Source organism: Acidocella sp. (assembly GCF_027352905.1).
Lineage (GTDB): Bacteria > Pseudomonadota > Alphaproteobacteria > Acetobacterales > Acetobacteraceae > Acidocella.
In genome coordinates this window covers 1-56,247 of record NZ_DAIEIF010000028.1, presented here as the reverse complement: position 1 = coordinate 56,247, position 56,247 = coordinate 1, and the positions used below count along the sequence as shown (strand labels likewise).

Genomic DNA, 56,247 nt, shown 5'->3' with positions numbered 1-56,247 from the left:
TGGGCGGACGGATGGCGGTGACGAGAAAGCCCTCCGCCTCCAGAGCGCGCGAGGCGGCGAGCGCCGCCGCGGCCTCGCCCAGCACCAGCGGCACGATGGGGCTTTGCGCCAGGGGCAGCCCCGCCGCCACGGTGAAGGCGCGCGCCTTGGCCAGCGGCAGGGCGGCATAGGCCGGGTCGCGCTCGATGACATCCAGCGCGGCGATGGCGGCGGCGGCCACACCCGGCGGCAGGCCGGTGGAATAGACGAAACTGCGCGCCCGGTTGCGCAACAGCTCGACCACCGGGGCGGAGGCGCAGACATAACCGCCATAGCCGCCCACCGCCTTGGAGAGCGTGCCCATTTGCAGGGGGACGCGGGGATGGGCCGTGCCATGCCCGTCATTGAGCACGCCGATGCCATGGGCGTCGTCCGAGAGCAGCCAGGCTTCATGCGCCTCCGCCACATCGGCCAGGGCGTCGAGGGGAGCGAGATCGCCATCCATGGAGAACACGCCATCCGTGGCGATCATCGCCCGGCCCCGCGGCGGGCGCCGCGCCGCCAGCAGGGAGGCGGCCTGCGCCACGTCGTTATGGCGGAAGACCTCCACCCGCGCGCCGGAGAGGCGCGCGCCGGCCCATAGGCAGGAATGGGCGAGCTCATCCAGGAGAATGAGATCGCCCTCCCCCATCAGCGCCGGGATGAGCCCGGCATTGGCGAGATAACCGGAGCCGAACAGGCAGCACGCCGCGCTGCCCTTGAGCCGGGCCAGCCGCGCCTCCAGCTCCGCCAGCAGCGGATGATTGCCGGTGATGAGCCGCGAGGCCCCCGCGCCGACGCCATGCCGGCGCGTCGCCTCCAGCGCCGCAGCGATGACGGCGGGATGCCGGGAGAGGTTGAGATAATCGTTGCAGGAGAAAGAGAGCAGGCGCTGGCCGTTCCGCTCCACCCACGCCCCCTCACCCCGCGTTGTTTCCACCAACTGGCGGCGCAGGCTGCCGGCCTCCAGGCGGGCGAGCTTGGCTTGGGCGAATTGATCGAGCGAGCGCAAATGATCTTCTCGGCGTCAACGTGGCGGGCGGGGACATGGCTGGAGCGGCATCCCATCAAATGGACTCATTTGATAGAGAAAGTTGCTGGTCCAGATCATCGTCAGAGCGTTTCCATGAACCGAAGGGAATGAGAACGCTCTAACGGATATCGCCCGGCGCCGGAAGCCCGGACCCGGCAAAAAAAGACCCGCCAGCCCATGGCCAGCGGGTCAAGTCAACAGGGAGGCTTCACGTCTGGGAGACGTGGGACCGAAGTCCCATCCAGTTCTCTCGAACCGGATATGTTGTATATAGGACACATCCCCGGATTTTTTAAGTGTTAAAATCTTAATGTAGTTGATTTTCTGTAACTCTTTGTTCCAGAGGCCGGAAAAAATCGAGGAAATCAGCCATTTCATGGCCTTATCCCGTTGCGTTCAGCAATGGAATTCACCAAAAAGTCACGGAAGACGGAGATGCGTTTGGAGTTTCGCAACTCTTCCGGGTAGACGAAATACATATCCACCGTGGGTTTTTTGACATCGGGCAGCACCGGGACCAGCCCGGCCGTGTCGGTGAGCAGGTAATCGGGCACCGTGCCGATGCCCAGGCCGCTGCGGATGCAGGTCAGCATCGCCTGGAGGGAGTTCACCTCCAGCATGCCCCGCCGCGCCGTGCCATCCTTGCGGCCGAGCTCGCCCAGCCAGTTGACATCCGGCACTGGCGGCTTGCGGTCGCCGAAGAGGATGAGCTTGTGATTGTCCAGATCATCCGGCGTCTGCGGCAGGCCATGAGCCTGCGCATACTCCTCCGAGGCCCAGATCTGCATGCGGATCTCCGCGAGGTGGCGCTGCACGAGATCGGGCTGGCGGGGCGGATGCATGCGGATGGCGACATCCGCCTCACGCATCGCGAGGTCGAGATCGGTATCGTCCAACAGCAGCGAGATTGAAACCTCGGGATATTGGTTGAGGAAGGTTTTCAGCCGGGGCGCCAGCCAGACCACGCCGAAACTATGGGTGGTGGTCACCTTGAGGCGGCCGGCGGGTTTTTCCTTGCTTTCGGCGAGCATCGCCTCGGTCATCGCCAGCTTGGCGAAAACGTCGCGCACCGTGCGGTAGAGCGTCTCGCCCTGCTCGGTGAGGATCAGCCCGCGCGCGTGGCGGTGGAAGAGCGGCACGCCAAGCGCCTCCTCCAGCGCGGAGATCTGCCGCGAGACGGCGGATTGGCTGAGATTGAGCACATCCCCCGCATGGGTGAAGCTGCCCGCCTCGGCCACCGCGTGGAAGACCCGAAGCTTGTCCCAATCCATTTTTTGTCCGGCCATGATTTATGCAGCCTCGTTGACGTGCAGGGGAAGATGATCGAGGAATTTTTCCGCCTCGAGCGCGGCCATGCAGCCCGTGCCCGCGGCGGTGACGGCCTGGCGGAAAACCTTGTCCTGCACGTCGCCGGCGGCGAAGACGCCCGGCACGGAGGTTTCGGTCGTCCCCGGCCGGGTGACGACATAGCCCTCCGCGTCCATTTGCAGCTGGCCGGTGAAGAGGGCGGTGCTGGGAGAATGGCCGATGGCGATGAACACGCCCTGCGCCGCCATGTCCCGCGTCTCGCCGGTGACGGTGTGCTTGAGGCGCAGCCCGGTGACCGCCTCCGGCGTGCCGCCGCCCAGAATATCCTCGACCGTGTGATCCCAGACGATCGAGATTTTTGGATTCTCGAACAGGCGCTGCTGGAGGATGCGCTCGGCGCGCAGCGTATCCCGCCGGTGAATGAGGGTGACGTGGCGGGCATGATGGGTGAGGTAGAGCGCCTCCTCCACCGCCGTGTTGCCGCCGCCGATCACCGCCACCTCCTTGCCGCGGAAGAAAAACCCGTCGCAAGTGGCGCAGGCCGAGACGCCGGCGCCCATGAATTTGCGCTCCGAGGGCAGGCCGAGCCAGCGCGCCTGCGCGCCGGTGGCGATGATGACGCTCTCCGCCGCGAAAACCAGCCCGCCATCCGTGCGGGCCTTGAAGGGCCGGGCGGAGAAATCCACGCCCGTGACCAGATCGTAGATGATCTCGGTGCCGACATGCTCGGCCTGTTTGGCCATCTGCTCCATCAGCCAGGGACCCTGGATGGGAGCGGCGAAACCGGGATAATTCTCGACATCCGTGGTGATGGTGAGCTGGCCGCCCGGTTGCAGCCCGGCGATGAGCACCGGGGCGAGATTGGCCCGGGCGGCATAGATGGCCGCGGTGTAGCCCGCCGGGCCCGCGCCGATGATCAACACCCGGGTTTTTCTCGTCTCAGCCATCGAAATTTCGTCTCATCATTATGCCGAGATTACATATCTGTTCATCCCGCACCTATACAAGACTCCCTTGTATCAAGACTCCCCTGCCGGGCCTTTGGCACGGTTTCGCCGCTCCCATATCCCGCCTATGGCTTATCCTGTCTCCGATCATTGCGACGGCAAACGCTTCTTCAACCCCGAACCGCCCCGCCACCCGGAGATGAGCCCGCGTGGCGGGCTGATGCGGATGCTGAAAATGCTAAGGGAGCGGCGGTCCGGGCGCTCCGCCTGGGCGCGCTGGCCCGCCCGGGTGGAAAACCGCCCCTACCCGCCGCCCGACCCGGCCCGCCCCTCGGTCACCTGGATCGGCCATAACACGTTTCTGCTCCGCCTCGGCGGGCTCAACGTGCTCACCGACCCGATTTTTTCCGAGCGCTGCTCGCCGGTGCGCTTCGCGGGGCCGGCGCGGGTACGCGCGCCGGGACTCGCCATCGCGGCGCTGCCGCCGGTCGATCTCATCCTGCTCTCCCATAATCATTACGACCATATGGATTTGCCCTCGCTCAAACGGCTGCGCCAGCGCTTCCCGGCGGCCCGGCTCATCACCACCCTGGGCAATGCCGGGTTTCTCACCCGCCAGGGCCTGGCCGGCGCGGTGGAGCTGGATTGGTGGGAGAGCGTGACCCTGCATGGCGCCCATGTCACCGCTACCCCGGCCCGGCATTTCTCGGCGCGCACGCTGTGGGACCGCAACGAGACGCTCTGGGCCGGGTTCATGCTCAACTGGCATGGCCGCAGGATTTATTACGCAGGCGACACGGGTTACACGAAATTCTTCAGCGAGATCCGCCACCGGCTGGGCGCGCCAGATCTCGCCTTGCTGCCCATCGGCGCGTATCAGCCGCGCGAGGTGATGGCCACCGTGCATACCGACCCCGCCGAGGCGGTGCGGGCCTTCCAGGATCTGCACGCCGGGCGGGCCATCGGCATGCATTTCGGCACGTTTCAGCTCACCCAGGAGGCGATCGACGCGCCGGAGCGGGAGCTGGCCCAGGCGCGGGAGCGGGCGGGGCTGGCGCCGGAGGCGTTCTTCACGCTGGATGTGGGCGAGAGCGCGCCTTTGTGAGCGCCGGCGCGGCGGTTTTGCCCGGATAGGTGCACCATGCCGCCCCGGGGCAGCGCCAGCATTCCGGCTGGCGCGCCTTGCAGACATAGCGGCCATGCAGAATGAGCCAGAGATGGGCGGGCTTGAGCATGTCCCGGGGGATGCGGCGGAGCAGCGCCTCCTCCACCGCGCGCGGGGTGGGGCCGGGGGCGATGCCGGTGCGGTTGCCGAGGCGGAAGATATGAGTGTCCACCGCCATGGTGGCCTGGCCGAAAATCTCGTTCAGCACCACATTTGCCGTCTTGCGGCCGACACCGGGCAGCGCCTCCAGCGCGGCGCGGCTATCCGGCACCTCGCCGCCATGGCGCTCCACCAGCAGGCGGGAGAGCGCCGCCACGTTGCGCGCCTTGGCCTGCCAGAGGCCGATGCTCTTGATCAGCGCGCCGATGCCCTCCGCGCCCAAAGCCGCCATCGCCCTGGCGTCCGGCGCCGCCGCGAAGAGGGCGGGGGTGACCTTGTTCACCGCCCGGTCCGTGGTCTGGGCCGAGAGCACCACGGCGACGAGCAGCTGAAACGGCGTGGCGTAATCCAGCTCGGTGCGCGGGGTCTCGTTGCCGGCGGCGATGGCGCGCAGGAAGGCGGGGATATCCGCCTTGCGCATGGGCGGCGAGGCGGCGGGGGTCGCCGGTTCGCGGCTCATTTGGTGCCGAAGAGCCGGTCTCCCGCATCGCCGAGGCCGGGCAGGATATAGGCGTTCTCATCCAGCTGGCGGTCGAGCGCGGCGGTGAAGACCGGCACGTCCGGATGCGCGGCGTTGAAGGCGGCCACCCCTTCCGGCGCGGCCAGCAGGCAGACGAATTTGATCTGCCTCGCCCCCGCCTGCTTGAGCCGGGTGACGGCGGCGGCGGCGGAATGGCCAGTGGCGAGCATTGGGTCCACGACCACGCAGAGCCGCTCCTCCAGCGCCTCCGGCACCTTGAAGTAATATTCCACCGGCTCATGCGTCACCGGGTCGCGGTACATGCCGATATGCCCGACCCGCGCCGCGGGCACGAGGTCGAGCATGCCGTCGAGAATCCCCGCCCCGGCGCGCAGGATGGAGACGAAGCAGAGCTTCTTGCCCTGCACCTGCACCGCCTCCATCTCCTCCATCGGGGTTTCGATCATCACCGGCTCCAGCGGCAGGTCGCGCAGCACCTCATAGGCGAGGAGCAGCGAAATCTCGCGCGCCAGGCGGCGGAATCCGCCGGTGGTGGTCTCCTTCTTGCGCAGCAGGGTCAGCTTGTGTTGCACCAGCGGGTGGTCGATGACGGTGAGCATGGAAGTTCAGTCTCCGGCTTTGGGCAGGCGGATGACGAAACGGGCGCCGATGACGCGCCCCGCCTCGTCCCGGCGGTTCTCGGCCGAGATCCGGCCCTGATGCGCCTCGACGATCTGGCGCGAGATGGAGAGGCCGAGGCCGGAATGGCTGCCGAATTGCTCGCTCTCCGGCCGCTCGGAATAAAAACGGTCGAAGATGGACTCGAGCTTGGCCTCGGGAATGCCCGGCCCCTCATCCTCCACCGCGAGCTCGATGACGCCGCCCGTCTCCCGCCCGCGCAGGGTGATCCTGCCGCCCGGCGGGCTGAAGGAGATGGCGTTGCCGATGAGGTTGCGCAGCACCTGCACCAGCCGCGTCTCCGAGCCGCGCACCAGCAGGCCGGAGGCGGGGGCCTCCACAACCACAAAGGGGCCGCCCTCCTTGCGGGTCGCGTCGTGGATCTCGGCCAGGGTGGCCAGCATCCGCGCCATGTCCACGACCTCGTAGCGGCTGCGGGACAGCTCCGAATCGAGCCGCGAACTATCCGAGATGTCGGTGATCAGCCGGTCCAGCCGGGCGACGTCCTGGGTGACGATGGCGAGCAGGCGCGAGGCGCGGGCCGGATCCTCCACCCGCGAGAGGGTCTCGACCGCCGAGCGGATGGAGGAAAGCGGGTTCTTGATCTCATGCGCGACATCGGCGGCGAATTTCTCGATCGCGTCCATGCGCGACCAGAGCGCCTGGGCGGTGCCCTCCAGCGTGCGGGCGAGGGTGCCGATCTCGTCATTGCGGCCGGTGATGGCGGCGGGCAGGGCCTGCGCCCCCGCCCGGCCGGCGCGCATGCGCTCCGCCGCCGCCGCCAGGCGCGAGAGCGGGCTGGCGATGGTGCGGGCGAGGTAGAAGGAGACGATGACGGTGAGGGCCAGGGCAAGGGCGAAGAGGATGAGGATGGAGACGCGCACCGCCAGCACCGCCGCGTCCACCTCCGAGGCCTCGCGCGTCAGCAGCACCGTGCCGAGCACCTGCTGGCCCCGCTGGATCGGCTCCGCCACGGTGATGAGCAGCACGCCATGGGGGTCGCGGCGGATCAGAGGCGGGATTTCCTGGCCGCTTTGCGGGGTGGAGGTGAGCTGGAGGACGGTGCGGGCATCGGGTTGCCAGCCCAGCGTGTCCGGCCCCTCCCCCGCCCCTGAGCCGGCCGGGGCGGGCTGGCTTCTGCCGACCACCGAGCCGAAGAGGTGGTCGTAGATGAAGCTGACGATGCGCGGGAACAGGCCGGGGCTGGGCGGGGCCGCCAAAGGCTGGGTGACGATGGCCCCGCCCGGGCCGGGATGGACGCGTGAATTGGCGATGAGCTCGCCATCCTGGCCGTAGATCATCGCCTGGGCGTTGGGGGTGGGCTCGGTGAGGGAATAGAGCAAGGGCTGCGCCAGATCGGCATCCAGCGAGGGCTGGCCGTTATTCTCCTGCACCGCCGTCTCCGCGATGGCGCCGGCATAGATCCGCGCCTGCTCGCGCAGGGCCGACACCTCCGCCGCCACCAGCCCCTGCTGGTACTGGTCCAGATAGAGCAGGGCGGCGAAGATCAGCACCAGCGGCAGCAGGTTGACGAGGAGAATGTCGCGCAGCAGGCGCGACAGGCGCGGTTTACGGGCCAGATTCAGGCGTCCTTATAGCGGTAGCCGATGCCGTAGAGGGTCTCGATCTGGTCGAACTCGCTATCCACATTGCGGAATTTCTTGCGCAGGCGCTTGACGTGGCTGTCTATGGTGCGGTCGTCCACATAGACGTTCTCGCCATAGGCGGCGTCGATGAGCTGGTCGCGCGATTTCACCATCCCCGGGCGCTGGGCCAGCGCCTTCACCAGCAGGAACTCGGTGACGGTGAGCTGGATGTCCTTGCCCTTCCAGAGGCATTGATGCCGGGTCTCGTCCAGCGTCAGATCCCCCCGGGTGAGCACGGCGGCCGGAGCGGCGCCCGAGGCCTCGGCCCGGCTGGCCTCATTGCGGCGCAGCAGCGCCCGGATGCGCTCCAGCAAAAGGCGCTGGCTGAAAGGCTTGGTGATATAGTCGTCCGCGCCGAGGCGCAGGCCCATCAGCTCGTCCAGCTCGTCATCCTTGGAGGTGAGGAAGATCACCGGCATGGCGGAGCGCGCCCTCAGCTTCTGCAGCAGCTCCATCCCGTCCATGCGCGGCATCTTGATGTCCAGCACCGCGAGATCGGCGGGCTTGGCGAGCAGCCCCTGCAGGGCGGATTCGCCATCCGTATAGGTGCGGACGGCGAACCCCTCAGCCTCCAGCGTCATCTGCACCGAGGTGAGAATGTTGCGGTCGTCATCGACCAGGGCGATCGTCTGTTTCATCGGGGCGGACCCAGTCCTTCACGCGGTTCGTGGCCTTGTGCCGCCAGGGAGTGACCGGATTATGGCGGCAAATCAAGAGCCCGGCGAGAATTTGGCCCAAGCGGCGCGCGCGGCGATTGAAAGACCCCCCAGCCGGTGCGTATTAATGTTTCATATCGACGTGATAGAAGAGGACTCGCCCCGCCAATGACCGAAAAACCCGCGCTCCGCGACGCCGCTCCGCTCAAGGGGACGGGGGTGCGCCTCGCCGCCGCCTTGCACGCCAATCTCTCCGCCCCGGCCCTGGTGAAGCACGCCCTGCGCCGGGAGGAGGGCCGGCTCTCCGCGGATGGCGCGCTCATCGTCCGCACCGGCGTGCATACCGGCCGCTCGGTCGCGGATAAATTCGTGGCCGACGAGCCGGAGACCACGGCCGAGATATGGTGGGGCAAGGTCAACCAGAAACTGCCGCGCGAGAAATTCCAGACCCTGAAGACGCGGGTGCAGGCCTATCTGCAAGGGCGGGAATTGTTCACCCAGGATCTATATGCCGGGGCGGAGCCCGCCCACCGCATCCGGGTGCGGCTGGTCACCACCGGGGCGTGGCACGCCCTCTTCGCGCGCAACATGTTCATCCGCCCGGCGGAGGAGGATCTCGCCGGGTTCGAGCCGGATTACGTCATTCTCCACGCGCCGGATTTCGAGGCCGATCCGCAGATCGACGGGGTGAGGTCGAGCACCGCCATCGCCCTCTCCTTCGCGGAAAAGCTGATCGTCATCGCCGGCACGGAATATGCGGGCGAGATCAAGAAATCCATCTTCACCGTGATGAACTGGCTGCTGCCGCCCGAGAACGTGCTGCCCATGCATTGCTCGGCCAATATCGGCCAGGCGGGGGATACCGCCCTGTTCTTCGGCCTCTCCGGCACCGGCAAGACCACCCTCTCCTCCGACCCGGCGCGGCGGCTCATCGGCGATGACGAGCATGGCTGGGGCGCGGAGAGCGTGTTCAATTTCGAGGGCGGCTGCTACGCCAAGGTCATCGACCTCAGCGAGGCGAACGAGCCGGAGATCTGGGCGGCGACCCACCGCTTCGGCACGGTGCTGGAGAACGTGGTGGCGGACCCGCGCGGCGTGCTCGACCTCTCCGACGGCACCTATACCGAGAACACCCGCGCCTGCTACCCGGTCGAATACATCCCCAATGTCGAGCTTTCCGGCCGGGGCGGGCAGCCGCGCAACATCGTCATGCTCACCGCCGACGCCTTCGGCGTGCTGCCCCCCATCGCGCGCCTGACCCCGGCGCAGGCGATGTACCATTTCCTCTCCGGCTATACCGCCCGCGTGGCGGGGACGGAGAAGGGGCTGGGCAGCGAGCCGCAGGCGACCTTCTCCACCTGCTTCGGCTCGCCCTTTCTGCCCCGCCACCCGCAGGTTTACGGCAAGCTGCTGCAAAAGCTCATCCGCGAGCATGGCGCCAATTGCTGGCTGGTGAATACCGGCTGGACCGGCGGCGCCTATGGGGTGGGGCGGCGCATGTCCATCACCCATACCAGGGCGCTGCTGCGCGCCGCCTTCTCCGGCGAGCTGGACAAGGCGGAGTACCGCACCGACCCGTTCTTCGGCCTCGCCATCCCCACCCGGGTGAGCGGCGTGCCGGACGAGGTGCTGGACCCCCGCGCCGCCTGGCCCGACAAGGCGGCCTATGACGAGGCGGCCAGGGGGCTGGTGGGGCGGTTCATCGAGAATTTCGAGACCTTCGCCGAGCATGTGGATGACGAGGTGAAGGCCGCGGCGATCAAGGCCGCGGCGTAAAGACAAGCGACCTGGGAGGGGAAAATGGACCGGCATATGATCATGGCGGGCGGGCACCAGCTCGCCGCCTTTACGTGGGGGCGCGTGGAGGGCGGCGCGCCGGTGGTGGTGATGATGCATGGCGGGCTGGATTGCACCAGCACCTGGAAGGACCTGCCCGAGAGCATCGCCGCCACGACCGGGCTGGCCGTGCTCTCCTATGACCGCTGGGGCTATGGCGGCTCGGAGGCGTTCACCGGACAGCGCGAACGCTCCTACCGCATGGAGGAATCCGGCCCGGTGCTGGGCGAGGTGCTGGCCCATTTCGGCATTGGCGAGGCGGTGATGTTCGGCCATAGCGATGGCGGGGCCATGGCCGTTCTCGCCGCCGCCGCCCATCCGGAGACGGTGCGGTGCGTGTGCGCCTGCTCGCCCACCGTGGCGGTGGATTTGCCGATGATCCGGGCGATGGCCGGGGCGCGGGACGCCTTCGAGCATCGCGGGCTGCGCGAAAAACTGATGCGCCACCATGGCGACAAGACCGATGCGATGTTCTGGGCCTGGTACAACCCCTGGGCCGAGGAAGCCGCCGCCCAATGGTCGATGGCGGCGCAGGTGGCGGAGGTGGGCTGCCCGGTGGCGGCGCTGTTCGGCCAGGATGACGATTATGGCTGGCGCGCCAGCGCCGGGCTGCTGGTGGGCAATGGCCGCATGCGGCTGGAGGTGACGGCGCTGCCCGGGGTGGGGCACGACCCGCAGCACCGGGCGCGCCCAGACGTGCTGGAGGGGCTGAAACGGGTGCTGCGCGCGGGCGGCATAGGCTGAACCGCGGCCCCGCGTGGCGCCCGGGTTAAACCCCGGAAGCCGCTAAGGGCAAGCGCCGCGCCCCGATCAGAAACTCGACATTTCCCTCCGGGCCCTTGATGGGACTCGGCGTGAGGCCCAGCACCTCCCAGCCGGGCTGGGCCGCGAACCAATCCGCGATGCGCGCGCAGACCTGCTCATGCACCGCCGCGTCGCGCACCACCCCGCCCCTGCCCACCTGCTCCGGCCCGGCCTCGAATTGCGGCTTGATCAGCGCCAGCGCGAAGGCTCCCGGCGCGCAGAGCACGAGCCCGGCGGGCAGCACCGTGCGCAGGCCGATGAAGCTGGCATCGCATACCAGCGCGCCGATGGGCTCCGGGATCAGCTCCGGGGTGAGATGGCGGGCATTGGTCTTTTCCAGCACCGCCACGCGCGGGTCGGCGCGCAGCTTCCAGGCCAGCTGACCATGGCCGACATCCACCGCATAGACCCGCGCCGCGCCGTGGCTCAGCAGCACATCGGTAAAGCCGCCAGTGGAGGCGCCGATATCCAGCGCCACCCGCCCGGCGGGGTCGAGGCCGAAATGGGCGAGGCCGTGGGCCAGCTTGAGGCCGCCGCGCGAGACCCAGGGGTGCTCCTGGCCCTTCACCGTCAGCGGCGCGTCTTCCGCCACCGGCTGGCCCGCCTTGGCCACCCGCGCCGTGCCGGAATAGACCAGCCCGGCCATGATGAGCGCCTGCGCCTTGGCGCGGGATTCGGCCAGGCCGCGCGCCACCAGCGCCTGATCCGCGCGCTGGCGGGGCATCAGCGCCTCTCTCCCGGCAGGGTTTTGAATTTATAGGGGCTGGCATTGGTGGTCTCCGGGCTCACCGCCAGCCGGTGGGCGATGGGCGGGAAGGCGCGAGAGCGGCATTCCTGGCGCTCGCACAGGCGGCAGGAAAGGCCGATGCCGACCGCCGCGCGCTCCAGGTCCAGCCCGTCGCCATAGACGATCTCGCGGGCGTGGGAGACGTCGCAGCCCATGGCGATGACATGGACGGGCGCGGGCTCGCCCCAGCGGGCCGGGCGGCCGGTGATGGCGCGGGCGAAGCAGAGAAAGGTCTCGGTGGCGGAAAGCTGGGCCACCTGCACGCGGATGAGCCCTGGCGTGGCGAAGGCGGCATGGGGCACCCAGCGCGGGCAGGTGCCGCCATAGCGCATGAAGGGGAAGCCGGCGGCGGAGAAACGCTTGCTGACATTGCCCGCCGGATCGACACGGAGAAAGAAGAAGGGCAGGCCCCGCGCCCCCGGCCGCTGCATGGAGGAGAGGCGCTGGCAGGCTTGCTCATAGGAGACGCCGAAGCGCGCCGCCAGCGCCTCCACATCGTAGCGCAGCTCGCGCGCGGCGTTGAGATAGGGCTCGTAGGGCATCATCAGCGCCGCGGCGATGTAATTGAGCAGGCCGATGCGCAGCAATTCCCCGGCATCCTGGGTGGTGGGCTCGGCGCGCTTGACGATGGCCTCCACCGGGGCGCGCGCCTCCAGCAAGGCGAGCTGGAAGGCCATCTGGAAACCGCGGCTCTCGCGCGGCAGATCCTCGGAGAGGGTGAGGAGGCGGTTGGCGGCGTCGAACACCCTGAGCGCGCCCGGCAAGGGCCGCACCGCCACCACCAGCCCGTGCTGGCGGCGCAAACGCTCGGCCAAGGCGTGGCTGGAGCCGAAAGAGGCGACGTCCAGGGTTCTGCCGATCTCCTCGGCCGCCGTCTCCAGCGCGGGGAAATGGTTTTCATGGGCGTGGAAAAAATCCCGCACCTCCTCGTTGGGGCCGAGAATCCGCCGCCCCGAGGGCAGGGTGATGCCGCCCGAGCCCTCCTCCCGCGCCGCCGCCAGCGCCCGGTGCAGGGCCAGAACCGCGCGCGCCGCGCCCGGCGCGGCGGCCAAGGACTGGATCTCGCTTTCCGGCACCGGGTCCAGGGCCAGTTGCGGGTCGGAGAACACCTCCCGCAGCGAGACCTCGAACTCGCGCTCCTGCGTGCCGGACAGGGCGGCGAGATCGACCTTGAGCGCCTCCGTCAGCTTGAACAGCAGGGAGGCGGTGACGTTGCGCTGGTCGTGCTCGACGAGATTGAGATAAGACGTTGAAATGCCCAGCTTCTGGGCGAAGCCTTGCTGGGTGAAGCCCTGTTCCATGCGCAGCCGCCGGACGGTCTTGCCGATCATGATTTTTGACATGTTTTACAAATCGCAAAAATCTTCCGTAAAGTCACCCACAGATTTCGCCGGGCTTCGCGGTTTCGCGCTGGATTATCGGGGGCGATGTAAATAATTTCACTTCAGTCCTTCACGGCGCGGCCTTCTCCCCATGCCAACCCCGCCGTCTCGTGGAGGACCCGGTTTTTATTCCCATAGGAGTGTCACCATGCGCATCCAGACGACCCCGAATTTCTCCCCTGACGGCCTGGGCGGGAATGGCGCGGCCGTGCGTGACGCCGGCTTCGGCTCCCGCGCGCCCCAGCCCTCCTCAACGCGCCATCGGGTAGAGCCCGCCTATGACCGCCAGCCGGCGGAGAATGACCACGATGACGGGCTGGTTCATGGCCATTTCTGGGCCATGTCCTCCACCGTCCGCTAACAATAAGCGCCAAGTTTAGGGAGGTGCCAGCCCCGGAGCCATGCTCCGGGGCTTTTGGCGCGCCCTAAGAGCGGCTTGGCAAAGCCCGTGCTTGGGTGCGAAACTTGGCCCATGTCCGCGCGGCCTTTCATCCTCACTCCGGATCTGCTTCTGCGCGCCTACCGGCTGGGCCTGTTTCCCATGGCGGAATCGCGCGAGAGCAGCACGCTGCACTGGCTGGACCCGGACATGCGCGGCGTGCTGCCGCTCAACGGCTTCCATATCCCCCGCCGCCTGATGCGCACGCTGCGCGCCGGGCGCTTCACCGTGACGGCGGATGAGGATTTCACCGCCACCATCACCGGCTGCGCCGCCGCGCGGGAAGGCCGGCCGGAGACCTGGATCAACCGCGAGATCGAACGGCTCTTCATCGACCTGCACCGGATGGGGTTCGCCCATAGCGTGGAAAGCTGGCTGGGGGGCGAGCTGGTGGGCGGGCTGTACGGCGTGGCGCTGGGCGGCGCGTTTTTCGGCGAGAGCATGTTCTCCACCGTCGCCGACGCCTCCAAGGTGGCGCTGGCGCATCTAGTGGCGCGGCTGCGCCTGGGCGGCTATACTCTGCTGGACACGCAATTCATCACCGGCCATCTCCTCCGGTTCGGCGCGCGGGAGGTGCCGCGCGGCACCTACCACACCATGCTGGCGGAAGCGCTGGAAGAGCCGGCGCGCTTTCCCGCCGCGCCGGACCCGGCGGCGCTGATGCGTGAATTCGAGACCATGCGAAAAGAGGTTCCATGAAACGCCCGCTTCTCCCCGCCCTGGCCATGCTGGCCGCCCTCACTCCCGCCCTGGCCGCTGCCGCGCCAGCCTTTCTGCCGACGCGCGATGTCTCGGTGGATTACAGCGTGGCGAGCCCAGGCCAGCCGCCGCAAACCTACCGGCTGAGCTATGCCGCGGCCAGCCAGCAAGCGCGGCTGGATAGCGTCACCGGCCTTTACGTTCTCGCCAACCTGCCCCAGGGGCAGGCCCAGGTGGTGGTGCCCGCCCTGCACGCCATCGTCCAGGCGCCGGATTTCTCCAGCCTCACCACCCAGCTCTACCAGGCGGATAACGCCAGCTTCACCCCCATCGGCACCGGGCATTACGCCGGGTTGGACTGCCGGGACTACAAGGTGACGGACAAGAACGGCACCGCCCGGGCCTGCATCACGCCGGATGGGGTGATCCTGCACTTCGCCGGGCAGAACGCGCATGGCGGCGCGGACATCACCGCCACCTCGGTGAGCTACGGCCCGGTGGCGGCGGATGAATTCACCCCGCCCGCCAATTTCATGCCGCTCAACCTGCCGCCCGGCGCCCTGGCCGCTTTGCTGCGCCAGCAATGAGGCGGGTCAGCCGCTATCCGGCGCCCAGCGGAGCAGCCGGCGCAGCAGCCCATCCACCAGCGCCCAGAGCAGAATGGTGAGAGCGGCCAGCAGCGCCAGCGCCGCGAACATCAGATCGGTCTGCATCCGGGCATTGGCGTTCAGCATCACATAGCCCAGCCCGGCCGAGGCCCCCGCCCACTCGCCGATGATGGCGCCGATGGGCGCCGCCGCCGCCGCGATGCGCAGCCCCGCCCCAAAGGCGGGCAGCGCCGCCATCAGCCGGACATGGAGAAGCTGGGCGAGGCTGGAGGCGCCCATGGTGCGGGCAAGGTCGAGCCAGCCCGGCTCGGTGCGGCGCAGCCCGTCGTAAAACGCGGCGGTGACGGGGAAGAAGATGATGAGCATGGTCATCAGCACCTTGGAGGCGAGGCCGAAGCCCAGCCACAGCACCAGGAGCGGCGCCAGGGCGAATACCGGCACGGCCTGGCTCAGCAGCAGCAGCGGCAGCACCCAGCGCTGCAAGCCGCGGGAATAGACCATGACCAGGGCGAGCAGCGCCCCGGCGAGCGTGCCCAGCGCCAGGCCCAGCGCGATTTCCACCAGCGTGACGAGCATGTTGGCCCAGAGAAACCCCCAGCGCGTGACCAGCGTGGCCGCCACCGCACCCGGACCGGGAAGCAGGAAAGCGGGAATCCCGGCGAAGCGGGCAAGCAGCCACCAGGCCAGGACCAGCCCCGCCAGCGTGTAGAGCGGGCGAAGGATGCGGCTCACGCCCCGCCCCCGGCGAGCAGAGCGCGCATCAACTCGGCCTGGGCGTGCAGCAGCGCCTCGTCATCCACGGCGCGGGGCGGCGCGCCCGGCACGGAGATGAGCGGGCCGAGCCGCGCGGGCTGGCCCGCCATCACGTGCAGGCCATGGGCGAGGCGGCAGGCCTCCAGCGGGTCATGGGTGATGAGCAGCACGGTCCGCCCCGCCAGCAGCCGGGCCGCGAGCTCCTGCATGCGGGCGCGGGTGATCGCGTCCAGGGCCGAGAAGGGCTCATCCATCAGCACGATGGGCCGGTCCTCATACAAGGTCCGCGCCAGGGCGGCGCGCTGGCGCATGCCGCCGGAGAGTTCGCGCGGGAGGGCTCGCGCCCGGCCCGCGAGCCCCACCGCCTCCAGCAAGGCCAGGGCGCGGGGCGTATCCGGCCTCTCACCCCGCAGGCGGCTGCCCAGCGTGACGTTTCCCACGACGCGAAGCCAGGGGTAGAGGAGATCCTGCTGGCCCATCCAGGCGATGCGCTGGCGCAGGGGCAGCCCGTCCGAGGCGGCGACCCGCCCGGCCTCCGGCGCGGCCAGCCCGGCGATGACCCGCAGCAGGCTGGTCTTGCCCACCCCGCTGGCGCCAAGCAGGGCGGTGCAACGCCCCGCCGCCACCCGCAAATCCAGCCCCGCGAAGAGCGGCCGCCCCTGGTAGCCAAGGGTGAGGCCCTCCAGCTCCAGCCCCGGCGGCGGGTTAATCGGGCTTCGGCGCCGCGGCGGGCTGTGCCGCCGCCACCGGCGTGTTCTCCGCCTCCCAGCCGCCGCCCAGCGCCTTGTACAGCGTGATTTCGTTCTGCTGCTGGGCCAATCGCAATGCCACCAGGTTGAGCCGCGCGTTAAGCAGGGCGTTCTGCGCGATCAGCACGTTGAGATAATTGTCGATGCCCGTGTTGAAGCGCATCGAGGCCAGTTGATAATAGCGTTGATCCGCCGCCACCAGATCCTGCTGCGCCTGGAGCTGGGCGGAATAGGTCGTCCGCCCGGCCAGCGCGTCCGAAACATCGTGAAAGGCCGATTGGATCGTCTGCTCGTAATTGGCGATCTGCACCCGCTTCTCGATCTTGGCGAGGTCGAGATTGGCGAGATTGGCGCCGCCGGTGAAAATCGGCAGGGTGATCTGCGGCTCGAACATCCAGGAGCCCTGCCCGCCATCGAACAGGCTGCTGAGGCTGTTGCTGGCCACGCCGCCATTGGCGGTGAGGGAGATGGAGGGGAAGAAGGCCGCCCGCGCCGCGCCGATATTGGCATTGGCGGCGAGGAGCTGGTGCTCGGCGGCGCGGATATCCGGCCGGCGGGTGAGCAGATCCGAGGGCAGGCCGGCGGGCACCTCCGGCAAAGGCGGCTCGTTGGACAGCCCGGCCACCTGCTGCATCTGTTGGACCAAGGCGGGCGGCAGCGGCGCCCCCGCCAGCAGCACGATCTCATCCATATCCTGCGCCACCATCCGCTGATATTGCGAGATATAGGCGCGGGCGGTGTCGTAATTGACCTGTGACTGCGCCACGTCCAGCGCCGTGCCGGTGCCGTGCTGGGCCTCGAGCTGGGTGAGCTGGAGGCTTTTCAGGTTGGTGGCGGCCGTGTTCTCGGCGATTTGCAGGGATTCGCGATCCGCGAGCCAGGTGTCGTACTCCGCCGCCACCTGGGCGACGAGCGCGATCTGCACGCTGAGGGCCGTCTCGGCATCGCTCAGATAGGTCTGGCGCGCGGCCTCGGCCTGGGAGCGGATCTTGCCGAAGAGATCGAGCTCCCAGGAGACAGCCTCCGCGCCAAGGCTGTATTCATGCAGCGTGACGCCCTGACCGGAGCCAGCCGGATTGCTGGTGCTGGCGTCGGCGGGAATGCCTTCCTCCAGCGCGGTGCCCACCCCTTGCAGCGTCGGGAACAAGCTGGCGCGGCTCACCCGGTACTGGGCCTCGGCGGATTGGACGTTGAGGGCCGAGATGCGCAGATTGCGGTTATTGGCGAGGCTGAAGGCGATGAGCTGCTGCAGCGCCGGATCGGCGAAAAACACCTTCCAGCCCATATCGGCCGCGGCGGGGCCAGCGCCGCCCGCCACCGGATATTGGTTCTCCACCGGCAGGCCCGGCCGGTGATAGTCCGGTATGAACATGCAGCCGGACAACAGGACCAGGGAGAGAACGAGGGAGAGACAGGCCGCCAGGCTCGATTTACGCATGGCTGTTCCCCTGCCCGGCGGCGGCTTCCTCCGCCAGTTTTTCCGAGCGGCGTTTGACCTTGGCCAAGGTGAGCACCGTGACGAAGAAGACCGGCACGAACAGGGTGACCAGCACGGTGGCGGTGACCATGCCGCCCACCACGGCGGTGCCAATGGCCTGGCGCGCCCCCGCCCCCGCCCCGGAGGCCACCGCCAGCGGCAAGGTGCCGAGCACGAAGGCGATGGAGGTCATCAAAATCGGCCGCAGACGCTCCCGCCCGGCATGCATCGCCGCATCTATCAGGCTCTCGCCTTGTTCGTAGAAATTGCGCGCGAATTCGACGATGAGAATGGCGTTCTTGACCGAGAGGCCCATGGTGGTGAGCAGGCCGATCTGGAAATAGACGTCGTTGTCGATCCCGCGGAGCAAATTGGCGGTGACCGCGCCGATGATGCCGAGCGGCACCACCAGCATCACGGCCGCCGGGATGGACCAGCTTTCATAAAGGGCGGCCAGGCAGAGCAGGATGAAGATGATGGAGATGGTATAAAGCGCTCCGGTCTGCGATCCGGCCTTCTCCTGCTCATAGGAAAGCCCGGTCCATTCCATGGTGACGCCCTTGGGCAGCTTGGAGACGAGTTTCTGCACCTCGGTCATCGCCTGGCCGCTGCTCACGCCGGGGGCGGGCTGACCCAATAATTCATAGGATCTGATGCCGTTATAAATTTCCACGGATTGCGGCCCCACGGTCCAATGCCCCGAGGTGAAGGCGCTGAAGGGCACCAGCTGGTTCTGGTTGTTGCGCACATACCATTTCTCCAGATCGCTCGGCTGCATGCGGGCATCCGGCTGGCCCTGGAGATAGACATCCTTCACGCGCCCATCACGGAAGAACTGATTGACATACATCGAGGCCAGCGCCCCCTGGATCGTCGTGTTGACGTCATTGATGGCAAGCCCGAGCGCGGAGGCTTTCTCGCGATCCACATCGAGAGCATATTGCGGCGTCTCGCCCAGACCGTTCGGCCGCACCGCCACGAGCATCTTATCCGCTCCGGCGAGTTTGAGGAATTGATTGCGGGCGGCATAGAAATCGGCGTCGCTGAGATTGCCGGTGTTCATCAGCTCCATGTCGAAGCCCGTGGCGTTGCCGAGTTCCAGCACCGGCGGCGGCTGGACGATGAAGACCTGGCCGCCGCGATTGCCCAGAAAATGGCTGTTGGCCCGCCCCGCGATGGCGGCGACGCTCTGCGAGGCCTTGGTCCGCTCGTCCCAGGGGGTGGTGAGCAGGACGAGAAAGCCCTGATTCTGGGCCTGACCGGCAAAGCTGAAGCCGGTGACGGTGAACATCGATTTCAGGTTCTTGCCTTCGGCTTGCTCGAGATATTGCCGCACCTGGGCGTTCATCGCCTCGGTCTCCTCGGCCGTGGCGCCAGGCGGCAGGCTCACCTGCCCGAGCAGCAATCCCTGATCCTCATCGGGCAGAAAGCCTTTTGGCAGGCGCGTGAACAGGAACACCATGAGGATGGTGATGCAGACCAGCGCCACCATACTCAGCCGCCGCCGCTTCGTCATCCGCGCGACGCCATGCAGGTAATGATTGCGGGTCGCCTCGAAATTGCGGTTGAACCAGCCGGTGAAGCCGCGCGTGCCCGCCCCCGGCTTTTGCGGCCGCAGCAATGATCCGCAGAGCGAGGGGGTGAAGGTGAGCGCGGTGAGCACCGAAAGCGCCATGGCGGAGATGATGGTGACGGAGAACTGGCGGTAGATGACGCCGGTGGAGCCGCTGAAAAAGGCCATCGGCATGTACACGGCCGCCAGCACCATGGCGATGCCGACCAGAGCGCCCGAGATCTCGCCCATGGATTGCCGGGCGGCCTCCTTGGGCGGCAGGTTTTTGGTGTGCATGAGCCGGTCGACGTTTTCCACCACGACGATGGCGTCATCCACCAGCAACCCGACCGCGAGCACCATGGCCAGCATGGTCAGCGTGTTGATCGAATAGCCCATGAAGGCCAGCACCGCGAAGGTGCCGAGCAGGACGATCGGCACGGCGATGGTCGGCACGAGCGTGGCGCGGAAATTCTGCAGAAAGAGCAGCATCACCAGGAAGACGAGGGCGATCGCCTACAGCAGGGTGATCGCCACCTCTTTGAGGGAGAGGACGATATAAGGCTGGGTGTCGTAGGGATAGACGAGCTCCAGCCCTGGCGGGAGACGCTGCGCCAGGGTGTTCAGCTCCGTCTTCACCGCCTTCTCGGTGGTGAGCTGGTTGGCGCCGGGGCTGAGCTTGAGGCCCATGCCGCTCGCCGGCATGCCGTTATAGAGAGAGCTGATGGCGTAGCTCTGCGGCCCCAACTCCACCTTCGCGACATCGCGCAGCCGTACCTGGGCGCCGCTGGTCTGGACCTTGAGCAAAATGTTCTGAAACTGCTCGGGATCGCTGAATTCCGACGGGCCGTTGATCAGCGCGTCCAGGCGCTGGCCCTTCACCGAGGGCAAGCCGCCCAGCTCGCCGGAGGGAACCTGGATATTCTGAGCCTCGATGGCGCTGGCGATATCGGTGACGGTCAGCTTGTATTTATAGAGCTTGTCCGGGTCGAGCCAGATGCGCATCGCGTATTCGGAGCCGAACAGCGTGTAATCGCCCACGCCCGGCACGCGGGTGATCGGCGCCTCGATATTCGAGGCGATGTAATCCGCGATATCGCCGCGCGTCATCCGCCCATCCTTGGAGACGAGAGCGAAGAAGAGCATGTAGTTCTTCTCCGCCTTCTGCACCGTCACACCCGTCTGGGTGACCTCGGTCGGCAGCGTGCTCTCAGCCACGGCGAGCTTGTTCTGCACCTGCACCTGGGCGATGTTGGGGTCCGTGCCTTGCTTGAAGGTGAGCAGGATGGACACCGCGCCGGTGGATTGCGCCGTCGCGTTCATGTATTCCAGCCCGTCCAGCCCGGTCATCTGCTGCAGGATCGGGCGGATGACCGTATTGGCGACCGTCGTGGCCGAGGCTCCCGCATAGTTGGCGGTGATGCTGACGGAGGGCGGGGCGATGCTGGGGTATTGCGCGATGGGCAATTGCAGCATCTCGATGCCGCCCGCCATCATGACGATCAGCGCCATCACCCAGGCAAAAATCGGCCTATCTATGAAAAAGCGTGACATGGCGGGCTTCCTGCTTGCGGCTCAGGCGGCGGGATTGGCAGCGAATTGGGCGGTCTCGTCCACGGGCGTCACGGCCTTGCCGACGGTCGCGTTCTGCTGCCCGTCCACCACCACCCGGTCCCCATCCTTCAAACCGCTCGTCGCCAGCCAATAATTGCCGACATTCTGCCCGGTCTGGATCACCACTTGCGAGACGACGTTCTGCGCGTTGACGAGCAGCACCACCGGATCCCCATGGGTGTTGCGGGAAACGGCCTGCTGCGGGACGAGGATGGCCGCCTTGTCGGTGCCTTCATCCAGCTTGGCATGAACATACATGCCCGGCAGAAGCAGATGCTGGGGGTTGGGAAAGAGCGCCCGCACCAGCACCGTGCCGGTGGTTTGATCCACATTGACCTCGGCGAATTGCATCCGCCCGTCCAGCGGATAGGTGCTGCCATCCTCCAGCGTCAGCGTCACCTTGGCCGAGCCATCCGGGGCGAGCACGAGCCGCCCGGCCGCCGCCTCCTGTTTCAGCCGCAGCCAGTCGGTCGTCGATTCGTTGACATCGACATAGATGGGATCGAGCGTGGTGACGGTGGCGAGCGGCGTGGTTTGATAGGCGGTGACCAGCGCGCCGGGGGTGACCGATGAAGCGCCGATGGTGCCGGAAATGGGCGAGTAGACCTTGGTGTATTGCAAATTGATGCGCGCGGATTCGATCTGCGCCTTGGCGGAGGCGATCTCCGCCTCATCCTCGCCGACCGCGGCCACCGCGTTATCGTAATCCTGCTGGCTGACCGCCTGCGCCGCCGCCAGGGGTTTGTAGCGGGTCGCCTGCGCCCGGTCGGCGGTTAATTGGGCCTGGTAGCGCTTGAGGGTCGCCACCGCGTTGTCATAGGTCGCCTGATAGGGGGCGGGGTCGATCTGGTAGAGTTGCTGCCCGGCCTCCACGTCGCCACCCTCGATGAACAGGCGCTTGAGGATCACGCCGCTCACCTGCGGGATGATCTGGGCGATCATCACGGAGCTGGTCCGCCCCGGCAGATCGGTGGTGCGTTGCACCGCCTGCGGGTGGAGGGTGACCACGCCCACCTGCGGCGGCGGCGGCGGCGGGGCGGGCTTCTTTCCGCACCCCGCCAACATCAGGCCGAAAATCAACAGGGACGCCGCCGCCGGCAGCCGCGCGCGCGGACGGGAAGACATGTTCGCAGGCATATTCACCTCAGACCCGAAGCCTCATGGAAAAGCAGCAGAGAGACGCCAGGCCGTGGCCACAAACAAGGCGCCAGACAAACGAAATAAGCCCCGTTACATTTACAGTACTTCCTGGTACTGGTAATATGGCCTTCATGGCGCTGTCAAGCCGAGCGTCCAGGGCAACAGACATACCGGGGGTCGAAACTCAAATGAATTCCACGGTTCCTGCGAGGATGGGCGATGCCGGGCGCTGCCGGGGACGGCCGAAAACCAGGCCGGACGCGGCCCAGCGGCGCGCCATCGTCGAAATGGCCTGCCAGCTTTTCCTCGAAAAGGGTTATGGCGCCACCACCACCGACGAGATCGCCGCCGCCTGCAAGATCTCCAAGCAGACCCTCTACCGCCTGTTTCCTGGCAAGCCCGGGCTGTTCAAGGAAGTCATCGCCGCGACGCGGGCCAAATGGCTGAATTTTCCGGTGGACGAGACGCTGCCGCTGGACGCGGCGCTGGAGCGGATGTTCCAGGCCTCGCTGGATGAGGAGGCGGACCGCGTCCGGCTCGGGCTGCTGCATCTGGTGGTGGCCGAGGGCGGACATTTTCCGGAATTGCGGGAGGCGGTGCGGCTATGCGGGGCGGAGGTTTCGCGCGCGGAGCTCGCGGGCTGGCTCGCCCGGCAAAGCGCGAGGGGGCGGCTCAAGCCCTGCGACCCGCGCCGCGCCGCCAATATCCTGATGGACATGGTTTATGGCGCCATCATCGTCAAAAGCACGGGCGAGGTGGAATACCCCGCCGGCGCCGAGCGGGTGGAGCATATCCACGCCTGCATCCAGATGTTTCTGCATGGGCTCGCCGTCCCGCCTCAAGGCCAGGTTCCGGTGAACTCCTCCTCCGCATAGGCTTTGTAATCGGCGAGGATCTCCGCCGCGTCATCCGTGAAAAGCTGCGAGACGATGCCGTAGGTGAGTTTGGGCACCGCGAATTTCATGCCCGAGAGGGCGGAGGCGGAAAGTCCCAGGCTGGCCAGCGCGGCGTAGTTGAAATTGAACAAGCCGTGCAGCCGCGCCGCCGCCGCCGGGCTGCGGGGGGTGAAGGCGAAATCCGGCTGGAGATAGGGATGGTCATCCACCAGCGGATTCGGCTTGGGCGGCTGGTATTTGTCCCGCCAGCAGGCAATGTCCCCGGCCAGAAGGGCGAGTTCCGGGCGCAGCCGGGCATCGGTGAGCAGCCCGGTGGACAGCACGAGGAAATCGAAGACGTAACCCCCTTTCGGCGTCGTCACCTCCACCCCGGCGGGCGTCTCGCGCACCGCGAGCCAGGGTTCGCCGGGGTGAAAGGTAAAGCCGGGATAGGCGGCGGCGCGGCTGAAGGTGTCATTGGTGGGGGGCTGGTTGAAGGAGAGGAAATGGGAGATGCCGTCATAGCGCTGGGCGTCCGAAAGATCCGAGAAATGGCCAAGGAACCCGGCCGACTCCATGATGCGGATGGGATTGACGCGCGGCAGCGCCGCGCGGCGGATGAACACATCCACCGCCGCCGCCCCCGCGCCCAGCGCGTATTGGGCGTTGTCGAAGGCCGAGGCCCCGCCGCCGAGAATGCCGATTTTACGTCCCGCCAGGGCGGCGTAATCCACCGCCTCGGCGGTGTGGGCGTAGCGCGATTTCGGCAGGGCCTTGATGAAATCCGGGGTATGCCACTCCCCCCCGCCCTGGATGCCGGTGGCCAGCACCACCTTGCGGGCGAGGAAAAACCCGCTCTCCGGCGCGCCCGGCCCCGCCGCCCGCACCCGGAACAGCCCGCGCCGCACCGGCTCGATCAGGGTGGCGCGGGTCTCGTTGCGCACCGGCAGGCCGAGCGTCTTGCGGTACCAGACGAGGTAGCGCATCCACTCGCCGCGCGGGATCTTGCCCAGGGCCTTCCAGCCTTCCGGGCCGTATTGCGCCTCCCACCAGGCGCGGAAGGTGAGCGAGGGGATGCCGAGATCGACGCTGGTGAGATGCTTGGGCGTGCGTAGCGTCACCATGCGGGCATAAGTGACCCAGGGGCCCTCCTGGCCGGGCGGGTTCTCGTCGATGACCAGGATGTTTTCCACCTTCTCGCGCAGCAGCGCGAAGGCGCAGGCGAGACCGCTCTGCCCGCCGCCGATGATCAGCACGTCATGCACATGGCCTTCCGGGCTGGTATGCGGGCGGACCCAGGGCCGGGCCGGGTAGTCGAGGCATTCGAGATCGTGCCGCACCCGCGCCGAGAGCGCCGCCAGCGCCGAAGCGAGCGGCTGATTGGCACGTGGCTGATTGGCATGATCCATGTCCGGCAACCCCAGTTTCATGAAGGTTCAAAACCAAGCCTAACCGCGCGGCGCATTGCCGGCAATCGCTTTATCCGGCTAGATTTTAGGCATGCCGGACGCTCCGCCCGCCAGCTTGGGCGAAATTGCCCTTTCCCGATGCGACCTGTTCAAACGGCCGCCTTACAGCGAGGAGCCGCGGGCGCTCACCCGCCGCTTTCTCACCCAGGCCCATCGCGCCGCTTTGGCGGCGCTGCAAGGCTGGATGGAGGCGGCGGGCATGGCGGTGCGGCTGGACCCGGCGGCCACGCTGATCGGCCGTTATGAGGGCACGCAGCCCGGACGGACGCTGCTGATCGGCTCGCATATCGATTCGGTGCGCGATGGCGGCGCCTATGACGGCGCGCTCGGCGTGATGCTGGGGCTGGGCGTGGTGGAGGAGCTGGCGCGGCAGGGCCGCCGCCTGCCCTTCGCCATCGAGGTGCTGGCCTTCGGGGATGAGGAGGGGTCGCGCTTCCATGCCTCCATGACCGGCAGCCGCTATCTCGCCGGCACGCTCGCCGCCGATCCCGCCGGCCTCGTGGATGAGGCGGGGGTGACGATGGCGGCGGCGCTGCGCGGCTTCGGGCTGGACCCGGCGGCGCTGCAAGCCGCGCCGGCGCGGAAGGATGTGTTTCTTTATCTCGAGCCGCATATCGAGCAGGGGCCGGTGCTGGAGGCGGAGGGCCTGCCGGTTGGAATCGTCACCGGCATCGCCGCGCAGACGCGCCTCGCCGTCCGCCTGGCGGGCATGGCCAACCATGCGGGCACCACGCCCATGCCTCTGCGCCGGGACGCCTTGGCCGCGGCGGCGGAAGCGGTGCTGCTGGTGGAGCGCATCGCCGCCGCCGCGGGGATCACCGGCACGGTGGGCGCGCTCACCGTCGAGCCGGGCATGGGCAATGTGATTCCTGGACATTGCCAATTCTCCGTGGATCTGCGCGCGCCGCTGGCCGAGGCGCGGGACCGGGCGGAGGCGGAGTTCCGCGCCGGGCTGGCGGAATTATGCGCGCGGCGGGGAATCGCCCAGGAGGTCAGGCTGGTGCAGCGCCTCGCCCCCTGCCTGTGCGATGCCGCCGCGCAGAGCCTGCTGGCGGAGGCCATCGCCGGGCTGGGGCTGCACCCCTTCCGCCTCGCCTCCGGCGCCGGGCATGACGCGATGAGCCTGGCGGCGCTCTGCCCCGTGGCGATGCTGTTCATCCGCTGCCGCGCCGGGGTGAGTCACAACCCCGCCGAATCCGTGAGCGCCGCGGATGCGGAAATGGCCGCGCGGGTGATGCTGGATTTCCTCGGCCGCCTGGAGCGGCGGTGAATGGAACCGCTTCAGCCGGCCAGGAGATCCGCCAAGGCCAGCGCCACCACTTGCGTCGCCCGGTTGAGGTCGGCGAGGGGCAGGCGCTCATCGGCGCGGTGGGCATTGGCCTCCTCCAGGCTGCGCGGCCCGGCGCCGTAAAGCACGGTGGGAATGCCGGCGGCGGCGTAATGGCGGGCATCGGTGTAAAGCGGCACGCCGGCGGTGCCGATGCGCTCGCCGAACACCTCGCTGGCGCGGCGGGCGAGTGCCGCCGCCAGCCTCTCCGCGCCGGGCAAAGGGGTGAGCGGCTGGGCGAAAAGAACCTGGCGGATTTCCGCGCGCGCCCCCGCCACCATGGAAGCGGCGCGGGTGATGAGTTCGCGCAGCCCCTCCTCCACCGCCGCCGGGTCCTCCTCCGGGGTGAGGCGCCGGTCCAGCCGCAGCGTCACCTTGTCTGGCACCACGTTGGTGTTGATGCCGCCCGCGATGAGCCCGACCGTGAGGCCGGGCGCGCCAATGCCGGGAAAGCGCGAGACATGGGTGCCAAGACGCGCCCGCTCCGCGTAAAGCGCGCTCAGCACGATGGCCGCGGCTTCCAGCGCGTCGATCCCGGTTTCCGGCCGGGCGGCATGGGCGGAGCGGCCCAGCAGCGTCACCTCCAGATGCAGGCAGCCATTATGGGCGGTGACCACGCTATAGGAGAAGCCGGGGGCGATGGCGTAATCCGGCTTGGTCAGCCCTTGCGCCAGCAGCCAGGCGGGACCGATCGCCCCGCCCGTCTCCTCGTCGTGAGTGACATGAATCTCGACCGTGCCGCGCAGGGGCAGCCGGCTCTCGCGCAAGGCGCGCAGGGCAAAGGCGTAGGTGGAGATGTCGCATTTCGAAACCGCCGCGCCGCGCCCATACATCCAGCCCTCGCGGATTTCCGCGCCATAGGGGTCGGCGGTCCAGCCCTCGCCGGGGGGAACCACATCGCCATGGGCGCTGAGGGCGATGGTGGGGCCGGGGCCGAAGCCGTGGCGGATGATGAGATTGACGCAGCTGACCATGCCATGCATGCGCACGAGCGGCTCCGGCACGCTATGCCGCTCGACCTTGAAGCCGAGCTCCTCCAGCAGGTCCGCCGCCAGCCGGGCATGGGGAGCGCAATCGCCCGGAGGATTGTCGGAGGGCTGGCGCACCAGCCGGGCGAGAAACTCCGCCTGGGTGGCGGCGTGGGCATCCACGAGTTCAACGAGGTGGGTCATCTCCTCTCCAGGCTAGCCGCTTTTCGGTGAGGCCGGAAGAACCGTTGCGCGGCGGCGCGGCGCGGGCCAGTATGAGGCCGCGCTCTGGTTGAATGCATGGAGTCCGGCTTGATTACTGAAGCGGCCCCGTTTCTTAGCCTGTTCGAGCATTCCCCCTGGGTGGTGGAGCGCGCCTTCGCCGCCGCGCCGTTTCCGGACAAGGCGGCGCTGCACGCGGCGCTGATGCGGGTGGTGGAGGACGCCACCCCGGCGGAGCAGCTGGCGCTGATCCGCGCCCACCCGGAACTTGGCGCCGGGCAAGCGCCGCTCACCGCCGCCTCCGCCAGCGAACAGGAGGGCGCCGGGCTACGCGCGCTGAGCCCGGAAGAGCATGACCGCTTCATGGCGCTGAACACCGCCTATAGGGAGAAATTCGGCTTCCCCTTCATCATCTGCGTCCGCCGGCAGAAGAACAAGGCGGCGATTCTGGACAGCTTCGCGCGGCGGCTGCAAAACGAACCGGAGGCGGAAAAATCCCAGGCGCTGCGGGAGATCGCCGGGATCGTCTGGCTACGTTTGGAGGATATGGCGCCATGAGGGGGATCACCACCCATGTGCTGGATATCGTGAAGGGCGGCGGCGCGGCGGGAATGGAGGTGGAGCTGCGCGCGCCGGGCGGGCAGCATCTCACCGCTACGTTGGATGCGGGCGGCCGCGCCACGCTGGCGGAGACGCTGGTGGCGGGGGTGTATGAATTGCGCTTCCACGCGGCGGCCTACCGGCGGGCGGCGGAGTTCTACGACATCATCCCCGTGCGCATCCTGGTGCATGAGCCGGAGCGGCACTATCATGTTCCGTTGATTCTGAGCGCGTATGGCTACACCACCTATCGCGGCGGCTAACACCCCCGCCTATCCTCGCGACCTTGCCGGCTATGCCGGGCGGCCGCCGGTGATCTCCTGGCCGGGCGGGGCGCGGCTCGCGCTCAGCTTCGTGCTCAATTACGAGGAAGGGGCGGAGAATTCCATTCTGCATGGCGATAGCGGGGCGGAGACGTTCCTCTCCGAGATCGTGAATGCCGCGCCGGTGTCCGGACTGCGCCACCATTCCATGGAAAGCCTCTACGATTACGGCGCGCGGGCGGGGTTCTGGCGGGTACGGGCGCTATTCGCGGAACGGGGGCTGCCGCTCACCGTTTTCGGCGTGGCGATGGCGATGCAGCGCAACCCGGCGGCGGTGGAGGCGATGTTGAATTCGGGCTGGGAGATCGCCAGCCATGGCTATCGCTGGGTCAATTACCAATACGTGCCGGAGGCGGTGGAGCGCGAGCATATGCAGCGCGCCATCGAGATCATCACCACCCTCACCGGGCAAAGACCGCTCGGCTGGTACACCGGCCGCACCAGCCCCAACACCGCCCGGCTGGTGGCGGAGGATGGCGGGTTTCTCTACGATTCCGATTCATATGCGGATGATCTGCCGTATTACGATCCCAGCTGGGGCCGCCCGCAGCTCATTCTGCCCTATACGCTCGACACCAATGACATGCGCTTTACCGCCGTGCAGGGATTCAATACCGGCGGGCATTTCTTCCGCTATGTGCGCGACGCGATCGAGGCGTTGCGGGCGGAGGGTGCCGCGTGCCCGAAACTGCTCTCTGTCGGACTGCATTGCCGGATCATCGGCCGCCCGGCACGTATCGGCGCGCTGCGCCGGCTGCTGGACCACGTGGCGGGGCTGCCGGATGTCTGGGTGGCGCGGCGCATCGACATCGCCCGCGCCTGGATGCGACAAATGCCACCGCCGGCGAAATAAAAGCCGGAACGAGATTGACCTCGATGGCCGGATGACGATAGGCTTGAGCAAGCCAAAAACTCAAGGGAGCGGTGAAACGCCGAATGATGAGATGATTCCAGCCCCGGAAACATGGAGCACCAAGGCTCGAATTCGAGTGGACGTGACGCCATGCGCTTCCAGACGCTGACCACGGCCGAGGCCGAGGCCGCCTCCGCGAGCGCATTGCTGTGCGGGGAGGTGTCTCCCGAGGTAAAATCGCCGCCGGACGGGCCGACCGTCAATTATGTGCTGGAAATTCGTCCGGCCTTCGATACGCTGCACCATGCGGGCGCGCAGATCGCGGCGTGGTTCATCCTAGCCGAGACGGGCGGAGAGGCGGAGGGGCCGGATCACCCCCTGCTCGCCGCGGCGCGCAGATCTTTCGCGGAGGCCGCGGAAACGATCCGTTCCGTGCGCGCCACGCCGCGGGCCGCCCATCATCACCATCATCTCCGGCGCGCGGAAGCCGCGATCGAAGCGGTTCTCGGCAAGCTGAGCGATGCGCGGCAGTGCCGCGACCCGGCCCGGCGCGATCTGGCGCTGGCACAACTCAAATCCGGCTGGCGGGAGATGCACCATGCCGCCGCCGCGCTGCCCGGTTTCGAGATGGTGCAATTCTCCGGCGCTTGTTGCGCCGTGCACCGCAACGCCCTGGCGCGTGACAATTGACGGTTGGGAATACCGGGGCAGGTTTTTGAACGATCTAAGAAATTCGCAAACAAAACAAAGTGAGGAAATAGGCGCATGACCGATTATTCGATATGGGTTCTGGAATATTCCCAAATCACCCAGATGCCGCGCAGCGCTGTGGTGTATGGCGCCCATAACAAGGGCACATCCAAACTGCCCTATTGCTATGTCCTGCTGAAAGGAAAAGGCCGCACCATCCTGCTCGATGTGGGATATAACAACGTTGATTACGGCGCGTATTTTCATACCGCTTTCGGCAGCAGCAACTGGCACGGCCCGGACGAGGTGCTGGGGGAATGCGGAATCCGCCCCGAGGATGTGACGGATTGCATCATCACCCATGCGCATTTCGACCATATGGGCGGCATCGCGCTGTTCCCCAACGCGACATTCTACGTGCAGGAAAAGGAAATCACCACCTGGGTTTCCTATATGGCGCTGCCCCGCCAATTCCGCTGGCTGATGGGCGCGACCGATCCGGGCGATATCATGCGCGCCGTCGACCTGGCGAAGCAGGGCCGGCTGGTATTGGTCAAGGGGCCGATGGAAGACGTGTTTCCCGGTATCGATCTTCATCCAGCCTATGAAACGCACACCCCCGCCAGCCAGTACATCGTCATTCGCAATGACGGCAAGCGGCAGAGCGCGGATGCCTGGGTGTTCGCGGGCGATCTCGTCTACCAGTTCGAAAATCTCGATGGCGGCACGCCGGATGATCCGTATTACGTGCCGGTCGGGCTTGCCGCCGGCAGTCAGGCCAATCTTGTCTTCACCACCCATGAGATGCTCGGCCGGGTTGGGCACGAAAGCCGGCGGGTCATACCGATCCATGAGGAAGGGTTGAAAGACCGTTTCCCCTCGCGCCAAACCAAGCATGACCTGCGCATCACGGAAATAGCGCTGGCGGACGGAGAAAAAAGCCTGGTGAAATAAAAACATCCGGGGCCGGCGCGCTGGCGCATCGCTCGCCGCGCCCGGCGTCCCGAGCTGGAGCGACATCCGGTCAAATGGATTTTCATTTAATCGGATAAAGTTGCTCGCCGGAGAAATTGTTAGAACGTTTTCCATGACCCGAAGTGAATGGAAAATTCTCGAGCAGGCGAACATATCAGAAATACAAGGATTCGCCTTGACAGATTTTTGCGAAGGTTGGTGAATAGGCGCATCCGTCCAAAAATAAACGGCGCCGCCGGAAGGCGGGAGCCGCCCCGAGTGTAGAGGATACGCCCAATGGACCAGCCATTTGCTTACGTTCAGGACAAGCTGTTCATCGGAGGCGAGTGGGTAGATCCCCTCGATGGTGAACAAGCCGCCTCGATCGACCCGACCACCGGCGCGCCCTGGGCGATGACCGCGTTCGGCGGCAAGCGCGACATCGACCGCGCGGTAGACGCCGCCAATGCCGCGTTGAAAGGCCCCTGGGGGCGCATGGCGCCGACGGAGCGCGCGGCGCTCTTGCGCAAACTCGCCGCGCTGGTGGAGGAGAACGCCCCCCGTATCGCCAAGCTCGAAACTTACGATAACGGCCGCCCCTTGCGCGAAACCAGCGCCAATATCGCGATCGAGGCGCAGTGGTATTATTATTTCGCCGGCATGGCCGACAAGATCGAAGGCCGTATGATCCCGATGAACCAGGATACGGTCGCCTATACGACGCGCGTGCCGATCGGCGTCGTTGGCGCCATCGTGCCGTGGAACGCGCCGACATTGGTGACGACGATGAAGCTGGCCCCCGCCCTCGCCGCGGGTTGCACCATGGTCGTCAAGTCGGCCGAGCATACGCCGGTCACCATGTATGAATTCGCGAAGCTGATCGAGCAGGCCGGATTCCCCAAAGGCGTGGTCAACGTGGTGCCGGGTTACGGCGCGGTGGCGGGGGCGCATCTCGCGGCGCATCCCGGCGTGGACAAGCTGGCCTTCACCGGCGACCACCGCATCGCCCAGGACATCATGCGCGCCGGCGCGGCGAACCTCAAACGCGTATCGTTCGAGTGCGGCGGCAAGGCGCCGCATATCGTCTTCGATGACGCCGATATCGAGCAGGCCACCAACGCGGTATCCCATGCCGGGTTCATGGCCTGCGGGCAGAGCTGCACGCTCGGCTCGCGCATTCTCGTCCAGCGCAAGCTCTATGACCGGATGGTGGAGGAGGTGCGCCAGCGCGCCGAGAAGCTGCGCGTGGGCAACCCGCACGAGCCCACCACCCATATCGGGCCGCAAACCCACCGCGCCCAGCTGGAAAAAACGCTGCGCTATATCGAGATCGGCCGCGCGGAGGGGGCGGAGCTGGTGACCGGCGGGCGCCGCCTGACCGAGCCCGGGCTCGAGAACGGGTATTTCGTCACGCCCACGGTCTTCGCCAATGTCAGGAATGACATGCGCATCGCCCAGGAGGAAATTTTTGGCCCCGTCGTCGCGATGATCCCCTTCGATGAGGAGGAGGAAGCCATCGAGATCGCGAACGGCACCGAATACGGATTGACCGCCGGGCTGTGGACCCGCGATCTCGGCCGCGCCCACCGCGTGTCCAGCGCGATCAAAACCGGCACGGTCTGGGTGAACACGTTCCGCATCCTCGATCCGCGCCTGCCCTATGGCGGTTTCAAGCTGAGCGGCATCGGCCGCGAGAATGGTCCGGAGGCATTGCAGGAATATACCGAGCCCAGAGTGACCATGATCAGCCTCAGCGGCAAATATCCTTATCCCTACGCTTGAGGGGCGCGGAACGCCGCGTGGCGAGCGTGGCCTGCGGCGTTCTGTTTCTGGTTCAGAACAACCGTCAGGAAGGACATCGTCATGGGAAAATTACAAGGCAAGGTGGCCATCATCACCGGCTCCGGTTCCGGCATCGGCAAGGCGGCGGCGGAGCTGTTCGCCAATGAAGGCGCCAAGATCGTCGTCGTCGATTTCAATGAGGCCAATGGCAAGGCGGTCGCGCGGGACATCGCCTCCCGGGGTGAGGCGGTTTTCGTGCAGGCGGATACCGGCAGCGAGGCGGCGATGAAGAAGGTGGCCGGCGAGGCGATCAAGGCGTTCGGCAAGATAGACATTTTCTGGCATAACGCCGGCATCGCCGGGGCGGGCGCCATCGAACAGACCAGCGAGGAGGAGTTCGACCGCCAAATCGCCACCCATGTGAAGGGCGGGTTCTTCGGCGCCAAGCATGTGCTGCCCCATATGAAGAAAAATGGCGGCGGCAGCATTTTGTTCACCAGTTCCGGCTCGGGCATCAAGCCCTCCCCCGCCTCGCCCAGCTATTCCATCGCCAAGATCGGCCTGCGCATGCTGGCCGAGTGCATCGCCCTCGCCTATGGCAAGCACAATATCCGCGCCAATTCCATTTGTCCGGGGCCGGTGCAGACGCCGCTTTGGCCCGCCTTCGTGGGGCGCAACCCGGATGTGATCGCGCCCGAGGATTTGGAGAAGGCCTTTCTTTCCCGCGTGCCCATGGGACGGTTCATAGGAGCAGACGAGATCGCGCGGGCGGCGTTGTTCCTGTGCTCGGACGACGCCGCGGCGATCACGGGCGTTTCGCTGCCGGTGGATGGTGGCTTCACGGTCACCTGAGAATGGATTTCCAGCTCAACGCGCGCCAGCAGGAATTCCAGCTTTCGGCCCGCCGGTTCGCCCAGGAGGAATTGCCGGAGGTCGCGCGCCATTGCGAGCGCACCAGCGAGCCCGTGCCCGATGACGTGCGGCGGCGCATGGGCGAACTCGGCTTCCTCGGCGTCAACATTCCCGAGGAATATGGCGGGGTCGGCGCGGGAAAACTCGACGCCCTCCTCGTGCTGGAGGAATTCGCGAAAATCTCGGCGGCGGTCGCCTTTCCGGTATTCGAAGCCAATTGCGGCCCGGCCCAGACCCTTCTCTACTTCGCCCCGGAATGGCTCAAAAAACAGGTATTGCCGAAGGTCTGCGCGGGCGAGATGATGGTCTCGGTCTCGATGTCGGAACCGGATGTCGGTACCGCGATGACCGACCTCACCACCCGCGCCGTCATCAAGGACGGGCGCATTATCATCAACGGGGTCAAGCGCTGGTGCAGCGGCGCCGGCCACGCCCAGGGTTATGTTCTTTATTGCCGCCTGGCCGACAAGCCGGGCGCGGCGGGCGTCGGGGCGGTGTATTTCGAGAAGGATACCCCGGGCGTGTCCTTCGGCAAGCCCGAGCAATTCATGGGCGCCCGGGGGTTCCACAATGCCGAGATCTATCTGGACGATGTGGAAGTGCCGGTGGAGAATATCATCGTACCGGCGGGCGGGCTGAAAAATCTCATGCGCTCCTTCAATATGGAGCGGCTGGGCAATGCGACCTGCTCGCTCGGCATCGCCGCCAGCGCGCTCGAGGTGGCGCTCCGCTATACCCAGGAGCGGACCCAGTTCGGCAAGCCCCTCGTCGATTTTCAGGCGGTGCAGCTACGGCTGGCGGAAATGAAGATGGATGTCGAGGCGTCGCGCCTGCTCATCCACCGGGCGGCCCAGAACGCCGAGGACGGCCTGCCCTCCCTGCTCGATACCAGCCTGGCGAAATGCTTCGCCAATGAGGCGGTGCGCCGGGTGGTCACGCATGGCGCGCAGGTCATGGGAGCCTGCGGCTATTCCACCGCCTACCCGATGGAGCAGAAAATGCGCGATGCCTGGCTCTGGGGCATTGGCGGCGGCCATATCGACCTGCAAAAGGTCAATATCACCAGTGAGTTGGTGGGACGGCGCTTTTCCCAACGCTGAGAGGCGCCGGGGTTTCGGCGGTGGGGCGCGGCCGGCCCCTCTTGGCAGGGCGTGAGGCGCGGGTTAGCTGCGCGGCATGAGCGAGAGGATCGATCCGCGCCTGATGCGCGAAGGGCGGCGCGCCCGCGGCGCGCTTTATGGCAGCATCGCGCTCGGCCTCGTCTCCGCCTGGGCTGTCATCGGCCAGGCGGTGATCCTGGCCCGGCTGGTGGAGGCCATCTCCTTCCGCCATATCCTCCTGCCGCCGCTCATGCCGCTCATCGCCGGGCTGGCGGCGCTGTTCCTCCTCCGCGCCGGGCTCAGCCACGCGGCGGAGGCTCTGGCCAGCCGCGCCTGCCTCGCCATCAAATCCGGGCTGCGCGCCGCCCTGCTGGCCAGGCTTTTCGCGCGCGGCCCCGCCGCCGAGGCCGCCAGCGCCGAGACGGCCGCCACCCTGCTCGACGGGGTGGAGGCGCTCGACCCCTATTTTTCCCGCTATCTGCCGCAAATGGCCCTCTGCGTGGCGGTGCCGCTCGCCATCCTCGCGGTGGTGCTGCCGCTCGACTGGATCAGCTTTACCGTACTTCTGCTCGCCGGACCGCTCATCCCCTTCTTCATGGTGCTGGTCGGCTACCGGGCGGAGGCCGCCAACCAGCGCCAATGGGACAAGCTGCTGCGCCTCGGCGCGCATTTCCTCGACGTGCTGCAAGGGCTGACCACGCTCAAGCTGTTCGGGCGGGCGCGGGACGAGATCCGCATCATCGCCCGCATCTCGGATGAGTACCGGCGCACCACCATGGAGGGGCTGCGCATCGCCTTTCTCACCAGCGCCGTGCTGGAATTTTTCGCCTCTCTCGCCATCGCCCTGGTGGCGGTGCTGTTCGGGGCGCGGCTGATCCATGGGCATTTCGGCTTCTATCCCGCCTTTCTCGTGCTGCTGCTGGCGCCGGAATATTTCGTGCCGCTGCGCGGGCTGGCCGTGCATTACCATGCGCGGATGAGCACCATCGCCGCCGCGCGGCAGATTTTCGCGGTACTCGACGCGCCGGCGCCGCCGCGCGGCACGGCGGAGCTGGCGGCGGCGGCGGGCATCGAGATCGTCTGCGCGCAGCTCAGCTTCGCCTATGAGGGGCGGAAGGTGCTGGAGGATGTCTCGGCCAAGTTCCCGGCGGGCAAGCTCACGGTTATCGTCGGCGCCTCGGGGGCGGGCAAGACCACCCTCGCCCGCCTGCTGCTCGGCTTTCTCCGCCCCACCGCCGGGCATATTCTCGTCAACGGCCAGGATCTCGCGGAGATTGCTCCGGAGAGCTGGTGGCGGGCGCTGGCCTGGGTGCCGCAAACGCCGCGCCTGTTCCCGGGCAGTGTCGAGGAGAACATCGCCCTCGGCCTGCCGCAGGTGGATTTCGCCCGGCTGCGGGCGGCGGCGACGCGGGCGCAGGCCTATAATTTCATCGAGGCCCTGCCCGGCCGCTTCGCCACCCCGGTGGGCGAGGGCGGCGGCAATTTCTCCGGCGGTGAGATCCAGCGCCTCGCCCTCGCCCGCGCCTATGCCCGCCACGCGCGGGTGCTGATCATGGACGAAGCCACCGCCAGCCTGGACCCGCAGACCGAGGCGGCGGTGCTGGACGCGCTGACCGCCCTCAACGAGGGCTGCACCACCATCATCATCGCCCACCGTCTCGCCGTGGCCGAGCGCGCCGACCAGATTCTGGTGCTGGAGGCGGGGCGGCTCATGCAGAGCGGCACCCATGCCGAATTGCTGGCGGTCGCCGGCCCCTACCGGGAGCTGGCCCGGGCGGGGGAAGCGGCGAATGTCTGATATCTGGCGGCTGGTCCGCCTGCTCGCCCCCCGGCGCGGCTGGATGCTGGCGGGGCTCGGCCTCGCCACCCTCACCGTGCTGGCGAATTTCGGCCTGCTCGCCATTTCCGGCTGGTTCCTGGCGGCGACCGCCCTGGCCGGACTCGCCGGTTACGCGGCGCAGAACGCCTTCAATTTCTTCACCCCCTCGGCCATGGTGCGGTTCTTCGCCACGCTGCGCGTCGGCTCGCGCTATGCCGAGCGGCTGGTGACGCATGAGGCCACCTTCCGCCTGCTCGCGGATCTGCGGGTGTGGTTTTACACGCGGCTGGAACCGCTGGCCCCGGCGGCGCTGCAGGCCGAGCGCGCCGCCGATCTTCTCGGCCGCATCGTCTCCGATATCGACACGCTCAACCTTTTCTATCTGCGGGTCTTCGTGCCGGTGCTCACCGCGTTCGCCGCCGGGCTGGTGATGGCGGCGTTCTTCGCTTTCTTCTCCTGGCCGGCGGCGCTGGCGCTCATCCTCGGCCTGGCGCTGAACGGGATGCTGACGCCCCTGCTCACGGCCCGGCTCGGCGCCCGGCCGGGGGCGGAGATCAACCGCCTCACCGCCCGGCTGCGCGCCGAATATGTCGAGGCGCTGCAAGGCCTGGGCGAATTGCTGGTGTTTGGCGCCGCGCCGCAGATGCAGGCGCGCGCCGCGGCCCTCAATGACGAGCTGGCCGCGGCCCAGGCGCGGATGGGCTGGGTGGCGGGGCTGGGCCTCGCCCTTTCCGGCCTCGCCGCCAATGTGACGCTGCTGGCGGTGCTGCTTTGCGGCGCCAGGCGGTTCGAGGAGGGCGGCATAGGTGCCGCCAATGTGCCGATGCTGGTGCTGGGGGCGATGGCCGCCTTCGAGGCGACGGCGCCTTTGCCCGGCGCGCTGCAATATCTCGGCCAGATCAAGGCGGCGGCGCGGCGGATCTTCGCTTTGGCGGATACGCCCCCGCCCGTGGCCCCGCCTGCCCTTCCCGCCCCGGAGCCGCGCGGCTACGGGCTGGAGCTCAACGCCGTCACCCTGCGCTACGCCCCGGGCGCGCCCCCGGCGCTGAACGGCCTCAGCCTCTCAGTGCCGGAGGGGCGGCGCCTCGGCATCGCCGGCGCTTCCGGCGCGGGGAAGTCCACGCTGATCAACCTCATCTTGCGCTTCCATGAGTTCCAGGAGGGCACGGCGCGCTTCGGCGGCCATGATCTGCGCGCCTATGGCAGCGCCGACATCGCCCGGCATGTCACGGTCATCTCCCAGCGCAGCCATATCTTCCATACCACCATCCGCGATAACCTGCTGCTGGCCAATGCCAGGGCGGATGAGGCGGCGCTCTGGCACGCGCTGGAGGTGGCCCAGCTGGCGGGATTCGTGCGCTCCCTGCCCCAGGGGCTGGACAGCCTCGCCGGCGAGGGAGGGGCCAGACTCTCTGGCGGCCAGGCGCGGCGGGTGGCACTGGCGCGGGCGGTGCTGAAACCCGCCCCCTGGCTGATTCTGGACGAGCCGACCGAAGGGTTGGACTATGAGACCGAGCGGGCCTTTCTCCGCGACCTCCTCCCGGTGCTGGCCGGGCGGACCGTGCTCTATATATCCCACCGCCCCGCCGGGCTGGCGCTGATGGACGAGGTTTACACCCTGCGGGACGGCCGGGCCACACGGCGGCGCTGATTGGGCCATCCTGGCCCCAGGGCGCGGAAATAACCCATGCCCGTATATGCCGGACGCACCGGGCGGAATTTGATCGAGATCAACCCGCTTATTGACGTTAATCCCTATACCGGCGCTGTTTGGTTACAAGGCTTTCACAAAACTGGAGAGAGCGGTCATGCCGTTAATCGATCCGAGTGTCGTCGATCTGTCGCGTCTGCAATTCGCGTTGACGGCCCTCTACCACTTCCTGTTCGTGCCGTTGACGCTCGGCATGACCTTCCTGCTGGCGGCGATGGAGACGGTCTATGTCATCACCGGCCGGCAGATCTACAAGGAGATGACCCAGTTCTGGGGCAAGCTCTTCGCCATCAACTTCGCCATCGGCGTCGCCACCGGCCTCACCATGGAATTCGAGTTCGGCACCAATTGGTCCATGTACTCGCATTTCGTCGGGGACGTGTTCGGCACGCCGCTCGCCATCGAGGGTCTGATGGCCTTCTTCATGGAATCCACCTTCATCGGCCTGATGTTCTTCGGCTGGGACCGGCTGTCCCGCCCCGGCCATCTGGCCGTGACCTGGCTGACCGCGCTCGGCTCCAACCTCTCCGCTTTATGGATTCTCATCGCCAACGGCTTCATGCAGAGCCCGAAGGGCGCCTCCTTCAACCCGGACACGATGCGGCTGGAATTCAACTCCTTCCTCAACCTCGTGTTCAGCGAGGACGCGCAGGCGAAATTCGTCCATACCTCAATCGCGGGCTTCGTCACCGGCGCGCTGTTCGTCATGGGCATCTCCGCCTTTTACATCCTGCGCAAGCAGCACCGGGAATTCGCCGCGCGCTCCTTCCGCATGGCGGCGCTGTTCGGGGTGATCTCCTCGCTGGCGGTCGTGACTCTGGGCGACGCGCTGGGCAGGCTCGATTATCTCGTCCAGCCCACCAAGATCGCGGCGGTCGAGGGGCTATGGCAGGATAGCGACGCGAACGGCCCCGCCGGCGCCGCCGCCTGGCTGCTCTTCGCCCTGCCGGACCAGCAGGCCCAGGCCAACCATTTCGAGATCGGGGTGCCCTATGTGCTGGACCCGCTGATCGCCCATTCCTTCAACACCAGCATTCCCGGGCTGATTACGCTGGAGAAACAGGTGGGGCCGCGGATTCAGAGCGGCATCCAGGCGCTCGACGCGCTGAAGGCCTATGGCCAGACGCACGACCCCCAGGCGCTGGCGTCCTTCAAAGCGCATGAAAGCGATATGGGCTACGGCTTCCTCGCCCAGCGCTACGCGCCCAACCAGGATCTCGGCCAGATCACCCCGGCCAACCAGGACGCGGTGCTCGCCCAGGCGGAGAAGGACACGCTGCCCAATGTCTTCGTCACCTTCTGGTCCTTCCGCCTCATGATGGCGCTGGGCTTCTTCTTCGTCGGGCTGTTCTCCTTCGCGGCCTATTACAGCCTGAAAAACCAGCTCGAGCGGCATCCTTTCCTGCTCAAGCTCTGCGTCTGGTCCATCCCGCTGCCGATTCTCGCTTGCGAGTTCGGCTGGATCACCGCCGAGGCCGGGCGCCAGCCCTGGTCGGTGTTTGGCTGGCTGCCGACCTTCCAGGCGGCCTCCAGCCATAATCTCGGCTATATGATCTTCTCCCTCATCGGTTTCGCGGTGCTCTACAGCGCCTTCATCGCCGCGGAGCTGTACCTGATGTTTAAATATGCCCGCCTCGGGCCGCAGCCGCATTTAACCGGCGCGCCGGAATCGAGCCCGTCGCCGATGTTCGCCCCGGCCGAGTGATAGGAGCCCCGTCCTATGGAAGTTTATGTAATTCTGAAACTCGTCTGGGCGGTGCTGCTCGGTGTGCTGCTCTCCGGCCTCGCCGTGATGGTGGGGATGGATATGGGAGTGGGCACCTTGCTGCGCTTTGTCGGCAAGACCGATGCCGAGCGCCGCGTCGCGCTCAACATCATCGGCCCGCATTGGGACGGTAACCAGGTGTGGTTCATCCTGGGCGGCGGCGCGATCTTCGCCGCCTTCCCCACCCTCTACGCCACCTCCTTCTCGGTCTTTTACGTGGTGATGATCCTGCTGCTGTTCAGCATGATCATGCGCCCCGTGGCCTTCGAGTACCGCTCGAAGGTGGAGACGGGCAAATGGCGCGCCACCTGGGACTGGGCCTTCCTGATCTCGGGCGCGCTGCCGATGATCGTCTATGGCGCCGCCTTCGGCAATGTCATGCAGGGGGTCGGCTATCATTACGACTGGACCGGGCAATATTATCAGGATGAATCGTTCATCTTCTATCTGCTAAACCCCTTCGCCCTGTTGTGCGGGGTGATGTCGCTGGCGCTCTCCATCCAGCAGGGCGGCACCATGCTGATGCTGCGCGGCGAGGAGCCGATTTTCAGCCGCGCCCGCGCCGCCGCCATCTGGGGCGGCATCATTGGCGTGGCGCTGTTCATCGTCGGCGGCTTCTGGGTCGCGCATCTCAAAGGCTTCGCCATGACCGCGCCGGTGAATCCCGGCGCGCCGGCCACCCCCCTCACCGGCCAGAGCGTCGCGCCGGTGGTGGGAGCCTGGATGCATAATTACGCCGCCTACCCCCTGCTCTGGGCATTGCCGCTCCTCGGCGTGGTCGGCATGCTGGGCGCGGTGCTGATGAACGCGGCGCGCAAACCGGTGATCGCCTGGTGGCTGGGCGCGATCGGCTGGGTGGGGGCGATTTTCACCACCGGCGCCTCCATGTTCCCCTTCCTCATGCCCTCCACCACCAATCCCAGCCAGAGCCTCACGGTCTGGAACGCTTCGGGCAGCGCCTATAATCTCGGCTGGATGCTGCTCTTCGCCCTGGTCTTCACGCCCATCATCATCTGCTACACCTCATGGTGCTTCTATGTGATGCGCGGCAAGGTGAAGATGGATTACGTGACCCACGACGATCACGGCTATTAAGGAGCCACGCAAATGGGTAAAACTTTCACCTTTATCGGCCTGTTTCTCGTGCTCTGCCTGGCGCTGCTGCTGGCGGTGGTGGCCGGGGATTACGGCCCCTGGTACTTCGCCTGGATGGTGGGCACGGTGATGATCGTGCTGATCGCCGCGTGCGGCGCGATCATGCTCGACAATCAGCGCCAGAACGGAAATGGAGAGGTCTGATGCCGGCGGAACTGGAAAGTCTGATTTTCTTCATCCCCTTCCTCTATCTGGGGCTCTGCTACCTCGCCTATGTTTACACGCGGAAGCGGTTTCCCTGAGGCGCGAGCGGGCGTTCTAACGTCAATGGCCGGGCAATGTCCCGGCCATTTTTATGTCCCGCCTTGCTGTTTTTGCGTCCCGCCCAGCACGATCTCGGCGCTGACACTGGCGGTGATCGTGATCTGATCCGGCGCCGATTGCGGCGCGGGCGCGGCGGCGAGCGCCTTCATCATCGGCATGGGCGGGGGGCCGCCGCCATCGGCGTTCACCGTCAGCGTCTTGAGGGCAGTGACCGGCTTGTGCAGAGCCTCGGCCACCACCCCGGCCTCCGCCCGCAATTGCGCCAGCGCGTCCTTTATCGCCTCGTCGCGCGCCCGCACCCGCCCGGCCGGAGAGAGATCGCCCCGCAGGCCGTTGAGCAGCAAGCCCGCCGCCTGCAGCCGGCCCAGGAGAGCGGCGAAGGCGGGGCCGGGCACGCCTTCCGTTGCGGGCTGGGTGAGGGTCAGGTTTTGCTGCGCCGTGAATTGCGGCTTGGCTCCGTTATCCGCGCGGGAGGAAAAACTATCATAGCCGCCGGTGGTGACCACCACGCCGGGCACGGACCGCGCCGCGGCGATGGCCTCGCTGACGGCCTGGTTCACCGCCGCCTGGGCGCTGGCGGCATCCGGCCTCTCCGCCTGGACGAGGAATTGCGCCACCGCCTCGTCCGGCGTGGCCAGGGCGGTGCCCTCCGCGCCGAGGGTCAGCACCGTCTGGGCGGCGGCGGGCGAGGCGAATACCGAGATGATGAGGGCGAGAGCGGCGGGCCTGGGCAGCATGGACAGCATGGGCAATGTCTCCGGTTCAGTCTTGCAGCAGCATCGCCTCCGCCCGGGCCAGATCAGCGGCGGTGGTGATTTTGAAATTATCCTCCGAGCCCGCCACCATCTCCACCCGCAACCCGGCATGTTCGGCCACCATCGCGTCATCGGTGAATTGGATGGCCGGAGCGCTGGCCGCCGCGTGGCGGTGCGCCCGCAAAATCTCCGCGAAGCGGAAGCCTTGCGGGGTTTGCGCCCGCCACAGCCCGGCCCGGCTCACCGTGCCGGTCACCGCGCCGTTCTCCACCCGCTTCAGCGTATCGGCCAGTGGCACGCCCACGATGGCGGCGGGTCCGCGCGCCAGCGCCGCCAGCACGGCGGAAATGGTCTCGGGCGCGATGAAGGGGCGAACGGCGTCATGGATCAGCACCGCCTGCGGCTGCAGCGCCGCGATGGCCTCCAGCCCCAACCGCACCGAATCCTGGCGCTCCGCGCCGCCGAAGCGGACCGGCAGCAGCTTCTCCAACCCGGCGGCGGCCTCCGCGTAGAGCGCCTGGTCATCGGGATGGATCAGCACTTGCACCGCGCCGATGGCCGGGTGGCGGGTGAGGGCCGCGATGGTATGGCGAAGGACGGGCCGGCCCGCCAGCGGCAGATATTGCTTGGGCAGCGGCCCGCCCAGCCGGTAGCCGCGCCCCGCCGCGACGATCAAGCCAATATTCACGCCGCCGCGCTCAACCCAGCGCCTTTTTCTGGGCGGCGAACAATTCCGCGACGCCCTTGCGCGCCAGGCCGAGCAGGGCGTTGAAGGCAGCCTCGTCGAAGGTGGATTTTTCCGCCGTCGCCTGGATTTCGACGATACCCCCGCTTTGCGTGAGGATGAAATTCGCGTCGGCATCGGCGGCGGAATCCTCGGCATAATCGAGGTCGAGGACGGGCTGGCCCTGAAAGATGCCGCAGGAGACCGCCGCCACCTGGCCGCTCAGCGGCATCGCCTTGATGACATTCGCCGCGCGCAGCTTGCGGAAGGCGAGGGCCAGGGCGACATAGGCGCCGGTGATGGAGGCGCAGCGCGTGCCGCCATCGGCGTTCAGCACGTCACAATCCAGGGTGATGGTGATCTCGCCCATCGCCTTGCGGTCCACCACCGCGCGCAGGCTGCGGCCGATGAGACGCTGAATCTCCTGGGTGCGGCCGGATTGCTTGCCGCGCGCCGCCTCACGGTCGCCGCGCGTATGGGTGGCGCGGGGCAGCATGCCGTATTCCGCCGTCACCCAACCCTCGCCCTGGCCGCGCATGAAGGGCGGCACCTTGCCCTCCACGCTGGCGGTGCACAGCACCTCGGTATCGCCCATACGGATGATCGCCGAGCCCTCGGCATGGCGGGAAATGCCGGTCTCGATGGAAACCGGGCGCAGCGCGTTGAATTCTCTGCCTGAGGGCCGCATACTTATATACTCCAATACCTGTTTGAGGTGCTATTATCCGAGCAACGCCAAATGGACCATAGACCGAAATCCGCGCCCCAGCGCCTGCCGCCGGGGCTCGATATCCGCTCCGCCGCCGTGCTGCGCGAGATCGTGGAGCAATATGTGGAAACCGGCGAGCCGGTGGGCAGCCGGACGCTCTCCCGCCTGCTGCCGCAAAAACTCTCCCCCGCCACCATCCGCAACGTGATGGCGGATCTGACCGAGGCCGGGCTGCTGTTTTCACCCCATACCTCCGCCGGGCGGCTGCCGACGGAGCGCGGCCTGCGCCTTTTTGTCGACGGGCTGCTGCAATTTGGCGAATTATCGGAGGAGGAGCGGCTCAACATCAACCTGGCCTTGGCCCGCGCCGGGCGCTCCCTGCAGGAAACCCTGACGGAAGCCTCCTCCCTGCTTTCCGGCCTTTCCGCCGCCGCCGGGCTGGTGCTGGCGCCCAAGGGCGACGGGCCGGTGAAGCATGTGGAATTCGTGCCGCTTTCCCCCGGCCGGGCGCTGGTGGTGCTGGTGGCCGCGGACGGGCAGGTGGAAAACCGCATCATCGAAACCCCGCCCGGCCTGCCGCCCAGCGCCCTGCAACAGGCCAGTAATTTCCTCAATGCCCGGCTCTCCGGCCAAACCCTGGCGGAATTGCGCCGCCGCGTAAGCGCGGAGCTCGCCGCCGACCGCTCGGCCCTGGACGAGCTGACCAGCGCCGTGGTCGAGGCCGGGCTCGCCACCTGGGGCCATGCCGGACGGGGGGAGGGCCGCTCCAGCTCGCTGATCTTGCGGGGGCAAGGGCGGCTGCTGGAGGATATCGACCAGCTGGAGAAGCTGAGCGCGATCCAGGCGCTGTTCAAGCGGCTGGAGACCGAGGAAACCCTGCTCAAACTGCTCGAACTCGCCGAGGAATCCGACGGGGTGCGAATTTTCATCGGCGCGGAATCCGGGCTGTTCGGCACCGCCGGCATCTCGATGATCGTCGCCCCCGCGCGCAACGCCCAGGACCGGATCGTCGGCGCCATCGGCGTGATCGGCCCGACCCGTATCAATTACGGCCGCATCATCCCGGTGGTGGATTACACCGCCCGCGTGCTCGGCCGCCTGCTGGGGCCGGGCTGAGCCGCCCGGCTTGGCCCGCGCCCGCGCCGCTGATATGGCTGGCCCGGACGGAGGGGAGCGGAAATGCTAAAAGCCTATGCCTGCCAAGATGGGCATCTGCACTGCCTCCCCCCCGAGAAGGCGAGCGAGGCGATCTGGTTCGACCTCGAGACGCCAGCGCCCGAGGAATATGCCCTCGTCACCCGCATCACCGGCTTTCCCCTGCCCCATCACGCGGAGCTGGCGGAGATCGAAACCTCCTCGCGCCTCTCCGTGAAGGGCGATATCCTCACTCTTTCCCTGCCGGTGGTGGTGCGCCTCCCGGATAGCGTCGAGGACGGGGTATGCGGTTTCGTCCTCTCCCCCAAATATCTCGTGACCATACGCTTCGCCCCCAGCACGCTGTTCACCCAATTCTCCGCTTCCGCTCCGCCCGAGGGCCAGCTCGCCAGCGCGGATATTTTTTCGGGACTGTTGGAGGGGATTGTCGACCGGCTGGCGGACGCGCTGGAACGGCTGCGCGAGGAGCTGGACGAATTGAGCCACCGGATTTTTCACCACCGGTTCGGCAGCCGCAACGGGGCCCGCAACGCGGAGCGTGAATTGCAGGCGCTGCTCGTGAAGCTGGGGCAGGATTACGATACGATCTCCTATCTTCGCGATTCGCAGCTCGGCGTCGCCCGCATCGCGCCTTATGCGATCAGCGCCGTCGAATGGATGCCGAAAACGGTGCGCGAGCGGCTTAAATCCATTCAGAAGGACGTGTCCTCGCTGAACGAGTTCTCCACCCACCTCACGGATAAGGTGCAGTTTCTGCTGGATACGACGCTGGGACTTATCAATATCGCGCAGAACAGCCTCATCAAGGTTCTCACCGTCGTGTCCATCGTCGGCATACCGCCGACGCTGATCGCAGGAATTTACGGAATGAACTTCAAGAATATCCCCGAGTTGAGCTGGAAATTTGGCTATGCCTATGCCTGGGGCGTGATGGTCGTATCGGCCATCGCCCCGCTGCTCTGGTTCCGCAAAAGAGGCTGGATATGACGGAATTCTACATACCGCGCGAGACGAGCGCGGCGGAGGCCATCGCCGCCATCGGGGAGGAGCTCGCCTTGTTCGATGACTGGATGGACCGCTACGAATTCATCATCGAACAAGGGCGGACCCTGCCTCCCTACCCCGCCGCATGGCAGGACGAGGCGCACCGGGTGCGCGGCTGCCAATCACAGGTCTGGCTGGCGGCGGAGGAGCGGGATGGCAAGCTCTGGCTCACCGGCGCATCGGACGCCGCCATCGTCTCCGGGCTGGTGGCGCTGGTGCTGCGTGTCTATTCGGGCCGCGGCCGCGCGGAGATTCTCGCCACCCCGCCGAAATTTCTTCATGATCTCGGCCTCATCGGGGCGCTCTCGACCAACCGGGGCAATGGCGTGGCGGCGATGGTGGAGCGCATCCATGCGATGGCGCAAACCGCCTGAGCGTGAGAACAACATGCTCGCCCAGACAAAACGTTAGAGCGTTTTCGATCAACCGAGTGAATGGAAATGCTTTAAGAGGCGCAGCCCGCGCCGGGATGATGGCGGGCGCAGAAAGCGCTGACATCGCCGGATTGAAATGAGGCGATTTCGGCACCATACGCCGAGCATTTTGAAAAAGCTGGCGAACCCGGCGGCAGCGGCGAAATTCGCCGAACGTTCCGGCCAAAGCCACGAGGCGTTTTGCGCGGATGCCCGCCGCGCCGCCAACATCCCCCAGGCGGCGATGGAAGCGGCGCAACGGCGCCTGGCGGCGGCGGCGCGCGAGGCGGGTATCCCCATGGCCAGCCATGATGACTGCACGTTAGAAGACCGGGCTTATTTCCAGTCTAGAAGGCCCGGTCATGCGAACTCAGCCGATCCGGACTCCTTCCCGCCAGACGGAGCGAATGACGGGAAACCCCTCATACATCCGCAGCTGCACCAGATCTCCCCGCTGGCCGGGGACGAGGCGCCCCCGGTCATGCAACCTGGCGATATCGGCCGGCCCGGAGGTCACCAACGCCAGCGCGCCCGGCAGAGACATGCATCCTTGCGTCGCGATGCTCATGGCGGCCTCCAGCATCGAGGCGGGCACATAATCCGAAGCCAGGGCATCCAAAAGCCTCTCGCGCACCAGATCCATCACCGCGACATTGCCGGAATGCGAGCCTCCCCGGACGATGTTCGGAGCGCCCGCGATCACGCGCATGCCCCGTAATTTGGCTTCCCGCGCCGCGGCGAGCGAGACGGGAAATTCCGCGATGGAGATGCCATCCGCCTCGTTGCGGAGAATATCAGTCTCGCTATGGTCGTCATGCGAGGCGATGGGGACGCCATGCGCACTCGCCCGCGCCAATACGAAGTCGCGGTTGGAATGGTAATAGGCCTGGCGGGAAGCGGTCAGCTCAAGAATCATGGTCTCGATCTCGTCCTCGCCAAACCCTTCGGCCGCGCGCATGCGCCGGTAACGCGCCGCATCCTTGTATTGGCCGCCAATGCCGGGGCTGTGATCCATGATGGAAATCAGCCTGACCAGCGGATGGCCGATCACATCCGCCAGCATGGCGGCCATCTCAGCCGCCGGCAGTTCACAACGCAGATGCAGGAAATGCTCGGCCTTCAGCGCGCCGCTGGGCTGCATTTCGCTCAGATCCCTATAGCCATCGTGGAAAGTCTGGTTGCGCTCTTTCTCGAAGCCGATATCGCCGAGACAGAGAGCGTCGAACACGGTGGTGATACCCGCCGCCACGCATTGCGCGTCATGGATCAAAAGCGCGGAGCGGGACGGCCAGCGCGCGCTGGAGCGCGGCTGGGCCTGGCGTTCAAGATTATCCGTATGCAGGTCGATCATTCCCGGCATGAGGAGATCGCCTTCGCAATCATGACCGTCAGCGGCCTCCAGCTGGGTGATAACCCCGTTCTCGACCGTCAGGCCGCCTTCACGGATCTCCTCCGGCAGAACGAGACGGGCATTGGCAAAACTCGTCATGCATCCTCTTTCAACGGTTCCAGGCATCGTTCCCGGTCCGGGGCCGCGTCACGGACGAACTTATCATGAAAAATCCCCACCAGCGCCGCGCCGCGGGGCATGGCGCGCAGGAAACGCTGCATCATGCCACCCGAAAAATACAGAGGGTAGTCATCGATGCGGGACGGGTCAATTTCCACCGCGTGGAGCCAATGGGTGGCGGTCGCGCGGATATGTCCATAATGGCGGTTGCCCGCTGCCATGAGCCGCTCGCCGATATTGCCCCCCGCCGTCACGGAAAGCCGCAGCGCCTGGCGTGAGAACCTCGCCGGACTCCGCTTCCATGCGGCCGGAGAGAACGTCCAACAATGTCGATTTTCCCGAGCCGCTCTCGCCCACGATGGGAGGATCTCATGGCGGCGCAAGGAGAGGGGACACATCGTCCAGCGCCATGATGGCGCCAAACCGCCTCCGCAGGTTTCGGGCTTGCAGCAGGGGTCATGCGGCCCGTGCGGGTCGTGGTGTCCACCTCCGCCGCCTGGGCCAGCTCTGAAACCGGGTGAGGTTTCCTGATGTGTGGGAATTTGAAAGCTTGATGGTGGGTGCACAAGGATTCGAACCTTGGACCTACTGATTAAGAGTCAGCTGCTCTACCAACTGAGCTATGCACCCTCGCCGCCTGGCCATGCCAGACGGCGGCCTCTATACCGGCTGCGGGGGCGGTTGAAAAGCCCCCGCGCGTTGACGAATCGCTCCTGGCTCCAGGATTTTAATCCCCGGCGGCCGGATGCAGCAGCGCGGCAGGCACGGGCCGGAGAGCCGGCAGCGCGACGGGCTTGACCATCTTGGCGGGCAGCGCGGCTAGAATGGAGACCCCCACGGAAGCCAGATACGGCATGGATTGGGTGAACAGCACCGCCACCCAAAGCCGTGTCTCCAGCGTCGCCCAATGATGGCCAAACCCCACCGCCAGCGCCGCCGCCCAGGTGAGCACCAGGATCACCAGCTCCTCGCGGGCCATCACCAGCCCCTGCACCAGCGCCGGGGCATCCTCCATTTTCGGCGTGCGCAGGAAGGGCAGTTTATTGGAGAACAGCCCCTTCCATACCGCCTTGCCGATGGAATGGGACAGCGCCAGCCCCGCCACCGCCGCGCCCAGACGGTCCATGAACCCGCAGGGCACCCGGCTCTTATAGAGGGCAAGGATCTGCGCGATCTTGAACAGGAACAGGCCGATGGAGGGCAGCATGAACAGGGCGATGGGGAATTCGAACCGCACCGGGTCGAAGATCAGCCCCGCCGACCAGGCCAGCCCCATGGCGAGGAAGACCAGCCCCAACGCATCGCCAAACCAGGGCAGCCAGCCAGTGATGAAATGCCAGCGCTGGCCCGCCGTCAGCTCCTTGTTGAAAGGGTTGAAGAGCGGGCCCGCATTGGCGCGAACGATGCGCATGGCGCCATAGGCCCAGCGGTAACGCTGCTTGCGGAAAGCATTATAGTCATCCGGCATCACGCCCTTGCCGAAACTCTTCTTGGAATAGACCGCCTCATACCCGGCGCGGAACAGGCGCAGGCCAAGCTGGCTGTCCTCGGTGATGCACCATTCCGCCCAGCCATTCTCGTTCAGCAGGGCCTGTTTGCGGATCAGCGTCATCGTGCCATGCTGGATGATGGCGTTGCGCTCGTTGCGCGTCACCATGCCGGCATGGAAGAAGCCCGCATACTCCCAAAACATCATCCGCTTGAACAGCGAGCCATCGTTATCCCGGTAGTCCTGGGGGGACTGGGTGAAGCCCACCGCCGGGTCGGCGAAGGCCGGCGCCATCGAGCGCAGCCAATCGGGCTCGACCAGATAATCGGAGTCGATCACGCCGATGATCTGCGCGTCGGCGGCGGTCTCGCGCAGCGCGAAGTTTAGCGCCCCCGCCTTGTATCCCTGATATTTGCCCAGGGTGAAGAAGCGGAATTTCGGCCCCAGCCGGGCGCAATGCTCGGCCACCGGCTCCCATACGCGCGGGTCGGTGGTGTTGTTGTCGATCACCAGCACCTCGAACCGCTCGTAATCCAGCGCGGCCAGGCTGTTCAACGTCTGCTTCACCATCTCCGGCGGCTCGTTGCAGATCGGCAGATGCAGGGAGACCTTGGGCAGCGGGGTGCCATGAGGCGCGGGCATCGGCTCGTAATGCCGGCGCACGACGCGGCCGAACACGGTCTCCATCAGATCGAAACTATCCGCGATGAGCAGGAAGAGCAGGAGCCCCTGCCCCAGCGCCAGCGCGCCCCACACGGCGGCGGCGGCCAAGGAGAGATAGGTCTGGCCCATATTCATCAGCAGCATCGCCAGCGCCGTGGTGAACCCCTCCACCAGCACGGCGAAGAGCAGCTTGCCGGGCAGGCGGATATCCGGGCGGCGGGAGAGCAGCGCCATGGTGGCGAGCAGGCTCATCAGCGCCGCGCCCAGCGCATAGAATTTCCATTCCGGGTGATTCTCGACCGGGCCGGTCAGCGACCATTTCTCGTGGCGGCCGAGCGTGAACATGCCCCAATAGCCGGCGGCGCGGCCCTCGAAACTTGTTTTCCAGGGCTGGTCGAATGCTTCCATCACGAAATAATCGAGATGCTTTTGCTGCGCCAGATTGAAGAAATCGCGCAGAAAGCGGGCCTGGTTGATGGTGTTGGCGCGGGCGGCGCCAATATCGATGCCATCCGAGGGCCAGCCGATCTCGCCGATGACGATCTTTTTATCAGGGTAGCGCGCATGCACCTGCTCGTAGCGGTGCATCGCGTCCTGCACGGCGATTTTCTCCGGCACGCCCTCCCAATAGGGCAGCAGATGCACGGTGATGAAATCAACCGAGTTGGCGAGTTCGGGATGTTTGAGCCAGACATGCCAGGGCTCGGCGGTGGAGACCGGCACGTGCACCTGTTTCTGCACGGCGCGGATGTCGGCCACCAGCTCCGGCACGGTCAGGTCGCCGCGCAGCACGCTCTCATTGCCCACCATCACCTGTTTCACATCGGGATTGGCGTTGGCGATCTGGATGACGCTGGCGAGTTCCCTGGCGTTGGCGTCCGGGTGACGGTCCAGCCACGCGCCGAGGGTGACATTCAGCCCCAGCCCCTCGGCCAGGGCGGGAATCTGGCCAAGATCGCCCTCCACCGTATAGGTGCGGATGTTATGGGTGTATTTGGCCACCTGGGCGAGGTCTGCTTTGATCTGGGCCGGGGTGGGGTAGTCGCCGGTTTCCGGGCTTTCACCCTTATGGAAGGGCGAGAAGGCGAAACCGCCAATATCGCCTTTATAGGCGGGAATATCCGTCGCCGGACGGTTGAATCCGGCCCATAGGCCGAGCGCCACCGCGCCCACGCCCAAGGCGGCGGCCCAGGAGCCGGGCGAGGCCCAGCCCCGGCGGGTCTTGCGGGTGGAAATCAAAGCGTCCTGGCGATGGATATGCGACTGGTACGTCATGGCGAAGTCCGAGCTGGCCCGGGACAAGCCCCGGTCGAGCCTCAACATCGGCATTCAGTACGGCGGCGTATGGGCGCGATTGTGGCCCAACTAAGGCAAACAAATTTTAATGTTGTAACTCTTAACGCGGTCAGATCGGTTGTGTTTCCAAATTTATCAATTATTTCCCTTGTTGGCTTCATTTCACAATTGAGCCAAGCCGCTCCCCGTCACGGCAATCGCTCCCCGCCGCAAATCCAGCTACAAGGTTCATCATGCCTTTGGTGTTGCAGCTTCTCATCCTCGCCCTTCTCGTGCTGCTCAATGGCGCCTTCTCCCTGGCGGAGCTGGCGCTCGTCTCCTCCCGCCGGGCGATGCTGACCCTGATGGAACGCCAGGGCGTGCGGGGCGCCACCCAGGCGCGCATGCTGGCGGACGACCCTGAAAGTTTCCTGCCCACCACCCAGTTCGGCATCACTCTCATCGGCATTCTCACCGGCGTGTTCGGCGGCGATCAGCTGGGCGAGCGGCTGCAAAGACCGCTGGAAAAACTCCCCTACATCCAGCCTTATGCCGGCCCGCTGGGCGTCATTCTCACCGTCATCGTCATCACCTATCTCACTCTTGTCTTTGGCGAGCTGGTGCCCAAGCAGCTCGCCCTGCGCCATCCGGAGCGGCTGGCCGTCGTGGCGGCCGGGCCGATTTCGCTGCTCGCCAAAATCGCCGCTCCGGCCATATGGCTGTTGCGCAAAACCACCTATCTCGTGCTGCGCCTCTTCGGCCCGGAGCAGGAGGACCGGCGCGGCGTTTCCGAAGAGGAGTTGAAGGCGATGCTGGTGGAAGGCGCCGAAACCGGTGTGCTGGAGACGGAGGAGCGCGACATCATCGAGCGCGTGCTGCGCCTGGCCGACAAGCCGGTGCGCGCCATCATGACCCCGCGCACCGAGATCGTCTGGATCGACCGCACCGCGCCGCGCGCCGACATCATCGCCCGCCTGCGCACCGCCCCCCATTCGCGCTTCGTGGTCTGCGACCGCACGGTCGATAACGTCACCGGCATCGTTTTGACCAAGGATGTGCTCGACCGCGTGCTTGATGGCCGCGATGTCAGCCTGGCCAGCGCCATCCGCCAGCCCATCGCCCTGCCCGATTCGGTGACCGCCCTGGAAGCCCTGGAGCGGCTGAAGGCCGACCCGCTGGGCCTTGCCCTGGTGCTCGACGAATATGGCAGCTTCGAGGGCATCATCACCGCCGCCGATGTGCTCGAGGCGATCGTCGGCGATGCCGAGGCCCAGGGCCCCCCGGCCCATGCCCCCGAACCCGACACCGATTCGAGCTATGAGCTGGACGGGCTCACCCCCATCGATGAAATCAAGGCCCGGCTGCATCTGCCAGACCTCCCCTCCGAGGGCACCTACCACACGCTGGGCGGGCTGCTGCTCGCCCTGCTGCTGCGCCCGGCGCGCCGGGGCGATGCGCTGATCTTCGGCGGCTGGAAATTCGAGGTGCTCTCGATGGATGGGCGGCGGGTGGAGCGGGTGAAAGTGGCGCGCGACACGGGCGAATAGCCCGCCCACGCCAATTGGGCGCCAAACCCACACAAAACCACAAAAAATGTGGGTTTGTGTGGGGGCGTGATGTTATGCGCGGGTCAGCCCAGCGCGCGCTCGATGGCGCGGGCGATTTTGAGCGCCAGATCGTCGCGGTAGAGCGGCGCGGCGATTTGCACGGCGAGCGGCAGATTGTTTGTGTTCACACCAACCGGCAGGGTGAGGGCGGGTTGGCGGGTGAGGTTGAACAAAAAGCTCCAGGGCGCCCAGTTGTGCACCAGGGCGTGCGGCGGGTCTTCGAGCAGGGCCTGGGCCAGCGGCGCGGCGTGGGGCACGGCGGGGCAGAGCAGGGCATCATGCCCGAGCGCCGCCATGTCATGCGCGGCGCGCAGCCGCCTTGCTTCCGCATCGAGCAGGTCAAGCCCCGAAACATTCTGGAATTTCCTGGCGGTTTCGACAAAGAGCGGGTCGAGTTCGGGGTGTTTTTCGGGGGTGATGAGCGCCAGCTGGCGGGCCTGGGCGATGCCCCAGAGCGTGACCAGCAGGCGCGAAACATCGGGGAGGGGGAGGGTGACATCGCTGATGATGGCGCCTTGCTGTTCGAGCAGTTGGCGCGCCTGGTCGAGCACCTGCCATTGTTCGTCATCGGCCGGGGCGGCGAAACCGGGCGTGCGCAGAATGCCGATCTTGAGCCCCGCTACACCATCTTCGAGGGTGGCGGTGTAATCGCGCCGGGGCAGATCGAGGGAGAACGGATCGGCTTTGTGATAGCCCGCCAAACTTCCCAGCAGCAAAGCGGCATCTTTGACAGTCCGCGCGATTGGCCCAGCGGCGCCGACATGGCCGAAGGCGCCGAGCGGCCATTGCGGCGTGAGGCCGAAACTTGGCTTCACCCCCACCACCCCGCACCAGGCGGCGGGAAGTCTGATGCTGCCATAAGCATCGGTGCCGACATGGAGCGGGCCGAAAAACGCCGCCGCCGCCGCCGCCGCCCCCGAAGATGAGCCGCCCGTGTCGCGCGATTTGTCCCACGGGTTGCGGGTGACGCCGGTGAGGGGCGAATCTCCGGCGATTTTCCAGCCAAATTCGGGAGCGGTGGTTTTGCCGATGATGACCGCCCCGGCGGCGCGCAGAAACTCGACCACCGGGGCATCATGGGGGGCGGGGGCGGCGCTGGTGGCCTTGCTGCCGCGCCGCGTGGGCAGGGTTTTGACGTCGAGAAAATCCTTGATTGTGACAGGCACGCCGTCAATCGGGCCGCACGGCGTGCCCTGCGCCCAGCGCGCGGTGCTGGCGCGCGCGGCATCGAGCGCCTCGGGGTTCATGACCGAGAAGGCGTTGATTTCGGGGTTGCGGCGGGCGATGCGCTCCATCACCGCCTGCAAGGCCGCGAGCGGGGTGAGCGCGCGGGTTTGGTAGGCGCTCAGCAGCTCGGTGGCGTCGAGCAGGGCGGGTTCGCTTACATCCATGACGGCACCGGCAGGTTTTTCGATTTCAGGAAGTCGGGGTTGAATAATTTGCTTTGATAACGCGCGCCGGAATCGCAGAGCATGGTGACCACGGTGTGGCCCGGCCCCAGATCGCGCGCGACGCGGATGGCGGCGGCGACATTGATGCCCGCCGAACCGCCGATGCTCAAACCTTCATGAATCATCAGGTCGAAAATCTGTTCGAGGGCTTCGGGATCGGGGATTTTCACGGCGTCGTCGATCGGGGCGCCATCGAGATTGCCGGGCACGCGCGACTGGCCGATGCCTTCGGTGATGGAGGAGCCGGTGACGGTGAGGTCGTTGTGCTTCACCCACCCGTAAAGCCCGGAACCTTCAGGATCGGCCAGCACGATTTTGATATGGGGGTTGTGTTCTTTGAGCGCGAACGAGACACCGGCCAGCGTGCCGCCGGTGCCGCAGGCGCAGGTGAAGGCATCGATCTTGCCGCCGGTCTGAGCCCAGATTTCGGGGCCGGTGGTGCGGCGGTGGCCTTCGCGGTTGGCCAGATTATCGAACTGGTTGGCCCAGAGCGCGCCTTGCTCCTCGGCCAGGGCGCGCGAAACATGCACGTAATTGCCTGGATCCTTGAAAGGCTTGGCGGGCACGAGGCGGAGATCGGCGCCGATCATGCGCAGGAAGTCGATCTTCTCGCGGCTTTGGGTTTCGGGCATGACGATGATGCTTTTATAGCCCCGCGCATTGGCGACCAAGGTGAGGCCGATGCCGGTATTGCCCGCCGTGCCCTCGACGATGGTGCCGCCAGGCGAGAGCAGGCCGCGCGCCTCGGCATCTTGGATGATGGCGAGGGCCGCGCGGTCTTTGACCGAGCCGCCGGGGGAGCAGAATTCGGCCTTGGCCAGAATCTCGCACCCGGTGGCCGCCGAGGCCCGTTTGAGGCGGATGAGCGGGGTGTTACCGATCGCGCCAACCAGACCGTCCGCCACTGCTGTTCCCATGAGCGTTCATCCTCGCTATGTTTGTGCCAAACTCTATACGACGGAGGGCCCGATGATTGAAGACGTCATGCCGCGGGATGTGTGGGAGGCGCTGATGAGCGACCCCGACGCCGTGCTGGTGGATGTGCGCACCCAGGCGGAGTGGAATTTTGTCGGCGTGCCGGAACTGGGCGAGGCGGGCAAGCAGCCGGTGCTGATTTCCTGGGCGGGGCCGGTGACGGTGACGGAGAACCCGGAATTTGTGGACGGGCTGAAGGCCGCGCATATTGGGGTTGGCGCCAAGGTTTATTTTCTCTGCCGGTCGGGTGTGCGCTCGAAGGCGGCGGCGCTGGTGGCCCGGGCGGCCGGATATCGGCAGGTTTATAACATCAAGGACGGATTCGAGGGGCCGCTGGACGCGAGGGGGCACCGCGGCACGGTGGCGGGCTGGAAGGTTGAGGGGCTGCCCTGGAAGCAGGGATAGTTTTGTAAAACAACAAAATAACTTAGGGTTTCTTGATTCGTGTGGGGCAAGAAAAATAAATTTGAGCCATATTTTGGAGGTGAGAGACGGTGTCTGTGTTGCGTTTAAAAAAGACGTTTTTGAGAAATTTTTTCTCTGAACTCCGTAAAAATAAGCTGAGCATCGGATGACTGAAATGAGTAAAAAGAAATTGATTATTTCTCCTCAGGCGGGATTTGGCAATAGGCTGAGAGCTCTTTGTTCTGCGAAGCTATTGGGGCTTCTGACTGGCCGAGAAGTTTATCATTTTTGGATTAAGGATTCGGCTTTAAGCATTGTTGATCATGTTAATTACATGAAGGAAACGGATCCTACTCATTTTTTTGACATTAAAATTCCTTTGTTTGAGGGGACACATGTTGATGTGTGTTTTACTGAATGGATGCCGGATGATGGTTGGTATAAGGAGCAGTCGACGGCTCAAAGTCATTTAATTTTCGATCATAGAATAAAAAGTAAGCGAGCAGAACCGTTTCAAGATGCTTCTGAGATCGCTTCAAGTTCTGCAGATATAATTTTGGTAGAAACTTCGTTGGAGTTACGGCTACCTCATATGGAGTCTTTTCAAGAGATGTTGATGAGCCAAATTTATCAAGAAAATTTTCAACCGGCGGGACGATGGAAAGAAATGCTAGAAAGCCTGCCTGTTATCGAAAATGGTGTTTCAATTAGACGGGGAAATTTAATGAAATATTACCCGGAAGCAGATATTAGTGTTGAGAAAATGTGTGAAAAAATTAGCCTATTGAATGGCCCGAAAATTATTTTTAGTGACGATAGTGAGTATTTGGAAAAGATAAGAACTAAATCGAATTGTCCGTTAAATATAGACGGCTTGACAAAAATATTGTCTCCGGTAGAATTTTCTTTTGTTCAATTTCTTTTTTTAGCAAAATGTAAAAATGTTTTTGGAACAAAAAATTCATCTTTTCCGAAGCAAGCGGCAATTTTTGGAGGTCGCCCGTATTACTCACTATAACGCTTCTATATGACGTGACATGGTCATGTCATATTTGAAATGAAAAATTTTTATTTAGAATGTAAATAAAACGATTGCCGGGTATTTGCAGTACTGGGGCTCTATTTTCTGGGTAAATCACCGCTCGAACACCACCACGCTTTCCAGATTATCCGAATATAAAAACTGGTCGATCGGGGTGGCGTGGAGGAGGGCGAAGCCGGCGTGGTGGAGCTGGGCGGCGTCGGTGCTGAGCGCGTCGGGGTTGCAGCTGATATAGATCAGGCGCTTGACATCTGATTTGATAATGAAACGGATTTGCGGGCCCGCGCCGGTGAAGGGCGGGTCGAGGATGATGGCGGCGGCGCCGTTCAGT

50 protein-coding genes, 1 tRNA gene and 3 pseudogenes (1 of these 54 only partly in view) are annotated in these 56,247 nt (G+C 65.9%); 27 read left to right on the top strand and 27 right to left on the bottom strand.

Features of this window, described 5'->3' with window-relative positions; genetic code table 11:
- The 3 genes from M7H45_RS04245 to trxB form a co-directional block, all read right to left on the bottom strand.
- Window positions 1-1,030: the 5' portion of an aminotransferase class I/II-fold pyridoxal phosphate-dependent enzyme gene (locus M7H45_RS04245; protein ID WP_298215004.1), read on the bottom strand. 110 nt of this gene lie to the left of the window's left edge; 1,030 of the gene's 1,140 nt are visible here — the first part of the coding sequence; its start codon is at window positions 1,028-1,030; its stop codon lies beyond the left edge, outside the window.
- Between the two features lie 395 nt (window positions 1,031-1,425).
- The gene (locus M7H45_RS04240; protein ID WP_298215016.1) at window positions 1,426-2,322 is read right to left on the bottom strand and encodes a LysR family transcriptional regulator; all 897 of its coding nucleotides are present in this window, start codon (window positions 2,320-2,322) and stop codon (window positions 1,426-1,428) included.
- Window positions 2,323-2,340: 18 nt separating this feature from the next.
- Window positions 2,341-3,306 carry a thioredoxin-disulfide reductase gene (gene trxB / locus M7H45_RS04235; protein ID WP_298215003.1) on the bottom strand — a complete coding sequence of 322 codons (966 nt, stop codon included), beginning with the start codon at window positions 3,304-3,306 and terminating at the stop codon, window positions 2,341-2,343.
- A gap of 127 nt (window positions 3,307-3,433) precedes the next feature.
- On the opposite strand from trxB, the gene M7H45_RS04230 reads away from it, so the two are divergent.
- Window positions 3,434-4,411, top strand: coding sequence for an MBL fold metallo-hydrolase (locus tag M7H45_RS04230; protein ID WP_298215002.1), 978 nt, complete (start codon window positions 3,434-3,436; stop codon window positions 4,409-4,411).
- On the opposite strand, the gene nth is transcribed toward M7H45_RS04230, so the two are convergent.
- The 4 genes from nth to M7H45_RS04210 are packed head-to-tail and all read right to left on the bottom strand — an operon-like array spanning window position 4,377 to window position 8,052.
- The gene (nth, locus tag M7H45_RS04225; RefSeq protein ID WP_298215001.1) at window positions 4,377-5,090 is read right to left on the bottom strand and encodes an endonuclease III; all 714 of its coding nucleotides are present in this window, start codon (window positions 5,088-5,090) and stop codon (window positions 4,377-4,379) included. The two genes, M7H45_RS04230 and nth, sit on opposite strands and share 35 nt — an antisense overlap.
- Entirely contained in the window at window positions 5,087-5,710 is a 624-nt protein-coding gene (upp, locus tag M7H45_RS04220) for a uracil phosphoribosyltransferase (RefSeq protein WP_298215000.1), read from the bottom strand. The genes nth and upp overlap by 4 nt, the downstream gene beginning before the upstream one ends.
- Before the next feature lie 6 nt (window positions 5,711-5,716).
- Entirely contained in the window at window positions 5,717-7,321 is a 1,605-nt protein-coding gene (locus M7H45_RS04215; protein WP_408832454.1) for an ATP-binding protein, read from the bottom strand.
- A 29-nt stretch (window positions 7,322-7,350) separates the two neighbouring features.
- Window positions 7,351-8,052, bottom strand: coding sequence for a response regulator transcription factor (locus M7H45_RS04210; protein ID WP_298214999.1), 702 nt, complete (start codon window positions 8,050-8,052; stop codon window positions 7,351-7,353).
- A gap of 186 nt (window positions 8,053-8,238) precedes the next feature.
- On the opposite strand from M7H45_RS04210, the gene M7H45_RS04205 reads away from it, so the two are divergent.
- Complete coding sequence (locus M7H45_RS04205) at window positions 8,239-9,846, top strand: phosphoenolpyruvate carboxykinase (RefSeq protein ID WP_298214998.1); 1,608 nt, start codon at window positions 8,239-8,241, stop codon at window positions 9,844-9,846.
- A 24-nt stretch (window positions 9,847-9,870) separates the two neighbouring features.
- Window positions 9,871-10,650, top strand: coding sequence for an alpha/beta fold hydrolase (locus tag M7H45_RS04200; protein WP_298214997.1), 780 nt, complete (start codon window positions 9,871-9,873; stop codon window positions 10,648-10,650).
- A 25-nt stretch (window positions 10,651-10,675) separates the two neighbouring features.
- On the opposite strand, the gene M7H45_RS04195 is transcribed toward M7H45_RS04200, so the two are convergent.
- Window positions 10,676-11,434: a TlyA family RNA methyltransferase gene (locus tag M7H45_RS04195; protein ID WP_298214996.1), complete on the bottom strand. Its 759-nt coding sequence runs from the start codon at window positions 11,432-11,434 to the stop codon at window positions 10,676-10,678.
- Window positions 11,434-12,840: a short-chain fatty acyl-CoA regulator family protein gene (locus M7H45_RS04190; RefSeq protein WP_298214995.1), complete on the bottom strand. Its 1,407-nt coding sequence runs from the start codon at window positions 12,838-12,840 to the stop codon at window positions 11,434-11,436. Before M7H45_RS04190 ends, M7H45_RS04195 begins: the two co-directional genes overlap by 1 nt.
- Before the next feature lie 187 nt (window positions 12,841-13,027).
- Between M7H45_RS04190 and M7H45_RS04185 the strand changes: the two genes are divergently transcribed.
- The 3 genes from M7H45_RS04185 (at window position 13,028) to M7H45_RS04175 (ending at window position 14,604) form a co-directional block, all read left to right on the top strand.
- Entirely contained in the window at window positions 13,028-13,240 is a 213-nt protein-coding gene (locus tag M7H45_RS04185) for a hypothetical protein (RefSeq protein ID WP_298214994.1), read from the top strand.
- Window positions 13,241-13,351: 111 nt separating this feature from the next.
- A complete protein-coding gene (gene aat, locus M7H45_RS04180; RefSeq protein WP_298214993.1) occupies window positions 13,352-14,017 on the top strand; it encodes a leucyl/phenylalanyl-tRNA--protein transferase in 666 nt (221 codons plus the stop codon).
- Window positions 14,014-14,604 carry a hypothetical protein gene (locus tag M7H45_RS04175; protein ID WP_298214992.1) on the top strand — a complete coding sequence of 197 codons (591 nt, stop codon included), beginning with the start codon at window positions 14,014-14,016 and terminating at the stop codon, window positions 14,602-14,604. Before aat ends, M7H45_RS04175 begins: the two co-directional genes overlap by 4 nt.
- A 6-nt stretch (window positions 14,605-14,610) precedes the next feature.
- Here M7H45_RS04175 and M7H45_RS04170 read toward each other — a convergent pair whose 3' ends face one another.
- The 5 genes and pseudogenes from M7H45_RS04170 to M7H45_RS04150 all read right to left on the bottom strand — a co-directional run bounded on the left by M7H45_RS04170 (window position 14,611) and on the right by M7H45_RS04150 (window position 21,835).
- Entirely contained in the window at window positions 14,611-15,357 is a 747-nt protein-coding gene (locus M7H45_RS04170) for an ABC transporter permease (RefSeq protein WP_298214991.1), read from the bottom strand.
- On the bottom strand, window positions 15,354-16,088 hold the full coding sequence (locus tag M7H45_RS04165) for an ABC transporter ATP-binding protein (RefSeq protein ID WP_298215014.1): 735 nt from the start codon (window positions 16,086-16,088) through the stop codon (window positions 15,354-15,356). The genes M7H45_RS04170 and M7H45_RS04165 overlap by 4 nt, the downstream gene beginning before the upstream one ends.
- Entirely contained in the window at window positions 16,084-17,565 is a 1,482-nt protein-coding gene (locus M7H45_RS04160; RefSeq protein WP_298214990.1) for an efflux transporter outer membrane subunit, read from the bottom strand. The genes M7H45_RS04165 and M7H45_RS04160 overlap by 5 nt, the downstream gene beginning before the upstream one ends.
- Window positions 17,558-20,710: pseudogene (locus M7H45_RS04155) on the bottom strand (efflux RND transporter permease subunit). Before M7H45_RS04155 ends, M7H45_RS04160 begins: the two are co-directional and overlap by 8 nt.
- A 21-nt stretch (window positions 20,711-20,731) precedes the next feature.
- Window positions 20,732-21,835: an efflux RND transporter periplasmic adaptor subunit gene (locus M7H45_RS04150; RefSeq protein ID WP_408832452.1), complete on the bottom strand. Its 1,104-nt coding sequence runs from the start codon at window positions 21,833-21,835 to the stop codon at window positions 20,732-20,734.
- A 263-nt stretch (window positions 21,836-22,098) separates the two neighbouring features.
- Between M7H45_RS04150 and M7H45_RS04145 the strand changes: the two genes are divergently transcribed.
- Window positions 22,099-22,785, top strand: coding sequence for a TetR/AcrR family transcriptional regulator (locus tag M7H45_RS04145; protein WP_298214988.1), 687 nt, complete (start codon window positions 22,099-22,101; stop codon window positions 22,783-22,785).
- On the opposite strand, the gene M7H45_RS04140 is transcribed toward M7H45_RS04145, so the two are convergent.
- On the bottom strand, window positions 22,749-24,215 hold the full coding sequence (locus M7H45_RS04140; protein ID WP_298214987.1) for an FAD-dependent oxidoreductase: 1,467 nt from the start codon (window positions 24,213-24,215) through the stop codon (window positions 22,749-22,751). The genes M7H45_RS04145 and M7H45_RS04140 overlap by 37 nt on opposite strands.
- A gap of 70 nt (window positions 24,216-24,285) precedes the next feature.
- On the opposite strand from M7H45_RS04140, the gene M7H45_RS04135 reads away from it, so the two are divergent.
- On the top strand, window positions 24,286-25,524 hold the full coding sequence (locus M7H45_RS04135) for an allantoate amidohydrolase (RefSeq protein ID WP_298214986.1): 1,239 nt from the start codon (window positions 24,286-24,288) through the stop codon (window positions 25,522-25,524).
- A gap of 11 nt (window positions 25,525-25,535) precedes the next feature.
- Here M7H45_RS04135 and M7H45_RS04130 read toward each other — a convergent pair whose 3' ends face one another.
- On the bottom strand, window positions 25,536-26,753 hold the full coding sequence (locus tag M7H45_RS04130; RefSeq protein ID WP_298214985.1) for a M20/M25/M40 family metallo-hydrolase: 1,218 nt from the start codon (window positions 26,751-26,753) through the stop codon (window positions 25,536-25,538).
- Window positions 26,754-26,861: 108 nt separating this feature from the next.
- Between M7H45_RS04130 and uraD the strand changes: the two genes are divergently transcribed.
- The 13 genes from uraD to M7H45_RS04065 all read left to right on the top strand — a co-directional run bounded on the left by uraD (window position 26,862) and on the right by M7H45_RS04065 (window position 40,579).
- The gene (gene uraD / locus M7H45_RS04125; RefSeq protein ID WP_298214984.1) at window positions 26,862-27,329 is read left to right on the top strand and encodes a 2-oxo-4-hydroxy-4-carboxy-5-ureidoimidazoline decarboxylase; all 468 of its coding nucleotides are present in this window, start codon (window positions 26,862-26,864) and stop codon (window positions 27,327-27,329) included.
- Window positions 27,326-27,634 (top strand): hydroxyisourate hydrolase, encoded by a 309-nt coding sequence (locus tag M7H45_RS04120; protein WP_298214982.1) that lies wholly within the window; start codon window positions 27,326-27,328, stop codon window positions 27,632-27,634. Before uraD ends, M7H45_RS04120 begins: the two co-directional genes overlap by 4 nt.
- Window positions 27,606-28,547, top strand: coding sequence for an allantoinase PuuE (gene puuE / locus M7H45_RS04115; RefSeq protein ID WP_298214980.1), 942 nt, complete (start codon window positions 27,606-27,608; stop codon window positions 28,545-28,547). The genes M7H45_RS04120 and puuE overlap by 29 nt, the downstream gene beginning before the upstream one ends.
- A 150-nt stretch (window positions 28,548-28,697) precedes the next feature.
- Window positions 28,698-29,237, top strand: a complete 540-nt coding sequence (locus M7H45_RS04110) for a hypothetical protein (RefSeq protein ID WP_298214978.1) — start codon at window positions 28,698-28,700, stop codon at window positions 29,235-29,237.
- Window positions 29,238-29,312: 75 nt separating this feature from the next.
- Entirely contained in the window at window positions 29,313-30,191 is an 879-nt protein-coding gene (locus M7H45_RS04105) for an N-acyl homoserine lactonase family protein (protein WP_298214976.1), read from the top strand.
- Between the two features lie 297 nt (window positions 30,192-30,488).
- Complete coding sequence (locus tag M7H45_RS04100; protein ID WP_298214974.1) at window positions 30,489-31,973, top strand: aldehyde dehydrogenase; 1,485 nt, start codon at window positions 30,489-30,491, stop codon at window positions 31,971-31,973.
- Window positions 31,974-32,054: 81 nt separating this feature from the next.
- A complete protein-coding gene (locus M7H45_RS04095) occupies window positions 32,055-32,825 on the top strand; it encodes an SDR family NAD(P)-dependent oxidoreductase (RefSeq protein WP_298214972.1) in 771 nt (256 codons plus the stop codon).
- Between the two features lie 2 nt (window positions 32,826-32,827).
- Window positions 32,828-33,985: an acyl-CoA dehydrogenase family protein gene (locus M7H45_RS04090; protein WP_298214970.1), complete on the top strand. Its 1,158-nt coding sequence runs from the start codon at window positions 32,828-32,830 to the stop codon at window positions 33,983-33,985.
- Between the two features lie 76 nt (window positions 33,986-34,061).
- Window positions 34,062-35,783 carry a thiol reductant ABC exporter subunit CydD gene (gene cydD, locus M7H45_RS04085; RefSeq protein WP_298214968.1) on the top strand — a complete coding sequence of 574 codons (1,722 nt, stop codon included), beginning with the start codon at window positions 34,062-34,064 and terminating at the stop codon, window positions 35,781-35,783.
- Window positions 35,713-37,455 (top strand): thiol reductant ABC exporter subunit CydC, encoded by a 1,743-nt coding sequence (gene cydC / locus M7H45_RS04080; RefSeq protein WP_408832440.1) that lies wholly within the window; start codon window positions 35,713-35,715, stop codon window positions 37,453-37,455. Before cydD ends, cydC begins: the two co-directional genes overlap by 71 nt.
- A 157-nt stretch (window positions 37,456-37,612) precedes the next feature.
- Window positions 37,613-39,220, top strand: a complete 1,608-nt coding sequence (locus M7H45_RS04075) for a cytochrome ubiquinol oxidase subunit I (protein ID WP_298214966.1) — start codon at window positions 37,613-37,615, stop codon at window positions 39,218-39,220.
- A gap of 15 nt (window positions 39,221-39,235) precedes the next feature.
- On the top strand, window positions 39,236-40,375 hold the full coding sequence (gene cydB / locus M7H45_RS04070; protein WP_298214964.1) for a cytochrome d ubiquinol oxidase subunit II: 1,140 nt from the start codon (window positions 39,236-39,238) through the stop codon (window positions 40,373-40,375).
- A gap of 12 nt (window positions 40,376-40,387) precedes the next feature.
- The gene (locus tag M7H45_RS04065) at window positions 40,388-40,579 is read left to right on the top strand and encodes a hypothetical protein (RefSeq protein ID WP_298214962.1); all 192 of its coding nucleotides are present in this window, start codon (window positions 40,388-40,390) and stop codon (window positions 40,577-40,579) included.
- A 149-nt stretch (window positions 40,580-40,728) separates the two neighbouring features.
- On the opposite strand, the gene M7H45_RS04060 is transcribed toward M7H45_RS04065, so the two are convergent.
- Genes M7H45_RS04060 through rph form a run of 3 tightly spaced genes read right to left on the bottom strand, consistent with a single transcriptional unit; the run spans window position 40,729 to window position 42,866 of the window.
- Complete coding sequence (locus M7H45_RS04060; RefSeq protein WP_298214960.1) at window positions 40,729-41,445, bottom strand: SIMPL domain-containing protein; 717 nt, start codon at window positions 41,443-41,445, stop codon at window positions 40,729-40,731.
- Window positions 41,446-41,461: 16 nt separating this feature from the next.
- Window positions 41,462-42,142 (bottom strand): 2-C-methyl-D-erythritol 4-phosphate cytidylyltransferase, encoded by a 681-nt coding sequence (gene ispD, locus M7H45_RS04055; protein WP_298214957.1) that lies wholly within the window; start codon window positions 42,140-42,142, stop codon window positions 41,462-41,464.
- 10 nt (window positions 42,143-42,152) lie between these two features.
- On the bottom strand, window positions 42,153-42,866 hold the full coding sequence (gene rph, locus M7H45_RS04050) for a ribonuclease PH (RefSeq protein WP_298214955.1): 714 nt from the start codon (window positions 42,864-42,866) through the stop codon (window positions 42,153-42,155).
- A 51-nt stretch (window positions 42,867-42,917) separates the two neighbouring features.
- Here rph and hrcA point away from each other — a divergent pair, with 51 nt between their 5' ends.
- The 3 genes from hrcA to M7H45_RS04035 all read left to right on the top strand — a co-directional run bounded on the left by hrcA (window position 42,918) and on the right by M7H45_RS04035 (window position 45,460).
- Window positions 42,918-44,003, top strand: coding sequence for a heat-inducible transcriptional repressor HrcA (hrcA, locus tag M7H45_RS04045; protein WP_298214953.1), 1,086 nt, complete (start codon window positions 42,918-42,920; stop codon window positions 44,001-44,003).
- A 63-nt stretch (window positions 44,004-44,066) separates the two neighbouring features.
- Window positions 44,067-45,029 carry a magnesium transporter CorA family protein gene (locus M7H45_RS04040; protein ID WP_298214951.1) on the top strand — a complete coding sequence of 321 codons (963 nt, stop codon included), beginning with the start codon at window positions 44,067-44,069 and terminating at the stop codon, window positions 45,027-45,029.
- The gene (locus M7H45_RS04035) at window positions 45,026-45,460 is read left to right on the top strand and encodes a SufE family protein (protein WP_298214949.1); all 435 of its coding nucleotides are present in this window, start codon (window positions 45,026-45,028) and stop codon (window positions 45,458-45,460) included. The genes M7H45_RS04040 and M7H45_RS04035 overlap by 4 nt, the downstream gene beginning before the upstream one ends.
- 409 nt (window positions 45,461-45,869) lie before the next feature.
- Here M7H45_RS04035 and M7H45_RS04030 read toward each other — a convergent pair whose 3' ends face one another.
- From M7H45_RS04030 to M7H45_RS04015, 5 genes and pseudogenes are all read right to left on the bottom strand, one after another.
- Window positions 45,870-46,988 carry an alpha-D-ribose 1-methylphosphonate 5-triphosphate diphosphatase gene (locus M7H45_RS04030; protein ID WP_298214947.1) on the bottom strand — a complete coding sequence of 373 codons (1,119 nt, stop codon included), beginning with the start codon at window positions 46,986-46,988 and terminating at the stop codon, window positions 45,870-45,872.
- Window positions 46,985-47,263, bottom strand: coding sequence for a hypothetical protein (locus tag M7H45_RS11330; protein ID WP_366145509.1), 279 nt, complete (start codon window positions 47,261-47,263; stop codon window positions 46,985-46,987). Before M7H45_RS11330 ends, M7H45_RS04030 begins: the two co-directional genes overlap by 4 nt.
- Before the next feature lie 49 nt (window positions 47,264-47,312).
- Window positions 47,313-47,366, bottom strand: a pseudogene (locus M7H45_RS11325) (hypothetical protein); the annotation flags it as partial.
- A 197-nt stretch (window positions 47,367-47,563) separates the two neighbouring features.
- Window positions 47,564-47,639, bottom strand: a tRNA-Lys gene (locus M7H45_RS04020).
- 97 nt (window positions 47,640-47,736) lie between these two features.
- A complete protein-coding gene (locus M7H45_RS04015) occupies window positions 47,737-50,436 on the bottom strand; it encodes a glycosyltransferase (protein WP_298214945.1) in 2,700 nt (899 codons plus the stop codon).
- Between the two features lie 254 nt (window positions 50,437-50,690).
- Here M7H45_RS04015 and M7H45_RS04010 point away from each other — a divergent pair, with 254 nt between their 5' ends.
- Window positions 50,691-51,983 (top strand): hemolysin family protein, encoded by a 1,293-nt coding sequence (locus tag M7H45_RS04010; RefSeq protein WP_298214943.1) that lies wholly within the window; start codon window positions 50,691-50,693, stop codon window positions 51,981-51,983.
- Window positions 51,984-52,066: 83 nt separating this feature from the next.
- Here the strand turns inward: M7H45_RS04010 and M7H45_RS04005 are convergent, their stop codons facing one another.
- The gene (locus M7H45_RS04005; RefSeq protein WP_298214941.1) at window positions 52,067-53,434 is read right to left on the bottom strand and encodes an amidase family protein; all 1,368 of its coding nucleotides are present in this window, start codon (window positions 53,432-53,434) and stop codon (window positions 52,067-52,069) included.
- Entirely contained in the window at window positions 53,425-54,411 is a 987-nt protein-coding gene (locus M7H45_RS04000; protein ID WP_298214939.1) for a cysteine synthase A, read from the bottom strand. Before M7H45_RS04000 ends, M7H45_RS04005 begins: the two co-directional genes overlap by 10 nt.
- 52 nt (window positions 54,412-54,463) lie before the next feature.
- Between M7H45_RS04000 and M7H45_RS03995 the strand changes: the two genes are divergently transcribed.
- Together M7H45_RS03995 and M7H45_RS03990 are read left to right on the top strand one after the other, a co-directional pair.
- Window positions 54,464-54,874, top strand: a complete 411-nt coding sequence (locus tag M7H45_RS03995) for a rhodanese-like domain-containing protein (protein ID WP_298214937.1) — start codon at window positions 54,464-54,466, stop codon at window positions 54,872-54,874.
- A gap of 166 nt (window positions 54,875-55,040) precedes the next feature.
- Complete coding sequence (locus tag M7H45_RS03990; protein ID WP_298214935.1) at window positions 55,041-55,892, top strand: hypothetical protein; 852 nt, start codon at window positions 55,041-55,043, stop codon at window positions 55,890-55,892.
- Window positions 55,893-56,009: 117 nt separating this feature from the next.
- Here M7H45_RS03990 and M7H45_RS03985 read toward each other — a convergent pair.
- Window positions 56,010-56,247: pseudogene (locus M7H45_RS03985) on the bottom strand (class I SAM-dependent RNA methyltransferase); the annotation flags it as partial.

Bases quoted from the DNA above. Each gene is read 5' to 3' on its own strand.
- M7H45_RS04240 (WP_298215016.1), bottom strand. From the start codon at position 2,322: ATGGATTGGGACAAGCTTCGGGTCTTCCACGCGGTGGCCGAGGCGGGC.
- trxB (WP_298215003.1), bottom strand. From the start codon at position 3,306: ATGGCTGAGACGAGAAAAACCCGGGTGTTGATCATCGGCGCGGGCCCG.
- M7H45_RS04230 (WP_298215002.1), top strand. From the start codon at position 3,434: ATGGCTTATCCTGTCTCCGATCATTGCGACGGCAAACGCTTCTTCAAC.
- nth (WP_298215001.1), bottom strand. From the start codon at position 5,090: ATGAGCCGCGAACCGGCGACCCCCGCCGCCTCGCCGCCCATGCGCAAG.
- upp (WP_298215000.1), bottom strand. From the start codon at position 5,710: ATGCTCACCGTCATCGACCACCCGCTGGTGCAACACAAGCTGACCCTG.
- M7H45_RS04210 (WP_298214999.1), bottom strand. From the start codon at position 8,052: ATGAAACAGACGATCGCCCTGGTCGATGACGACCGCAACATTCTCACC.
- M7H45_RS04205 (WP_298214998.1), top strand. From the start codon at position 8,239: ATGACCGAAAAACCCGCGCTCCGCGACGCCGCTCCGCTCAAGGGGACG.
- M7H45_RS04200 (WP_298214997.1), top strand. From the start codon at position 9,871: ATGGACCGGCATATGATCATGGCGGGCGGGCACCAGCTCGCCGCCTTT.
- M7H45_RS04195 (WP_298214996.1), bottom strand. From the start codon at position 11,434: ATGCCCCGCCAGCGCGCGGATCAGGCGCTGGTGGCGCGCGGCCTGGCC.
- M7H45_RS04190 (WP_298214995.1), bottom strand. From the start codon at position 12,840: ATGTCAAAAATCATGATCGGCAAGACCGTCCGGCGGCTGCGCATGGAA.
- M7H45_RS04185 (WP_298214994.1), top strand. From the start codon at position 13,028: ATGCGCATCCAGACGACCCCGAATTTCTCCCCTGACGGCCTGGGCGGG.
- aat (WP_298214993.1), top strand. From the start codon at position 13,352: ATGTCCGCGCGGCCTTTCATCCTCACTCCGGATCTGCTTCTGCGCGCC.
- M7H45_RS04175 (WP_298214992.1), top strand. From the start codon at position 14,014: ATGAAACGCCCGCTTCTCCCCGCCCTGGCCATGCTGGCCGCCCTCACT.
- M7H45_RS04160 (WP_298214990.1), bottom strand. From the start codon at position 17,565: ATGCGTAAATCGAGCCTGGCGGCCTGTCTCTCCCTCGTTCTCTCCCTG.
- M7H45_RS04150 (WP_408832452.1), bottom strand. From the start codon at position 21,835: ATGTTGGCGGGGTGCGGAAAGAAGCCCGCCCCGCCGCCGCCGCCGCCG.
- M7H45_RS04145 (WP_298214988.1), top strand. From the start codon at position 22,099: ATGAATTCCACGGTTCCTGCGAGGATGGGCGATGCCGGGCGCTGCCGG.
- M7H45_RS04140 (WP_298214987.1), bottom strand. From the start codon at position 24,215: ATGAAACTGGGGTTGCCGGACATGGATCATGCCAATCAGCCACGTGCC.
- M7H45_RS04135 (WP_298214986.1), top strand. From the start codon at position 24,286: ATGCCGGACGCTCCGCCCGCCAGCTTGGGCGAAATTGCCCTTTCCCGA.
- M7H45_RS04130 (WP_298214985.1), bottom strand. From the start codon at position 26,753: ATGACCCACCTCGTTGAACTCGTGGATGCCCACGCCGCCACCCAGGCG.
- M7H45_RS04120 (WP_298214982.1), top strand. From the start codon at position 27,326: ATGAGGGGGATCACCACCCATGTGCTGGATATCGTGAAGGGCGGCGGC.
- puuE (WP_298214980.1), top strand. From the start codon at position 27,606: ATGGCTACACCACCTATCGCGGCGGCTAACACCCCCGCCTATCCTCGC.
- M7H45_RS04110 (WP_298214978.1), top strand. From the start codon at position 28,698: ATGCGCTTCCAGACGCTGACCACGGCCGAGGCCGAGGCCGCCTCCGCG.
- M7H45_RS04105 (WP_298214976.1), top strand. From the start codon at position 29,313: ATGACCGATTATTCGATATGGGTTCTGGAATATTCCCAAATCACCCAG.
- M7H45_RS04100 (WP_298214974.1), top strand. From the start codon at position 30,489: ATGGACCAGCCATTTGCTTACGTTCAGGACAAGCTGTTCATCGGAGGC.
- M7H45_RS04095 (WP_298214972.1), top strand. From the start codon at position 32,055: ATGGGAAAATTACAAGGCAAGGTGGCCATCATCACCGGCTCCGGTTCC.
- M7H45_RS04090 (WP_298214970.1), top strand. From the start codon at position 32,828: ATGGATTTCCAGCTCAACGCGCGCCAGCAGGAATTCCAGCTTTCGGCC.
- cydD (WP_298214968.1), top strand. From the start codon at position 34,062: ATGAGCGAGAGGATCGATCCGCGCCTGATGCGCGAAGGGCGGCGCGCC.
- cydC (WP_408832440.1), top strand. From the start codon at position 35,713: ATGCCGAATTGCTGGCGGTCGCCGGCCCCTACCGGGAGCTGGCCCGGG.
- M7H45_RS04075 (WP_298214966.1), top strand. From the start codon at position 37,613: ATGCCGTTAATCGATCCGAGTGTCGTCGATCTGTCGCGTCTGCAATTC.
- cydB (WP_298214964.1), top strand. From the start codon at position 39,236: ATGGAAGTTTATGTAATTCTGAAACTCGTCTGGGCGGTGCTGCTCGGT.
- M7H45_RS04065 (WP_298214962.1), top strand. From the start codon at position 40,388: ATGGGTAAAACTTTCACCTTTATCGGCCTGTTTCTCGTGCTCTGCCTG.
- M7H45_RS04060 (WP_298214960.1), bottom strand. From the start codon at position 41,445: ATGCTGTCCATGCTGCCCAGGCCCGCCGCTCTCGCCCTCATCATCTCG.
- rph (WP_298214955.1), bottom strand. From the start codon at position 42,866: ATGCGGCCCTCAGGCAGAGAATTCAACGCGCTGCGCCCGGTTTCCATC.
- hrcA (WP_298214953.1), top strand. From the start codon at position 42,918: ATGGACCATAGACCGAAATCCGCGCCCCAGCGCCTGCCGCCGGGGCTC.
- M7H45_RS04040 (WP_298214951.1), top strand. From the start codon at position 44,067: ATGCTAAAAGCCTATGCCTGCCAAGATGGGCATCTGCACTGCCTCCCC.
- M7H45_RS04035 (WP_298214949.1), top strand. From the start codon at position 45,026: ATGACGGAATTCTACATACCGCGCGAGACGAGCGCGGCGGAGGCCATC.
- M7H45_RS04030 (WP_298214947.1), bottom strand. From the start codon at position 46,988: ATGACGAGTTTTGCCAATGCCCGTCTCGTTCTGCCGGAGGAGATCCGT.
- M7H45_RS04015 (WP_298214945.1), bottom strand. From the start codon at position 50,436: ATGACGTACCAGTCGCATATCCATCGCCAGGACGCTTTGATTTCCACC.
- M7H45_RS04010 (WP_298214943.1), top strand. From the start codon at position 50,691: ATGCCTTTGGTGTTGCAGCTTCTCATCCTCGCCCTTCTCGTGCTGCTC.
- M7H45_RS04005 (WP_298214941.1), bottom strand. From the start codon at position 53,434: ATGGATGTAAGCGAACCCGCCCTGCTCGACGCCACCGAGCTGCTGAGC.
- M7H45_RS04000 (WP_298214939.1), bottom strand. From the start codon at position 54,411: ATGGGAACAGCAGTGGCGGACGGTCTGGTTGGCGCGATCGGTAACACC.
- M7H45_RS03995 (WP_298214937.1), top strand. From the start codon at position 54,464: ATGATTGAAGACGTCATGCCGCGGGATGTGTGGGAGGCGCTGATGAGC.
- M7H45_RS03990 (WP_298214935.1), top strand. From the start codon at position 55,041: ATGACTGAAATGAGTAAAAAGAAATTGATTATTTCTCCTCAGGCGGGA.